Below are 57,671 nucleotides of genomic sequence, written 5' to 3' on the forward strand. Positions count from 1 at the left end.
CATCAACACGCCGAACCAGCCCACGTACAGGCGGTTGTCGGTGCTGGTTACCCAGTTGCAGAACTGTTCCCACACGGTATTGCGCTCAGCGCGCTGTAGTGTAGTTGTCATAGTTCGATGAGTGCTTTCGTTTGGTATGTATGAAATATGAAGAACGTTTGTTACCGTCCTTAACATTCAGAATAAGTGACTTGTTTCGTTTTGTAAAGTACTAAGTCGATTTTTGTAACGTTTGGCGTAGCTCGGAGGGTTTACTCACCCTGGAGGCCATGCCATGGCTCGACCTCCCAGGATATGCAGATGTAGGTGATAAACGGTTTGCCCACCATCCTCACCAGTGTTGATCACAACCCGATATCCGTTTGACAGGCCTTCTTGGTCGGCAACGCGCTTGGCTGTCATGAGCAGATGGCCCAAAACGCGATGATCTTCTGGAACCGCATCGGCCAACTTAGGGATTGGCTGTTTGGGAATTACCAGAACATGAACTGGGGCTTGAGGATTAACATCACGAAAGGCGATCGCCAGTTCATCCTCATAAATAATGTCGGCAGGAATTTCTCGTCGAATAATTTTTCCAAAAATCGTATCTTGGGTCTCGCTCATCATTTGGAGTCCAATAACTGCTTGCTGAATTCTAAGACAGCATGCATTAGAGGAACAGGTCAATTGGGGTGTTGCAGAGCAATGCACGCCTATACTGCTGGGCGATCCCCGCCCTCATCCAGAAGATCGAGCTCAGCAGGGTTATCAGGCAAGATACCGGGCGACACAGCGTTAGTTAAGCAACCCGCCGCTGCTTAAAAATTTCTAGCGCTTCTAATTCATGTAGCCGCTCAGCTAACTCACTGCTGCGTTGATGAATGAGATTGAGGCAATCAACGGTGCCATGCGGATCAGCTGCGAACTCTTCTCCCAACATTTTGTAATTGGTTGCCAGCTGTAGGGTTTCAGTCAGCACCTCGCTAAGCACCAGGGCAACCGCCCGAGTTGAAGGGGTACGGCAACGGCGAAAGGTGCGTTTCGCATTGTGCTGAATTTTTTGCAGGCAAGCTTGCGATTGTTGAATCTGTCGAACTTGCCGCTGAATGGAGTACTGACTGGCAGGGAGTTTGAGACGAATGTCGGAATTGATGCTTTTGAGATGGGCAATCAATTGCTGAAACTCAACAATCTCACTGTTCCGGAAAAAGAAACTCATAGTCTTAAGCGTAGATGCAATGTTTTAAACGAACTTTGAGTTGAGCTTTAGGTTGAATGCTACGTATTTTCCCTGAAATACCCTAGCTTGACTAGAGCCTTCATAGGAATTTGAACAGTACGTTAACGGATGTTGGGGATGTTTATGAATTCTTCACAGCCGTGTGAGGGTTTTCCGTTGGCAAGCGGTTTGTTGGGGTTAAGGCTGATTTTGGGCACTCTACCTGCAAATTGAGGCTTGGGTGAGGCCTATGTTAGCCAGGGTGTGGAGCGCAGCTCTGATTGGAATCGACGCATTAAAGGTTGGGGTTGAGGTTGATATTGCTGGAGGGTTACCCGGCATTGTGGTTGTGGGGCTGCCCGATGCGGCGGTTCAGGAGTCCAAGGAGCGGGTAAGAGCAGCTCTCAAAAATGCAGGCTATGCCTTTCCCATGCGCAAGATTGTCATTAATTTGACTCCGGCTGATCTGCGCAAAGAGGGGCCTTGTTTTGATTTGCCAATCAGTGTAGGAATCTTAGCCGCCTCAGAACAAGTGAATGTAGAACGGCTGGAGGAATTTCTATTTTTAGGCGAAGTATCGTTGGATGGGACGTTGCGGCCTGTTGCAGGGGCATTGGCGATCGCCGCTACAGCTCAAAAGATTGGGATCAAATCATTGGTGGTGCCCGCACAGAATGCACGGGAAGCAGCTGTTGTTGCGGGATTAGATGTGTATGGATTTCACAATCTTGGCGAGGTGGCTGATTTCTTAAACCATCCAGCGCACCATGTTCCTATTCGGGTCGATGGCAAACAAGAGCTAGGAAAACAGCGATCGCCCAGTTTGGACTTGAAGGATGTGAGAGGGCAGGCTCAAGCACGACGCGCCCTGGAAATTGCCGCAGCGGGTGGCCACAACCTGGTATTTGTGGGGCCTCCCGGAAGCGGAAAAACGATGCTGGCGCGCCGCCTACCTGGAATTTTGCCGCCCCTGAGTTTTGAAGAAGCGCTCGAAGTCACTCAAATTCATTCGGTGGCGGGGTTATTGCGGGAAAAGGGAAACTTAATTCGCGATCGCCCCTTTCGCAGTCCCCATCATTCAGCCTCAGGGCCGTCGTTAGTGGGCGGTGGCAGCTTTCCTAAACCAGGAGAAATTTCGTTGGCTCACCGGGGCGTACTTTTCCTAGATGAGCTCACAGAATTTAAACGGGATGTTTTGGAATTTCTGCGGCAGCCACTCGAAGACGGTTTTGTTACGATATCGCGAACCCGGCAATCTGTTATGTTTCCGGCGCAGTTTACCCTGGTGGCCAGTACCAATCCCTGTCCGTGTGGCTACTTTGGCGATACGGTGCAGGAGTGCACCTGTAGCCCACGCCAGCGAGAACAGTACTGGGCAAAACTGTCGGGGCCACTGATGGATCGCATTGACTTGCAGGTGGCCGTGAACCGCCTAAAGCCCGAAGAAATGACGCAGCAGACCTATGGTGAGCAGTCTATCCACGTACGGGAACGAGTCGAAAAAGCGCGCGATCGCTCTCGGGAACGATTCAAGGGCGAAACGCTGCGCTGCAATGCGGAAATGCAGAGTCGTCATTTACGCAAATGGTGCCAACTCGACGACACCAGCCGCAACTTGCTGGAAAATGCCATTCGCAAGTTGGGTCTATCAGCGCGGGCAACGGATCGCATTCTCAAGGTGGCGCGAACAATCGCAGATTTATCAGGTGAAGAGGCGGTAAAAACGCCCCACGTAGCCGAAGCCATTCAATATCGAACCATCGACCGCATGCAATAAATCGGCCCAATCATCAGGTTCCTTATCGTGTTTTCTAAATGGGATAGGATTTACGCACTTCATACGAAAGAACAGGGAGTTGAATGATTTTTTGAGCGCTAAGCGCTCAAAAAATCATTCAACTGCATAAGTCCTGTGGGAGTTCCGAAAAGCATGGATTCCCTCAATGACGAGCCCCAGGCGCAAGCCTTGATCACCCTTTGGGGCTGATACAGTCGTTACGCCTGGAGTTCATGATGCAAAGAGGATTTAGATGATGCTCCCAGCATTGGATGCTGTCAACATCTGTTGCTCAATTTTGAGCAGGTTTTCGATGCGTTTTTGAGTCGAAGGGTGCGTTGAAAACAGACTAGAAAACATTTGCTTGGGCAGCGCATTCATAATCAACAGCGGTTCAAAGGATGGGTTGACCGGAATGGGACGCTGCTGCGCCATGGCTTCTAAACGTTGGAGGGCACTGGCAAGGGCACGGGGATTGCCCGTTATCCGGGCAGAGCCAGCATCAGCTTCAAACTCACGCGTGCGAGAAATCGCCATTTGAATGACCGAAGCCGCTAGAGGAGCCAACAAAATGGTGGCGATCGCCACAATGGGGTTACCACCTTGTTCGCGATCGCGCCCACCCCCAAACATCATGCCGAACTGGAGGATCTGGGCAATGTAGGAGATAGCTCCAGCCACCGTTGCCGCCACGGCCTGAGTTAAGGTGTCGCGGTTTTGAATGTGGCTTAGCTCGTGGGCAATCACCGCTTCCAGCTCATCCTTGGGTAAAAGCTGCACAATTCCCTGCGTCACGGCGACAGCGGCATGGTGGGGATCGCGGCCCGTAGCAAACGCATTCACAGCTGAGGTTGGAACGACGTAGAGTTTGGGCATGGGTAAGCCAGCGCGATCGCACAAGCCTTGCACCATCTGATACAGCTCAGGCGCTTGCTCAGGCGCAATGGGCTGGGCCTGGTAGGCAGCCAAGGCAATTTTGTCGGACGAATACCATGAGAAAAAGTTGGTTGCCGCCGCAATTAACAGCCCAACGAGTGCTCCCCCACTGCCGCCGATAGCATATCCAATGGCAACCAATAGTCCTGCCAATAGAGATAGCAGACCTAACGTTTTAACTTGGTTCATGAGCAATTCCTCTAAACGCTGGCATCACGGGTATTCCGTGATGAGTTCTTTTGCAAAAACGCCATTTCATTCTGGGCTGTCTGTTTAAGGGGGGTTCTACCCGCCAGACGAGCTTTCGCTTTCGCATCTCCTCTAGTCATTAGGGGACGTCTGAAAAGTGCCTAAAGCTTCATGTATTGCCCTCACCCCTTGTGTTCCCTTCTCCCAAAATTGGGCCAGGGGAAAGGGTTTGCAGCTCCCCTTCTCCCAGTTTTTGGAGAAGGGGTTGGGGGATGAGGGCCTATTTTGTGACTTCTCAGACATCCTCTTAGGAGTTTGGGTTGAGTTCCTTAATTTTCATTGAATAAGGAATTCGCCGAATTTCAAAGGCCGGGTTTTACGATGAGACTGGGTCGGTCAAATGCTGAACCGATCCATATCATGTCTGTTGAAGCAAAACGGCATGGGAGAGATATGCTAAGGGCTGTCATCCACGCAGGCTGGCGCTCTCGGGCTCGACCACGCTGAGGCTGGGTCTGGTTGATGCACGCTGGGGCGATCGCCCTTATCTTCATGCTCTCGGCTCGTTCATCTTCAGCTCCCGCATTCACCCACTTCAGATTTAGGAGGCGTTATGGTCACTAGCAAAAACGTTTTGGGCAGCGCGCTACAGCCTTGCTGCATGTCTCCCGTCACAGGCTTTTATCGGAATGGTAGCTGCGAAACCGGGCCAACCGATTATGGCACCCACGTCATTTGCGCTCAGGTGACAGAAGAGTTTTTGCGTTACACCAAAGCCCAAGGGAACGATCTCAGCACTCCCATGCCAGCCTACGATTTTCCGGGGCTAAAGGCAGGGGATCGATGGTGTCTGTGTGCCAGCCGCTGGAAAGAAGCGCTGGATGATGGGATTGCGCCACCGGTCATTTTGGAATCGACCCACTCGGCGGCGTTGAACTATGTCTCGATTGAGGACCTCGAAGCGCATGCAATTGGTAGAGGCTCGTGACGGTTTCTCCTATCGCCTCCCTCTATAATGAGCTACGAGTCTGAATTGCCAGTATCTCCTAGCTGCCAACCATCCCCTAGCTGCCAACTATCTCCTAGCTATATGACCAACGCTCTTCTCTGCGTCGATAACCTGCGGGTGGCCTATCCCTATCAGCGGGGTGGAGTTGGGGCGGGCGATCGCGCCATTCAATGGGCAGTGGATGATGTATCGTTCACCCTAAATCCGGGCGAACGGTTGGGGTTGGTGGGGGAGTCAGGCTGTGGCAAGTCCACCTTGGGGCGAGCTGTCATGCGTCTCATGCCCACAGGCACCCAAATTGAGGGAACGGTTCGGTTTAACGATCGCAACGTTTTTGATTTCAACCCAGAAGAGTTGCGGCGGTTTCGTGGCGAGGCCGTGTCCATCGTCTTTCAAGACCCGATGACTCGTCTCGATCCGTTGATGACCATTGGTGACCATTGCCTCGAAACCTTGCTGGCTCATGAGCCTACCTTGACCAAAGCGAAGGCGAAGGAGAAGGCGATCGCCACCTTAGAAGCCGTGAACATTCCAGCGAGTCGCTGGGCGCAATATCCCCACGAGTTTAGCGGCGGCATGCGGCAACGGGTAGCGATCGCTCTGGCGCTGCTGCTCAATCCCAAACTCATCGTGGCCGATGAACCCACCACCAGTTTGGATGTCACCGTTTCAGCCCAAATCTTGAAGGAGTTGACTCGCCTCTGTCATGAGCGGAACATGGCTCTGCTCATGATTTCCCATGACTTGGCGCTGGTGGGTGAGTATTGCGACCGCATTGCGGTCATGTACAACGGCAAGTTTGTTGAAACGGGAGCCACCACCAACGTTTTGCAACAGCCTCAGCATGCCTATACCCAATCGCTATTGCAAGCAGCGTTACACATCCAGGTCGATCCGTCAGCTCCATCCGTTCTGACGCAAGCCAATCTAAGCGAAAGCGAGTCAGACATGGCGATCGCCAATTCATCGGCCTTACCCAATGTGGCCACTGCGCCCCTTTCCAATCATGGCGAAGCTCCGCTTTTACGGCTAGAGCATTTGTGTAAGCACTACACCCTAGAGCAGAATTTCCTGACGCGGCTGCTAGCCAAACAAGAAACCAACACCATCAAAGCGGTGGATAACATTACGCTCAATATTTATCCGGGGGAAATTTTGGGCTTGGTAGGAGAGTCGGGCTGTGGCAAAAGCACGTTATCACGCACCATTTTGCAGCTCATTCCGTCGACATCAGGCCGGGTTGAGTTTTTGGGCAACGATATCACTCGCCTCTCGCGGCAAGACTTGCAAAAGCAACGCCGCCACATGCAAATGGTGTTTCAAGACCCCCACGCGTGCCTCAATCCGCTGATGACGGTTGGAGATAGCATTGCCGACCCGCTGCACATTCACGGCTTGGCCGATGGCGCAGAGGCCAAGCGTCAAGCACTAGCCATGCTAGAGAAAGTGGGCCTCACTCCCGCCGATGAGTTTTACCAACGATATCCTGGCGATTTGTCGGGTGGGCAGCAGCAGCGAGTGGCGATCGCCCGCGCCCTCATTACTCAGCCCAAACTGGTGATCTGCGATGAACCTGTGAGCATGCTTGATGCTAGCGTGCAGTCGCAGGTTCTAGAACTCATGCTCGATCTCAAACGAGAGTTCAACCTCACTTATTTGTTTATTACTCACGATTTGTGGCTGGCGAGATACTTGTGCGATCGCATCGCAGTCATGAATGCCGGTCAAATTGTAGAACTCGGTGCCACCCGCGAAATCTTCAACCATCCCCAGCACCCCTATACCCAAACCTTACTTGCTGCCGCCCCCCTGCTCACCAAACAAGCGGCGCAGTAGCAGTTTGGAGTAGGTACAGGGCTTACCCCAGCTCCCTCCATCCAGTTTTGAGCATTCATCTGGAACATTCATCGCATGCATAGGCACCCTTGCCCACACAATATCAACCCATAAGTCCTAAGATTGAAAAACTGCTGGCTTCGCACGATTCCTTCTATAGAGCGTGATAGTCTCAGCAGGGATTTTTGTGTAGTATTTTGAATGACCTTGTGGCAGATAGGACAAGCTGCAAACTGGGCACATCGCTCGAAACTACTTGCACGCCTATGTTTCTTGAAACGACGGCCTCTCAGCCTGGGTCTTCTTACCCTCCCCTAATCGCCACGTACTGGCTTAACCCGGATCATCATCAATGTTTGGTTTAATTGGTCATCTCACAAGCTTAGAACACGCTCAGTCTGTTGCCAGAGAACTTGGATATCCCGAATATGCCGATCAGGGGCTCGATTTTTGGTGTAGTGCCCCACCCCAAATCGTAGACACCATCAAGGTCAAAAGCATTACCGGGCAAGAAATTGAAGGTCGCTACGTCGAATCGTGCTTCCTTCCCGAAATGCTCGCCACCCGCCGAATCAAAGCAGCCACTCGCAAAATCATCAACGCGATGGCTCATGCCCAGAAGAATGGGATTGATATCACCGCTCTGGGCGGCTTCTCTTCCATTATTTTCGAAAACTTTAAGCTGGAGCAAATCCGCCAAGTTCGGAACTTAACCCTCGACTTCAAGCGCTTTACCACAGGCAACACCCACACAGCCTACATTATTTGTCGCCAGGTCGAAGAAGCATCCAAGCAGCTCGGCATCAACCTATCAGATGCCACGATCGCAGTGTGCGGGGCAACAGGCGACATTGGCAGCGGCGTGTGTCGATGGCTCAATGCCCGAACTGATGTGAAAGATCTGCTGCTAATTGCTCGAAACCAGGAGCGGCTAACTGGGCTGCAAGAAGAACTAGGTCGCGGCAAGATTTTGCCGCTGGAAGAAGCTCTGCCGTTGGCCGACATTGTGGTGTGGGTGGCCAGCATGCCCAAAGGGGTTGAGATTGATCCAGCCAGTCTAAAACAGCCCTGCTTGCTGATTGATGGTGGATATCCCAAAAATATGGGCAATCAGCTTCAGTATCCTGGTGTGTTTGTGCTGAATGGCGGCATTGTGGAGCATGCGCTGGATATTGACTGGAAGATTATGGACATCGTCAATATGGAAGCACCCGCTCGCCAGTTGTTTGCCTGCTTTGCCGAGTCGATGCTGCTGGAGTTTGAAAAGCTCTACACCAATTTTTCGTGGGGTCGCAATCAAATCACGCTCGACAAAATGGATTTGATTGGCCAGGTCTCCCAAAAACATGGCTTTACGCCACTACTGCTGTCGTATTAATGCACTCGGTTTATCGAGCTTTTATCCGGATGGTAGAGACTGCTCAGCGTAGAAAGTAGTGGTAGATGCACCCTGATTCATAACTCCCAGTTTCGCGGCTGGGAGTTTTTTTATTTGTTTAGGACTTACGCACTTCCTACGAAAAACCAAGGGATTGAATGATTTTTGGAGCGCTAGGCGCTCCAAAAATCATTCAACTGCGTAAGTCCTGTTTTACTAGACCTCCTGCATAAATCGTTGCGCAGCGGCCATGCCACGATTCATGCGTCAAAACGCCACTTGTGCAAACGTTTATTCGCTCAGGATGGCTGATATAGCGATGGCCCATTCGATTAAGACATTTTGGGGGATGGCTTCGCCATCCCCCAAAATGTTCTTGTCTCAACTATGCTGGCGACAGCTGTAGGTTGATTGCTCAAGGCTGAACGGCGGCTGAATGGCGTTTATTGGAAAATGAGTGGGGTTAAAAAGCAAGCCGCAGTCAGTTCGTAAGATGAGACACAACTTCTTACGCGAAATCCTGCATTATGGCTCATTCATTAACGGATGCAATCACCTATAGGTTGCAAAATTAAATGAGCTAATTTCACAAAACTTCATTCTGAGTCCTGCGTATCTTATACTACGCAAGGATGGTTATTGAGGAGTGAATATACGATGTCGGAGGCAGTAAGGCCCCTGACTGTTCCCAAGGAGCTTGTAGGCCCGCCAGGTGACGTAAATCCAACTCTGTTGATGTTTTTGATGGCGATCGCTATGGTCATCACATCAACATTGGGGTATTGGCGCTGGCACTGGGTTAGTTGGTGCTGTTTTATCATCAATGCCCTTGCACTGCATATCGTTGGCACTGTCATTCATGACGCTTCCCATCACGTAGCGCATCGCAACCGCATCATGAACGCCATTATGGGTCATGGTAGCGCTCTGATGTTGGGGTTCTCATTTCCGGTGTTTACTCGGGTTCACATGCAGCATCACGCGAATGTGAATGATCCTGAGAACGACCCCGACCACTTTGTTTCGACAGGTGGGCCGCTGTGGATGATCGCAGCTCGGTTCTTTTACCACGAAATTTTCTTTTTTAAGCGTCGGCTTTGGCGCAAATTTGAGCTATTAGAGTGGTTTTTGGCTCGGCTCACGGTGGCTGGCGTCATTTATCTCGCCGTTCATTATGGCTTTTTGGGCTATATCATGAACTTTTGGTTTGCCCCGGCATTGGTTGTGGGCTTGGCGCTTGGCTTGTTCTTTGACTATTTGCCCCATCGCCCATTCCAAGAGCGCGATCGCTGGAAGAACGCAAGGGTTTATCCCAGCCCAATTCTGAACCTGCTGATCATGGGTCAGAACTATCACCTCATTCACCATCTGTGGCCTGCCATTCCTTGGTATAACTATCAGGCTGCCTACTGGGCTACGCGGCCACTGTTGGATTCCAAGGGCTGTCACCAATCTTTAGGGCTATTGCGGCTCAAAGATTTCCTGGGATTTGTCTACGACATCTTTTTAGGAATTCGCTTTCATGGCCATAAAAAGGTTGCCGAAGCATCTGTGCCTGTTGTGGTCGAGGAGTCTACCCCATCAACGGATTTAGTGGGTTCCTCCAAATAGCCTTCATGGATTTACTGGAAAAGGTGAGGTTTACACAGGCTGTAACCTTGCCTTTTTTTATCGTCAGTTTTGCAGAAGCTAAAAGCCCTGAACCACAGCTGACGGTTTTTAACGTGAGTTATGGATATGCTGAAGTGCCTGTGTTTGAGTATGGGTTGCGTGCGCAAACATGGGCTTTTTTAGGTTGGGTTAGGCTGGCGATCGCCCACCAAACAAGCTCCAAACAAACAAGCTCCAAACAAAGCCCCATCAGCAACCTGCCGACGGGGCTTTATAGCTCGATTGGCGTGAACCTTACGATCGCACAGCAACCACTTCAATTTCTACCAGCCAGCCAGGATTGACCAAACCCGCCACTTGCATCGCAGAGCGCGCTGGCAGGTTGGGCTGCTCCTCGGTGCCAAAATATTGGGTGTAGCCTGCCATAAATCCGGCAAAGTCCATCTTGCCATCCATGCTGGGGTCACCCACCAAAAAGACTTGCATTTTCACCACATCGCTCAAGCTCAGGTCGAGGCTGGTCAAAATGGTTTGGATGCGCTCGATCACGTTCACGGTTTGAGTTTGGGTATCGCCAAATGCCTCAACACTGTTGGGGTCGGCCTCTGAATTGACCAGGGGTGGCACCTGCCCACTCACATACACCAAATTGGCATCGGCAGGTAGCTCAACGGCAAGGGCAATGGGAAAGGTGGAGTTGGGAATGGGGTACCGAATGATGTCTTGCGCGATCGCTCGGACGGGCCACGCAAGGATGAGCGCGATCGCCAATCCCACCAAAACGAACGGTGCGATCGCACGGGATTTCCAGACTCGTTTCCACGGGTGCAACATAGGGTGAATCCTCACACAGGTTTCCTTAAATCGGGTTGAAGTTGATGAGTTGAAATGAGTGGGTGAGTTAGGCTTGCAGCGCTTGCAGTTGGGCCGCAACTCCGCTGACGGCTTGATGCGCCGACAGTACGGCTCCCTCCTGCCAGCCCGTGAGGTAACTCAAATGTTCGCCTGCAAAGTAGATGGGGCCATCGGCCTGAGTGAGTGCGGGGTAAACGCTGCTGCGGGAGTCGCCTTCCCACTCAATCCACCCTCCCTGACTGTAGGGCACTTTATCCCAGGCAATGCTGACTCCTTTGGCGGTGTAGGTTTCTTGGCGCAGGGTGGGATGAATCGTTTCGACATCGGCGATCGCAGCCTCTAACCGTTGGGCTGGCGAGAGGGCACCGAGCTTTTCGCCAATGCTGTTCGTCCAAATGTAGGCTGCCACCAGCACACCACCGGGCTGTTGAAATCCGGCGGAGGGATACCAAACTTGGGTGACATCACGCTCTGTCCAGGAAATGCCGCCGTAGATGTAATCGTCTTCTTCCCAAAAGCGGCGATCGGCCTGGAAGGCAATTTTCATCGCTTTGACGTAGGATTCGGCTCCAACGGCGATCGCTTGCTGGACTGCGGGCGAGAAATCGGCATCCACATTCGCTAACACCGATAGTGGCAATGTGCAAATCACAAAGTCTGCATCGAGCGCCTGCTCGTTTCCGGCGGCGTTGGTATACACAATGCGGGTGCCAGAACCCGTTTTGCGAATTTGTGTGACCTGCGCGTTGTAGGTAATGAACTGCCCCACCCGACGCTCAAAGGCTTTGGCAATTTGATCCATGCCGCCAACGGGCTCTAGCATGGTGGCTGCTTGATGGTAGCCTTCGGCAAAGTGCATTTTGTATTGCCAAAAGTCGGATTTGAGCAGTTCGGAAAGATCGATGGGAGAATAGCGATCGCCCGCGACGGTTCCAGCTCCTGGAGCTGTGGCATATCCGGCCCGTGTGGAACCTTTGTACAAGTAGTCGGCATCAAGGTTGCCATAGCTGCGCACAAAGGTGAGGATGCGTTCCCGATCGTCGGCAGAGACTTCTGCATCCAAGGCGTTGCGGTTAATGGCTTTGGCCAGCAGTTCCGACAGGTAGCCTCGGCTGTCGTTCACCACGCGCCGATTCAGCATGCGCTGCCCACCAAAGGCTTTGTCATCTTGAAAGTAGGCGGCGCGGTTTTCGTTGACGATGACCTGCATGGGCACGCCAAATTCTTTGCAGTAGCTCAGCACACCCTGATGGTGGTAAGGAATGCGGGCTGGGCCAGGGTTGAGATACAAATGCTCAGCCTGATTAAATCCGCAGGTCTGTTGGCTGTCGCTTTCGTCGATGCGATCGCCCGCTCGAATGGTCCAACACCGTCCCCCAGCGCGATCGCGTGCTTCTAATAGGGTGCAGTTGTACCCGGCTTTGGTGAGCTCGTAGGCGGCGGTCATACCCGCCAAGCCTGCTCCCAAAATGGCAACATTAACTCCTGTACCCGATCCAGTGGGCAAGTTTGGGCGTTCCATGCCTGTGGCTTGGTGATGCAACAGGCCCATGGCATTCATGGTGGCAAATACAGCAGCAGTGCCCCCTGCTCTGCCCACCAGCTTGAGCAAACTCCGTCGATTCATAAAAATTGCTTTGTCTCAGGCAAATATGCGCTAGACGTTAAGCCGAATCAACGAGTTGAGACTGTATCCGAGATGGCGATTTCTCTTGGTTCAGCTCACAAATATTTTTTTGTTTTCAAGCTAAATTTTCTTGGCGGAATATGGCTTGCGGGCGATCGCGCGATCGCCCTTTTTAGCAGCACAATCCCGCTATCGCACCAGCACGGTCATCACTTTGCCACTGGCAAACGGTGCGGGAATAATTGGGGTGAACTTCACTCGGTCGTGCACCACTTGTTTTACAACCAGCTCGTTCATAATGTGAACGACTTGCTCTCGTGTACCAATAATCCAAATCTGCGGCTTTTCGGCCTGCTGCGTGGGCAACAGGTCGTTAAATTCCGATGTCATATTCTGTTCCTCGCTAATGCAATAGATGTGTCGATGAAGAAAAAGCTTAAGGCGTGGCTTCCTAACCACTTGTCAGCATTAGCGAGGTGAAACGATAATCGATCCAGCCTAGCCCTCTGCTTACCCCAGAGGGTTAGGTTAGCTGGTTAGGCAGTGCTGCTAACACTCCTAACTAGCGTCCTCACCTTAAGCTCGTCTTTTAGTCAAATCACCGGAACGAATTCCGGTATCGCCAAAGATAAACCGAAACGCCGAGGGAGCACAAGCACCCCTCGGCGTTTTGTTATCATTTCGTGATCTTTACAGCCAAGCCATCCAATTGACTCCACAACACATAAAAATATGCGGAAAGATTCTAGCGATTCAGAATGAGCGGTGTATTATGCAGAATGATTCGGCATAAGTAGTGAACTTAGGGTGTTATACCGAATTATTCTGCCTATCTACCCCAAATTGGGATGTTAGGCAGAAAATTTCCGTCTATTAATAGTTATGCCTCTTAGGCCTTGGTAAGGACGCACCTGAAAATCCATTGGCTGGAAGTTGGCATTACAATTTCGGAGGCGAATCTAAATTATGGTTATGAGACCTGATTCTCGTTGGGACTTGTCAGTTGATAATCGTAGCGGTCAATTGACTCTTGTCGTTGAGGTCAAGCGCAAAACCAATGTATCGCCGGAGTGGGCAGCAAAGCTACGTCGAAATATCCTTGCACACGGAACTTTTCCAAAAGCTCCGTATTTTTTGATGGTTTTTCCAGATAAATTTTACCTATGGTCTAATAGTCAAGCTCATCAGGATCAGAGCCAACCTACCTACACTATCGATGCATTCCCAATTCTTCAACCCTACTTTGAGAGGGCAGGAGTAGTTGCTGACCAAATCAGTGGAGCTAGTCTAGAACTCATAGTTGCATCTTGGCTTGGAGAAATAATTCATTCAAATCAATTGCCTGAGGACATTGATGCTTCTCAACAATGGTTAATTGAGTCAGGACTTTATTCTGCCTTAGTGGGAGGAAAGCTTGAGCATGAGGCGGCTGCGTGAATATCTATGTTGAGACAAACTTTGTTCTAGAACTAACCTTTGAGCAAGAGCAGTGTTCAAGTTGTGAACAGATTTTGCAACTGTGTGAAGCAGGAAAAGCAAAGCTCATCATTCCAGCTTATAGCCTTGCTGAACCTCATGAAAAACTGAGCCGCCAAGCACGAAGTCGTCGAGAACTCCAACAGTCGTTAGATGCTGAGTTGCGGCAGCTTTTACGTACAGCCCCTTATGCAAGTCGTATCAAGAGCATTCAGGATATTGCTAGCTTGATGATTCAGAGTAACGAGGAAGAAAGGCATCGGTTTGTTCAATGTCGCGATCAGCTCCTTAAAGTTGGAGAAATTGTTGCGCTCAATGCCAATACATTGAGCGAAGCAGCCTCTTATGAAACTACTTACGACTTAACACCGCAAGATGCCCTTGTATATGCATCAGTTATTGATCATTTACGACAAGATTTACCAGAACAGGCTTGCTTCTTAAATCGAAACTCCAAAGACTTTGATAGTCCTGACATCATTGATGAACTTAGACAGCTCAATTGTAGAATGATTCCACGGTTTGATCGTGGACACAGCTTTATTCAGTCACAATTGCCATCTGAGCAATCAGAGGCATAACCAATCGCTGCACCGGAACGCCGAAAGTTGGTTGGTTGAGTTGCAAAGGGTGTCTGCGTCCGGTGAGCTTGGTCGTTAGTGCCATCGCTCACACTCCCTTTTCGCTTCAACTCCACGAATTGCAGTGTGCCTTTGGCGATCGCTTTATCATTGAGGTAACCACGTCCAGTTACCGGAGAACTTATAGAAGTAGGGTTCAAGGATAGTTATGGATGCACAGCTAATGATTCAGCCCTCATCATTTATTGATGCTGGAATTCAATTGAAACCTGTTCGGGACTTCTTCTTATTCAAATTCAGTGATGATTTGCAGGAGCGGCTAGAAGGTTTAAATGAAAAGAAACGAGAGTCAAATTTGTCGCCAGGAGAAGCTGTAGAGTTGGCAGGAATTTTGGAACTTGATCGTATTTTTACCCTGCTCAACGCGAAAATCATTGCTGAATCTGCATAGACATCGCAATTTCAAAAGAGCTGCGCCAAAAGGTTCGAGAGCGAGCAAATTATTTGTGTGAGTACTGTCATTCCTCTGAAGAAGCAAGTGCCGCTCGGTTTGAAATTGACCATATCCAACCGCGATCGCTCGGTGGGCCGGATACATTTGAAAATTTGGCGTTGGCTTGTCAACGATGCAATAGCTATCGCTATAACTTTACTGAGGGAACCGATCCAGAATCTCAATCGATAGTTTTGTTATTTAACCCACGGTTGGATGTGTGGAACGAGCATTTTGCTTGGGAACAGGGCGGTTTGCTAATTCGCGGAAAAACGACCATTGGTCGGGCAACCTGCGATCGTCTCGACTTAAATGACCAAGCTCATAACGATAATGCAATCGTGAGAGCACGTCACTTCTGGATTCAAGGTGGTTGGCATCCACCTAGCAATGATGCGATCGAACCTGACTCAGAAAAGTGAGAAAAGCTAATGTCGCAGGGAAAGCACAGCACCGTTCGAACTGAGTTTTCTACAACTGTTAATACTGTGCTGAAGGCTCAAAAAATTGCACGAGCGTTTTCGGAGTTGCGGTGTACCTTTGGCGATCGCTCCATCGTTCCCGATGTGTCGGTGTTCGCATGGCAACGGATTCCTCGCGACCAAAACGGCGAAATTGCCAATACATTTGCGATCGCGCCCGACTGGACAATTGAAATTTTGTCACCTGACCAAAGCCAAACCAAAGTCACCAAAAATATTTTGCATTGCTTGAACCACGGCACTCAAATGGGTTGGCTAATCGACCCTGATGAGCAAACCGTGTTTGTGTACCTGCCCAAACAACAACCGGAAGCATTTGATCTGTTCGATCAACCACTTCCGGTTCCTGCCTTTGCCACTGGCCTCAGCCTCAGCGTTGGGTCTGTATTTGGTTGGTTATTGGAGTGAGTAGTTTCAGCCCTCACCCCAACGTTGCTTAGAAGGTGCTGTAGTTGGCGATCGCACTCTTCAACCGCTCCAGCACTTCGGGAACGGCGATCGCCCCCAACTCACCCGAGGCACGAGTGCGAATGCTAAGGGCATTGCCCTCCACTTCCTTCGCACCAATCACACCCATCACGGGAATCTTGTCCTTCTCCGCATTGCGAATCATCTTGCCCAACCGTTCGCCGCTGGTATCCACCTCAGCCCGAACCCCGAGCGATCGCATCTGCGTCGCCACATCCTTGGCAAAGGGCAAAAACTCCTCCGTCACCGACAGCAAGCGCACCTGCACCGGAGCCAGCCACAGCGGAAAATCACCTGCATACTCCTCAATCAAAATGCCCACCAGCCGCTCCAGCGAACCAAACGGAGCCCGGTGAATCATCACCGGACGCTGGCGCGAACCATCTTCCGCCACATACTCCAGCTCAAACCGTTCCGGCAGGTTATAGTCCACCTGCACCGTACCCAGCTGCCACTCCCGCTCCAGCGCATCCTGGAAAATAAAGTCCAGCTTTGGCCCATAAAAAGCCGCCTCGCCAATTCCCAAAAAGTAATCCATTCCCAGCGTATCAGCCGCTTTTTGAATAGCGCTTTCCGCCTTGTTCCAGGCATCATCCGAGCCAATGTACTTATCGGAAGCAGGGTCACGGAAGCTGAGCCGCGCCTTAAAATTCTTGAGCTGTAAGCTCTTGAATACGGAGAGGATTAAGTCCACCACATTCATGAACTCATCTTCCAGCTGATCCGGCGTCACAAACAGGTGCGAGTCATCCACGGTAAAACCGCGCACCCGAGTCAATCCACCCAGCTCACCCGACTGCTCGTAGCGGTACACCGTACCAAACTCCGCCAATCGCATCGGCAAGTCCCGATAGGAGCGCAACTCATTCTTATAGATCTGAATGTGGAAGGGGCAGTTCATCGGCTTCATAGCAAAGCCCTGTTCCGCCAAGCGCGCGGCATCATCTTCCGCCATCATGGGGAACATGTCTTCCTTATAGTTCTGCCAGTGGCCAGAAACCTTGAACAGATCTACCCGCGCAATGTGGGGCGTCACCACAGGTAAGTAGCCTCGCTTCACTTGCTCCTGCTTCAAAAAATCCTCTAGCGTGGAGCGCAGCACTGTGCCCTTGGGAGTCCACAGCGGCAACCCCGGCCCCACAATATCAGAGAACAGAAATAGACCCAGTTCCCGACCCAGCTTGCGGTGGTCGCGACGCAGCGCTTCTTCCTTCCGGCGCTTGTACTCGGTCAGTTGTTCGGGTGTTTCCCATGCGGTGCCGTAAATGCGCTGAAGTTGAGCCTTGGTTTCATCGCCGCGCCAGTAGGCTCCGGCCACGGTTTCCAATTCAATCGCATTGGGATTCAGCTCAGCGGTGCTTTCCAAGTGGGGGCCAGCACACAAATCCCACCACTGATCGCCCAGGTGATACAGCGTGATGGGTTCCTTCAGGTCTTGCAAAATTTCGAGCTTGTAGGGTTCGCCCAGTGCTTTGATGCGGCGCTCGGCTTCCTCCCGGCTGACCTCTTCTCGAATGACGGGCAGCTTGCGATTGATGATTTTGATCATCTCCTTTTTAATGGCCTTCAAATCTTTCTCGGTAAAAGGCTCAGGAGCATCAAAATCGTAGTAGAAGCCGTTTTCAATCCAGGGGCCAATGGTGACCTGGGCTTTGGGAAATAATTTTTGTACGGCCATGGCCATCACGTGCGAGGTCGTGTGGCGAATTTGCTTGAGACGCTCTGACTCGCTGGTTTTGGGAAGCGAAATTTTTTGAGGTTGTTCTACAGAGGGCGATGCGTCGTTCGGCATGGGATCACAAATGAAAGTTAAAAACCGTAAGAAACTAGCCAGCGGCGTTATTGATTAAACCGTGCTGGGGTGAACTTGAGCAAGCATAGACTTCTCTTCTATCTTACGTTGTGAAATTCGGCTCCATCCTGCGAGATTTGCGGCCAGATTTCGGCCCGTTTTTTTGGCCACAGTTGCGGCCAGATTTCGGTCAGTTTTTTAGCCAGAGTGCAGCTGGGGCAATTTCTCAGATTGGGGCGATTTCTCAGATTGGGGCGATCGCGCTGCATCAAGCATCTGGCCATTCCCCGGGGATGCACAAGGGTTGAACCCAACTCAGCGACCCTTTGCCCTATCAATTTCCGGGTCAAGCTAAGGGGCAAAACCGAAAGTTTGTATCGGTTTATGAATTTATCGCTGAGAACCGCCGCCATGAAGGCGGGCTGTACCGACGCCAAACCAAGACAGATCAACGTTTTGCCGAGCCGAGGAAAGAAGCGCATTAACACATCAAAAAATGTAACGATTCGTAAATCACGTTAATATTAACGAGTATGATATCAATCACTTTTCATCTCTATGTTTAACCCCAACCTGCCAGAGCCAGAGTTGCTCAAGACGCTCTTGGAGCCTTTGTTGGAAGATTTTCAGTATTGGTTTGGGCGATCGCGCTCATTGCTCGAAAATCACGACATTGATTTTTTAGCGCAGGAGCAGCAAATTGATCTGTTAAAGCGGGTCAAGCAGGCGCAAAAAGAGGTGGCAGCCGCTCAAGCCCTGTTTAAGGCAACGGACTGTCAAGTGGGAGTGCAACCGTCGGTATTGGTGCCGTGGCATCACCTTGTGACGGAGTGCTGGCATGTTGCAGTTCGCTATCGGCTCAATCGGCCAATTTAGCCGAGTTCGTCGTCCAGTTCACCAACGCGTTGGATTTAGACGCAGCGATCGCCCATCTCTCTCTCGAACGGAGTAGGCACGAGTCACCCGAATTGGGATGCTGAAACCTAAGAATTCTGAGAGAATGAAATTAAACAAAACGGTATGGAAATCGGTTGGGATATCATTCACGATTTGAATTGAAGTCGGTCGAGTTTCGAAGCACATTCACCGTCCAGCCATTGTTGGAATAGGCAGACCGTTCAGAGGATTAAATTAAGATGCTGCAATTGTTGTATATCTGCGCGTTCACCGTTCTAGCCTTTTTGGCCATCTCCAATTTAATCCGCAACCTCATGATGCTAGGCGGGGAATCGCAGCGCGCCTCGGCCAGAGGTGGCCAAAGCCCTAGCCGCTCTAGCGGTAAGTCTATTCCCCATCCCGAACTGCTGGATGAGCAAGGCCAAGTCATTAATGAACCTTACTTAGTCATGAAGTCGATTTCGGTGGATGATGCACGCGAACGGCTTGATGCCCTCTACAATTCGTCTCCCGAAACAAAAGATCGGGCACAAGACGACAATTAAACAGCCGATTTCACAAAATTCATTTCCAACCTCAAAGGCGATCGCACTCCACACAGAGCGCGATCGCCTTTAAGCATTGAAGCCATTGCTAAACCTATCAACCTAGGCCGACTCAAACTGATCTCCACTTTGTAGCGTTTCCGGTTCAAATTCGTGAAGCCACTGAATAAAGTTATCCGACCTGTAATTCAAATTTGACTGCTCAAGCAATAGGGCAACATATCGCACCCGTTGTCGTATCACAACTGCATGACAATCTTTGCCGTGAATGACCGCTAGGCGAAACCCTTCAAGCCGCAGAGAAGAGACCAGCAACGATTGCAGCCCCAATGCTTGAAAAATAGTTTGCACCCAACTAATATCGCTACTTTTGGATGTGGTGAAATAATCTTGAGGCAAGCCGCTCAGGTCAAAGATTGCCGCTCCAATAATGGCATCTAAATGAGAGACAAGATCGCCAGAGGTAGATTTATTGGTAGATGCAGGTGCCACAGTAACAGGATAGGTGTTGGCAGACATAAAGTTTATCAAGGCTCGGCAAGGCAAGGTTTTTAGAAAAAAACAAGTGCGTCGGCAACATCTGGATAGTCGAGAGGTTGAGGGGTTATGTGTAGTTACCCATGCAGGCCAATTCCAAATTTGGCTGCTATTCCTAGAATTCCCTGTTCTTTAAAACATGAACAATACTTTGTGTTTCGCAAAAATGTTTAGTTAAGTGTTGAATTTACCCCTTACAGTTTTCTTAAATTAAAGTTACAGTCTGCGATCGCACCACGGCTCAGCCCGCAAACGATAGCTGCATTCCTTGGGGAGCCTGCGGTAACTCAGCATCTCATTCGCGTTGGTTCACACCTCTCGCCTCCATGCGCGCGATCGCTCTCGTCGTTGGGGCAATTCATAACCCCACCGTTAGTTTATGCAAAAACGTTGAGGCACCTTAACCGGAAGTTAACTAGATTCACAATTCATTACCCTACTTTAGAAACCGTAGATTCACCCAGTTAGGTGTCGTCGTTGAATGCGGGGGTTGATACGCTAGAAGAGGAGAAAATCCATTCCTAAACACTTTTTATGCTTTCCTTATTTACCTACGGCATCAGCCTGGGTCAATCTAGCCTAGAGACAGACCCCAAAAATCGCCGTAAAAAACAACACCTGACCGTCCAAGAACCCTCAGATCCCAATCTGCAGAAGAAGACGGTGTCAAAAGCCCCATCCTCAAATTCTGTGCCCTCCTCTAAGTTGTGAGCGATCGCAGTCAACTTTCACCGTTCACTATCACTAAAAGGACAGTTTGATGGAACAACAGGTAGAACCAGACCCCAAACCTGGAGGCTTATCACGACTCCTATCTATAACGCATAGGGTAGCCACCCAAAGAGCCTTTGCTATTGCAGAGGCTCTTTGTTTTTGCAGCTTGTTTTGCAGCAACAATCTCTATAAGAATTGCTGGGTTCAAAGCTTAACGCTCACACCTATTTCGAACTCCCACAACACCAAATCTTCCTCAATTCACTAGTCCGAGATCAATCCCTCGCCACCATAAAAAACCAGCCTGAACCCGCACAGCGGGTGGCACAGAGTTTTAGGATTTTATGCTTCACGTATGTTTCATGACGGCTGTTCACTTAGTTGTTAAATCGCCCTCTTTCTCTTAAGAAAACACACCAATTCAAACTGATAAATTCCGCCATTTAGCGGAGAAGACATGACGACAACTCGCGCTAGAGCGAGCTGCTACAAGTCAGTTATCATTCAGCTACCTGAAAAACCCTTAGCGCCAGTGTAAGAAAAATGGATTGGTTTCTGAGTAAAAACCGAAAGATTGGGAATCCTCCTAGCAATTCCACCTCCCAGCGATACGGATATGCCGTGATTCCTCGGTTATGAATCCCCTATAGAGCTTTTAACCTAGTACTAATGGATGGATTTAAGGTGTGTTTCAGCGATCCGTTTGTAAATCTACGCTTGCGGTGATTTGCAGTGATTGCCCCGACGCTTCCCAAAGGTGTGCTGTTCTCTACTTGGGAATCATAGGCATGGAACTGTACTCACGACCAGCCTCATGCTCGTTCATTTCAACCTTATTCGAGCCTTATTCGAGAGAAATCCCAAATGCGTATCCAATCCACTGAATCGGAGCAATGCAGTGGATATAACAGCGCCTCAATCCACAGTGTGTTTTTTGTTCAGCGTGTCATCAGTCATTTCTTCTAAATGTTCAACTACCTGTGATCGCTCACCGATTTCCTTTCAGTAGCCATTAAACATAAACCTGTTCATTCCCAGCTTTCGTCACTCTAATCCGTTCTAACCCGAGTTAATATGTTGAACTTGAATGCTCTGTCTGCCTACTCTTCTAAATCGCTAGACAATGCAACCAATGCCGAGTTGCAACAGCAGCTCGGATTGTATCGGGTTTTTCTACGTCTATACGAGCACAACCGAGGCTTACTGGATGAAATTCTGTCTCTAGAAAACATTAGCTGTAAAGACTTAGCTGGAGTTTCGCTACCCTACGTTCAAGGGATAGCGATCGGTCGCCAAGTTTATCTAATGACGAATTTGCTGGGTGGAACGACTCGGGCTCTTACTCAACCTCAATACATGTGGACGATTGGACGGGATGCTCGTCAGGCGGTGTTGCCTGTGCAAGATCAGCGGCTTTCGCGTCGGCACGCTGCGATTCGTTATGAAAACCAAGGCTTTTATTTGGTGGATATTGGTAGCCGCAACGGGTCGTTTGTAAACGGGGAACCAATTCGTCAACCTCGATTACTCAAGGATGGCGATCGCGTGCGTTTGGGAAGCTTGACTTTTGTATTTTTCGTGTGCAGCGAAGTGCAGCAATTGTGCAACCTCCCCCCCGAGATGGCAGCGCTGGTCAATGGAACTGCGAAAACCGCAGAAACCTTGCAAGAGGATCCAACAGCCCCCTTGCAAGATGATGACGAAATGACCATGTTGATGCCACCCATTACCTCCCCGGCTGGAAGTGAAGCGCCAACCGTCTATTCTCCTGAAGATACGTTGACTTTTTTGCGCACGATGAATGGCGATTGTGAAAGAAAACCAAATGTCAGTGATCCGTGAAGCTCACAACACCTGATAGAATAGCTGGGTCGTTTAGCCAACAGTTAGGTCACCTTTGAGTCAGTCGGTTGATCTGCCCAGAGTAGATGATTTTCTACAAGAATTGGCCACTATCCAGCAAACCGGTTCTAAGCGGATTGCCTTGCTGGGGTCGCGCCATGTTCCTATTACTCATCAGCTGCTAATCGAAGAAATGAGTTATGCCCTTGTGCTAGGTGGCAACCGTTTGTTGACCTCTGGTGCAACTGGTACGAACTCAGCAGCAATTCGGGGTGCAATGCGAGCAGACCCCAATTTATTGACGGTGATTTTGCCACAAAGCCTATCTCGGCAACCGCGCGAGTCGCGTGACCAACTGGAAGAGGTCATGCATCTGGTAGAGAACCCGGCAAATGACCACATGTCTTTGGCTGAGGCAAGTGCACTGTGCAATCAGGAGATTGTGTCTCGCTGCCAGCAGCTGATTTGCTTTGCCTTTCACGATAGCCATACGCTGCTGAAAACCTGCCAAGATGCAGAGGATCAGCGTAAGATTGTCACCCTGTTCTATTTTGACTAGGCTACGTTTCAATACGGCTCAGTCTAATACGCGTCCCTATGTGAATTCCGTGTTGAGCTGCCAGGTGCGATCGCTCTTTGGCACTGGCCTGTTCATTGAGAAAATGCAGCGCTAGGCTGAGATTATTTAGCCATTACAGGGATGGGTTGCCATGCTCAGCCTGAATAGACTGCTTGAGTTCTATCCAGGCTGAGCATGGCAATATGGATTGGTTTGCGAAACAATACACGAACAGAAGGACATTGGGGTTGTGCAGCAAATATCAATGCAGGCTTTGTTGCTTGGTAGTGTAATTGTGGCAGCGCTGCTGATCTATGTGCCGTTTTTGGTGGTGGCATATGGCCGGGTGCAAATTGGGATGGAGGCGATCGCCCAGCCTCGTGCTGTACTTGACAAGCTGCCTAGTTTTGCAAAACGGGCAACCTGGGCTCATCAAAATTCGTTTGAAGCATTTGTATTGTTCGCCGCTGCTGCTCTGATGGCTTATGTCACTGAGGTAGATAGCCCTTGGGCTGCCCGCGCTGCGATCGCCCATGTCATTGCCCGACTGCTCTATTCCGTTTTTTATATTTTGAATATTCCTATCGGGCGATCGCTCATGTTTGGGGTTGGCTCACTCTCTACAGCCACGCTCATGGCACTCAGTTTCATGGCAACCTTACGCAATTAAGTCCAACGGCGACTCTGCCAAGAGCGGTGTACTCTGTAATTTGAGATATTCGTCGATTCATCTTACATGTAGACCTATGGCCAGCTTCTCTTTTGACATCGTGAGCGATTTTGATCGCCAAGAGCTCGTGAACGCGCTCGATCAATGCAATCGCGAAATTCAAGCGCGATACGACTTGAAAGATACAAAAACAACTGTAGAATTAGGGGCTGACAACATTGTTGTGAATACAGACAGCGAGTTCACCCTCGATGCAATTCACACTGTTTTGCAAACCAAAGCGGCAAAACGAAATTTGTCGCTGAAAATTTTTGAATTTGGCAAGATCGAATCAGCAAGTGGCAACCGAGTGCGCCAGGAAATTAAGCTCAAGCGTGGCATTTCTGCGGAGCTGGGTAAGCAAATTTCCAAGCTCATTCGCGATGAGTTTAAGAAAGTGCAAGCCTCGATTCAAGGAGATGCAGTGCGGGTATCTGCCAAGTCCAAAGATGACCTGCAAACTGTCATTCAACGCTTGAAGCAAGAAGAATATCCCGTAGCGCTCCAGTTTACCAACTATCGCTAGCTGCTGTTGCTGAACATACAGCAGTTCATCGGCGACAGAGTGGGATTAGCACGCCAGCGATCGCACTCGTCGCTGAGTTGCAAAGCGAAGATCCATGGGTGAAAAATACGTTACGCCGTTGATCTCTACACCAGATGCCCCTTCAACCTGCATCGCGACATCAACCAACAGTTGCAGCGTTTCTGAGTTGGGTACACCGCCGCGCAGGACGACGACCGCTCCCCGTTGCGAGACCGAAATGGTGCTGACAATGTGTGCTGCCAAAGATTTACGAAACGCGATCGCAACGCGCTTCGCCAAGCCATCGTGATCGTATTCACCATTTAGCCCCAAACGCTCGGGGGGAATGGTATGAAACCAGTGTGACAGAGCAGTCTGACTACTTCGATTGCTGACAGGTTGCAGGCAGTATGGTTGTGACCCTGAAAATTGGTTAAACGGATGCATTTTGTCTATCTTTACTAGCTTCGTGAAGGCACAGTAAGTGAATCTATCGCGGCAGATTCACGCTTGAAAGCAATTGCTTGTTTGGTTCAAGAGCCTGCTCAACGAGCGAGGCGAACCGTAGCTTTGCTGAGTAACTGGTAACAACGTTCTAGCCGGAGAGGAATCAATCAGGGAATATACGGAGGGGCCAATCCAGAGACATTCATGCAGCCGAAAAAGTTCCCTAAAATTTAACGATTAGAGCAATTCGTTGCGAACTCTGAAATCTGTTCCCCAAAAAATTCATTGAAGCGTAAAAACGTGATTACAAAACTAGACAATAAATTCAAATCAAATCGGACTTAAACATGTGTATTGTATCGAACCTTCCGTAGTTTCCCGTAAATTCTCAAAAAAATCAAATCCTTTGTGTGATTAATTTAACAATCCTTCAAAAGGAATAGGCCAGACATGATAGTGGTATGTCTTTAGAAATAGCCGAGCCAATGGTGGCGTGGCTTGTTGTCCTTAATAAGGAAACTGAACCTTAGCTGTCGTGCTTCACGTAGCTCCCGATAATGAGATAACCACGATTCACCGTAGAGGTTCATGCATGGCTAATGTCATAAAAAAGAACTTCAAACAAACGATACTAGTTTCCGGAAAATTACTGAGTAACCAAAGTTACCAGGATGGGGCAAGGTCAAGCTTAAAAACGGCTGATGTACTTAGACTGGCATCGGTAGAGAGCTTTGGTTGTGCTGCAGAGGCTTGTGACTGGAGCGCACGGGCGATCGCCCGAATGCGTCGGTCTTGGTCGGCAGTGATGCGCTCAACGGTATTGCCTAGCCCTGGAGCATTCCACTGCTGAGTATCGGGATCTAAGTAGGAGCGGGTGCGAGCCCATAGCACGGCTTCAGTACCGTGAAGCCCCATAGCCTTGGCCTCGCTGAGGCGATCGATGTAGCCACCCCGGCTAAGAGCAGCCCGAGGAGACTGATTTGCTAAATCGATACCGTTTAGGGTTTCTTCGAGGGTGAGGGTCAGCCCCCGTTCGCTCGCCATTTGAGTCAGTTCATGGGCTTGTCGCTTTAAGCGTTGAAGCTGTTTGGCATCGGCATCTTCGGGTGTGGCAGCCCCATGTTGATAGGAAAAGGTGCCCATGTTCCACACCCCATTGCCAGGATCGGTATGTCCGTTATAGGCACTTGTCTTTTCGCCTGTGGCAGTGCGCGTCCCTTCGGCATGGCCAACGGCGATCGCCACGAGTGAATGTGATGCACCTTCAAACAGTGGGTTAAGTGAAGGGGAATTGGCAGCGGTTGATACAGGAACATTGGGAGTTGGGGCGATCGCCAGTTGAGCACTGCGGGGAACATCTAGCTCAAATGAAAGAGTGCCGTCGTTCAGTCGGTTCAGTGATGGCGCTGCGGCGATGGCAGACTCATCCGTACCAAACTCATCCGTAACAGACTCATTTCGAGCAAGCTCATCCGTAACAAGCTCATTCGTAACCTGGAGGCTGGGCTCTGAACTGGCGACAGATCCCGCTGGGGCCAAGGGAGTTGGTGCTGGAGGGGGAGGAGGCAATTCCATTGCAGACGCAGCATGCCCAACCGGAGCAGCGATCGCCGCATTGGGAATGATCAATGGCTGGATTTGTGGCGAAGCAGATGGAACCGTTAGCGTCGGTGTGGTCCCAATTCCTACATCTGGTTGTGCATTTGATCCTGCATCTGGCAAGTCAGGGGGAGAAGCCGATCCTTCCAGGTCAAAGCTCAGGGCGATCGCCTCGGTCGCGTGGGCTGGAGCCACCAGCCAGGCAACGGAGCCAACCGACAACAAGGCCACCGTACACGTAGTTTTGAAAGCGCTGGAATTCATGGTTGGCTCAAGAGTTGTTCAAGAAGACGAACCGAGGGTTCTACAAATGCCCAAGTGCCATCGGGCTGCTTGCGCAACGTAGCAAACTGAAGCGATCGCCCCTGGCCAATTGCCTCGCCCTGTGCAACAGACCCAAGCTTGGGTCGACGGAGTCCACACAACCGCAGCACGTAAGCTGGCAGCTCAGGGCTTGAAAAAGCAATGCAATTGGGATGTTGAATTCGCTGGGTTTTACCAGCAAATGGTGCAAAAACAGAGCGCCCCTGTAACGCTACCGAGACATCGCCAATACCGCCCTCAATCCGGTGGCCTGCCACCTGCTGCCCCGGTTGCAGTTGCCACGTTTGCTGAACCTGTAAGCGACGAGATGGAAGGTCGGTGCTGACGTGAGTGCACCCAATCACCAAACTGGCGATCGCCCCAACGACACTCCAGCGGGCAATTTGCTTAATGCTTAAACACAAATGAGTAACCGGCATACTCCTCGCCCTCATACAGCACCACAAACCAGGTTTGCGGATCAAACGCGAGGGGATACGCCTCTCGCTCTGCAACAACGCCTTGCCGAACTTCCACACTGGGCAATTGGCAGTATGGCTCACTCATAATGGCGCGTACATTTTCTTTTCGATCGCGCTCTGGAATCGCCAGCAGCCGCGCCAGTTGGTCTCGCGATAGCACCGCCTGGGATTGAATCACTTCCTGGCACACGTCGCTCACTTTGCGCGACTGTAGCCCATTTTGAAAATCGGACATCAGGCCAACGAGAGCCAACATTGAACCTCCCACCAAAAAATATTTGGCACTGGAGGTTTTTTTCGCGGGTTTGCGGAACGACCTTGCAGGATTACGGCGCTTCATCACGGCTTCCTCCCGACGACAACACCAAGCACGACAGAACAATGAGCAGCCACGCTGCGCCAAGAATCACACTCATAGTTTTCCTCCTAGAAATAAGCCCATGGCGGTTAATAGCAAGCGATAACCCAGCACCAAGCTAAGCTTGGGAACCCAAGCCGATAGGCCAATCGCTAGAATCGCTGGAGAAACCAACCCCAGCGCGACTGGAATCCACAGCGTTGGAGCGATCGCAAGCAACCAATCTGCACCAAGTCGCAGCACAAAACAACAGATCATCCAGGCGATCGCCTCTGCCACAGCAGGCCAAAACTGTGCAGGTGGATTGAGCCACTGTTGCACCCAGCCAGCCTTGGCTCTGCGGCTACGACGACGAATGGGGAGATCGGGAGGCTGGAAATGGTGGGAAGCCAATGATGTTGGGTGAACCATCGAAACGGCTCGGCTTCGGCTATGGCGAGGTTGAATGCGCATTTTTAGTACTTTCGTACTTTAAGTACAAGTGTACTATACACGATCTGATTGCAACCAGCTCAAGTTAGATATTTTTTTCATAAACTTTGAGTGCAGACTCAAGCAAATTTACGGAACATTTGTTTTAAGTAGGCATCCATGATTAAACATAAAAACCCCAAAACTCTGTACCGCTCGCAGTGCGAGCGGTACAGAGTTTTGGGGTCTGGTTTTTAATGGTTTCGAGGTACTTAGACAAGCTCAAAACCGAAACTGGCGTGACGGACGCAGGGCAGCAGAAATGGGGCGATCGCCCCAGCTGCCTAACAATTGCAAAAACGTTGACCGACCCCTGTGCTGTGCGATGGTACAAAGCCCCCACTGTAGGCATCCTCAGATTTAGTGGACTTGCGGAAGTCTTGGCCTTGATAATGAAAGGCGTGTTTTATTCAGACGCGAGACTTCCATGGTTTTGGAACATCCTCATCGGTCATCGCAGTTGCTTCAGCGCTTAACGCCTTATCTTTTTCTGGCTCCGGCACTTATCATTCTGGGGCTGACGGTGTTTTATCCAGCGGTGCAGGCGTTTCTGCTCAGCTTCACCGAGTATGAGTACGACATTACGCAGCCACCGCGTTGGGTTGGCTTCGAAAATTTTCAAACCCTCTTGGGCGATCGCGTCTTCTGGCAAACATTAAGAAACACCTTGCTGTATCTGGTTGGCGTAGTCCCCATCTTGGTACTGGCCCCGCTATTGCTCGCCATCTTAGTCAACCGTGCGCTACCGGCCATTTCCTGGTTTCGCGCGGCGTACTACACGCCGGTTGTTATTTCCATGGTGGTGGCGGGGATTGCGTGGCGCTGGCTTTACGCCGAAAACGGCCTGCTCAATCAGTTCATCATCGGTTTGGGAATTTCGGCAGAGGGGGTTCCGTGGTTAACGAGCCCTCGTCTGGCTCTGTTTAGCGTCATGGCTGTCACCATTTGGAAAGGGCTGGGTTATTACATGGTGATTTATTTAGCAGGTCTCCAGTCAATTCCAGCAGATCTGTATGAAGCAGCCGCGATCGATGGTTCTGACGGGTTGCAAAAGCATTGGGATATTACGATTCCCTTGATGCGGCCCTATCTCTTCTTAGTAGCCGTAATTTCTGCAATTTCGGCCACTAAAGTTTTCGAAGAAATTTATGTGATGACGCAGGGCGGACCTCGCAATAGCTCTAAAACAATTGTGTACTACGTGTATGAACAAGCCTTCCAAGATTTAGAAATTAGCTATGCCTGCACGATTGGATTGGTTCTCTTTCTCATTATTCTTGGCTTGTCGTTGCTGCGTTTAGCCGTTAGTCGAGAATCTAGCACCATCCTGTAGGGTTTTGCTCTTGACCTGGATAAAAGCCGTGATCCCCGGTAAAAAATCCCAGCGAAAATCACGAGCTAAATTGATGCTTTATCTTGAGGAAATCGAGCCAGGGCGATCGCCCAAAATGCCCATCGTTAAAGAGTTCTATGCCGAAGTAAGTATTTTTATTTGATGGCCGTCTATTACCTGTGAGAGATGTGATCCTAGACTGCCAACCCATAAGATAAGCCTACACAAATGATTCAAATCCATGCGAACGAGACAAACGAGTTTTGCATGATTAGATTTGAGTCAACTTGAGAAAGGTGATGTTATGGTTTTGAATCCGATTCTATTAGTTGAGCCAGCTGTTGATGCAACTCAAAGTGGTGCATCCAGCGCACTAACAATTGCCTTGGGGCTTGGCTTTATTGCAGCCGCAACATTGGGTTCTATTGCCTGGTACAACTCCAAGCGTCCACCCGGTTGGGAAGATAAAGAGCGGCCAGATATTGTGCCTGATATCGATAAGTAGTTTGACCATTATTTGACCATCAATGAGTCGGTTAGAAGAGATGCGATTCCAGGTTTGTAGCCATGGATGCTTTTAGCGTAAGGCTGCTGGTAATGGAAAGAATCTGGCTCATTCTTGCGCCTATCTTTAAATGTTTGGAAGGAGAAATTTCATGGCTAACGAACGCAGTAACTACAACAATATGCCCAAGGAAAACTACGAAACCAGCAGCGGTGTTGAACGGGATGATGTGCAACGCGACAACTACGATCGCGGCATTATTCCCGCTGAAACAGCTGCCCGTATGGAGCGTGAGGGCGAAGAATACAAGCACACAGCCAAAGGCGAAGCTAAAGGCGAGAACAAGCTAGATCAGAGCGATCTGGATACCACCGCTGGCTATACCGTCGATAACGAAGGCTTGGTAAACAACTTCGCGATCGAGCCAGAAATGTATTACGAAACCCCCGGCGATATGCAAGAGAAAGAGGCAGCTGAAGACGAAGCTCGCCGTGAAGAGTTAGCTGCTATCAATGACAATGATGAGACTGGCAAACTAACAGAAACAGAAGACAAGCGTAGCAAAGGCCCTGGTCTAATCTAACCCTTGCCAGATTACTCAAGCGATCGCGCTTAGGTCTTGATAAAACTCCCTTTAGAAAGCTCAGATGCATGGAGGTTGGTTTAACCAGTGCATCTGAGTTTTTTTTCGACCTGGTCTACTTGCTACGTTAATTGTGTCTAGAAACAGCATTATTTCCTAACTAGAAGCCAGACTCAAAATAGCGATCGCCCCAGATAGCCATCTTGAAGCCTGTAGGGTAGAGTGTGCTTGGGGTTTGCCCATGATGTACCGTCGCGTGACTCAGCGGCGGTGTGGGTTCCCAGTGCCATACCCAATGAAATAATTAGATTGCAATATGTCGGCTGCTGAAACTGCTCACAACTCTCCCAATCCCAAACCGAGTGAGCAGGATCTGAGACGAGTGCGGGAGGTTGGAGAACAGGGAGTGCTGGAACGCCTCATGCGGTTTTGTCCGGCTGATGTGATTGGCGATGATGCCGCACTATTGACCATTTCGCCAGGGCGATCGCTCGTCGTATCCGAAGATGTGTTGGTGGATGGGGTTCACTTTAGTGTTGGCCTAGCCCTGCCCGATACAAAAACAACATCGCCCGCAGATGTGGGCTGGCGAGCGGCAGCGGCAAATTTATCTGACTTGGCGGCAATGGGAGCTGTCCCCTTAGGCATTACCGTAGGGCTGAGCTTGCCCCCCGACATGCCCATTGCCTGGGTAGACGAGCTGTACACCGGAATGGTTGAGTGCTTGCAGCAGTTTGGTGCATCGATTGTGGGGGGAGATGTTTGTCGATCGCCAACGCTAACGGTGGCGATCGCCGTTTTTGGAGAAGTTATCCCCACGCAGGCCATCCGTCGAGCGGGGGCAACACTGGGCGATGTGGTGTGGGTGTCGGGTTCCCATGGGGCATCCCGGGCTGGGCTAGAGCTTTTGCTGCATCCTGAGCAAGGCCACGAACTCTTGGCAGAGGAGCGTGCTGCCCTGATTCAGGCGCACCAAAGACCTGTACCTCGATTGGACGTGGTTGAGGTGATTCGCTTACTGGGGCTAGATTCGGCGGCGATCGCTGGAATGGACAGCAGTGATGGACTGGCGGATGCAGTACTACAGCTATGTCGGGCTAGCCGAGTTGGGGCCGTGCTAGAGCGATCGCACATTCCCTTACCTAATGGGCTGGCCGCGTGGCGATCGCCCCAACAAGCCATGGAATGGGCTCTGTATGGAGGCGAAGATTTTGAGCTGGTGCTGTGCTTATCGCGCGATCGAGCCGAGGTGTTGCAACAGGCCATTCCCGGGTCGGCTATTGTTGGCACGATTGTGGAGGGGGATACCGTGGTACTGCATGACAGCACAAGCGAATCTGCCGATGAGGTGCTAAGCCTAAGCCGAGGCTTTCAGCATTTTTAAGCGTGCTCCAGTGCCCATTTTCGACACAGCCTTTCAGTCCTCCTTTCATTGAATCAGGCTTAAGCACTTCATCCGAAAGACCAGTGGATTGAATAATTTTGGGGGCGCTTAGCGCCCCCAAAATTATTCAATTGGTAAGTCCTACAAATATTTAGACGCGGCTGGACTCACCTGTGTTTGGTGTTGGGGGTGCTGCGAGCCCTAAGTCCAATAGCGTCAGAATCTCGTGGACTTGCGGCAACCCTGCGCGAGAACAGAGTTACCCTCTCGCGTCTCGGCTAGTTTGGCGAGCAGCCTCAAGCAACAGTGCCTGTTCTGCCTGGGCGATCGCTTGATAGGTGGCCGCTGCTGCTGCTGGACTCACCGAAATGGAATAAATGCCCCACCGCACCAAGTCAGCAATGATATAGGGGTGCTGCACGGGTGCTTCGCCGCAGATAGCGCAAGGAATTTCGGCCTGATGAGCAGCTTGAATGAGTTGGCGCATGGCCCGCAAAACGGCAGGGTGCGCTTCGCTATAGTTGGCACCCGTTGGTGGAGAATCGCGATCGATCGCCAGCAATAATTGCGTCAAGTCATTACTGCCGATAGAAATGCCCTGAACACCCGCCGCGACCAGCTCTGGCAGCAAAAACAGAATGGATGGCACCTCTGCCATAATCCACACCTGAAAACCGCTGGTGTGCCTGAGATTCGATTGTTGAATCCGGCGATCGCACCATTGAAACTCTTCCACCGTGCGCACAAAGGGCAAGAGCAAGCGTACATTTGTGCAGCCAGCGTCCTGCGCTAGTCGCAGAGCCTCTAGCTCTAGGTCAAATAGGGTGGGATCGCTTTGGTAACTCAGAGTACCATGCAAACCCAAAATGGGATTGGGTTCTGCCACAGTCCCATCCAGGAAAGAGCGCTCGTGCGATCGCACATCGGCCGATCGGTAAAACAAGGGAGACGGAGCGATCGCCCTGGCCAATTTCTGAATCGCTTCTGCCAGTTGGTAGGAGGCCTGCGCCTGTGACTGCCAGTCATACAGCGATCGCCCCTGGGTTAACCCCAGCAGCACATGTTCAGATCGCACCAAACCAATGCCGTTAATCGGAACAGACCCAACCTGAGCCAGAGCCTCTACCTGACTGACATTGACCATCAGTTGGGTTGCCAACGGTCGATAGGGCATCATTGGGGCGCTTGGTGAGGCTGCTGGAGCTGGGGCTGCCGCAACCGAAGCATCTTGGCTCAGCAGGGCAGCTTCGCTCATTGGAATCACCACGCCGCGATCGCCATCAATACACACCACATCTCCCGTTTTGAGCTGTCGGGTGGCATCGGCAACACCCACCACAGCCGGAATCCCCAACTCCCGCGCCACAATCGCCCCATGGCTGGTCATGCCGCCCTGCTCGGTAATAAAGCCTCTGGCCTGCTGCAACTCAGGCAACCATCGCGGCGACACACTCGAAGCAACCAAAATTTGCTCAATTGTGGTGCCTTTGGGCACATAGCCATTGACCACTAGCACCCGCCCAATCCGTCGTCCCGGAGCCGCCGCCAACCCAGTCAGCACACCCACCTGTGACGAAACCGTTGCAGAGGACAACGGCCGAGATGAACTAACATGCTCCGCTGAGGGTATGGGAGCTATGGAAAAAGCTGGCATGCGGGGCTGCGTGGCAGGATGGCGCTGGGTCACTTGAAGGATGGACATCAAGTTTGAACCGTCGCGGCCCGTGGAAAGGCACCACTCTAGTTCCACAGGTCTACCCAAATCATCGGCAATGCGGCGTGCGGTGTGCTCTAGGGTATGGATTTGATCGGCGCTGAGAATCGGGTGAGGGACATCAGACTCTCTATTGATGGACGGCTGAGAGGCCAATGCGGGAGCACAGAGCGGAGTGGACAGAGGAGGAACGAATTCAGAAGAGGTCGATTCAGAAAACGCCAATACAGGCAGGCCAGCATGAGTCATCTCAACTTCGCCTGTTGCTGCATCCACCCAGTAGTAATCTGGTGCGAGCAAGTCTGAGGCGGCCAAAGGAGGCAAAAAGCTGCCTGAGGCAACGAGCTTAGACTGCGGTGCCGCCCAAATTTCGGTATGGGTGGGATGGGTGTGAACTGCGCCCGATGCGATCGCCTCAGGAATAGGCTGAATCAGTACAGCGAGGCGAATGGTGTTGAGCGGAATCCGCGAGCGCTGCCAATAGAACAAACTCCGTGCCCGAAACAGCTCGGTCCAAATCTGCTGCACACCATGGGCGATCGCCTCCAATTCAGCATTGCATGTGTGTGCCGTAAGCAACCCCCGAATGCGCCCCGTCATCATCGGGGTGTGGGCAGCCTGGAGGGAAACAGAGGGACGCAGCATCAAGCTCGGCGTGTTCCAGGTGCTGGCAAGTTGACCTAGCTCTTGTAGCCATGTGCCATCGAGCGGAGTTGATCGAATCGCCTGCTGCAACTGCTGGGCGATCGCCTGCAACTGTCGAGCATTATTCACATCCACATAAAGCGACGAATCGGGCAAATCGGCAAACAGCGGCTGAGACCAATCGACCTGGCGCAGAAACTGTTGAAACACCGACGCAGACACCACCAATCCGGGCCATACGGCATAGCCTCGCCGTGCCAGCATCGCCAAATCGTAAGCGACATCTCCAACCAGCCCCCGGTCAGCGGAGTCAATTTGATCTAGCCAATAGAAGTGCTGCTCTTCATATGCCGCCATACCAGTGCCGTTCATGCACAACCGTTTTTCTCATCATCATACGCTGCTGACCAAATCCGAGCATTTCTCCAAAAGATTAAAGCTATTGGGTAATGTTCTAGACCTGTGGATGGGTGTGAAACACAACCAGCTATTGCTATCGTCTGTCGTCAATCGAGATCGCTCGCTGTCTCAGTCCATCTCTAAGCCCATCATCTCAGCCCATAATTTTGTGCCGAGAACAGTTTGGGAAAAAGGCCGATTCTTGCCTTTTTGGGGGCGATCGCCAACCTAGTAGTGCGATCGCTTGCTTGGAAACCCCCATCCCACCCGACCGAATGGACGGCAATCAAGATAAAATCAGAGATCCGGTTTACCAGCCCATCAATCCATCCAGATTTCCATCTCCCCTAGCCATGAAGCACACAATTTCAGTCTTAGTCGAGGATGAAGTGGGTGCATTAACCCGCATCACCGGGTTGTTTGCCCGCCGTGGATTCAACATCGAAAGCTTGGCTGTTGGCCCAGCCGAACAGTCCGGGGTCTCTCGCCTAACCATGGTTGTTCCCGGCGACGATCGCGCCATTGAGCAGCTCACCAAACAGCTCTACAAACTCATCAACGTCCTCAAAGTACAAGACTTAAGCGAAACACCTTGCGTAGAGCGAGAGCTCATGCTGATGAAAGTGAATGCCACCAGCGCCACCCGCTCCGAAATTATTGAACTCAGCCAAATCTTTCGGGCACGGGTTGTCGATGTAGGAGACGATTCGCTAACGCTGGAAGTGGTGGGCGATCCGGGCAAAATGGTGGCGATCGAGCAGTTGCTCAGCCGCTTTGGAATTCGCGAAATTGCCCGTACCGGAAAAATTTCGCTCGCGCGCGAGTCGGGAGTCAATACAGAATATCTCAAAGCGCAAGAGGCCAAAGTCTAGCCGATGACTAGGCCCCCATTTCTCACATTTACGGTGTAAACAGCACAAACGAATTGCGGACAAAACAGCGCCTCATGCTGAGCATGGGGCGCTGTTTTGTCCGCAATTCTTGAAAAGATGAGTGGGCTGACTTGCCGAACGAAGCAGATTCGTTATTCTAGGGTCAAAATCTGATTTCTCGATTGGCCTTCCGATTCTCTCGCGCTTCATCTCTCAAGGACGTTTTATGCTTAGTCAGATTGTGCGCCCTATGGTGCGAACTCAGCTTCGCCTTCTTGCCAACAGTCAGGCCACTCGCGCCACCCTCGTCAACACCATTGCCCAATGGCTTGGCTTTTTGGGTGTCGAGGCCCGAGTCACCCATTTAGATGCAGCCTCTAATCAAATTCAAGTTTCGCTAACCGTTGGCAAACCGGAGGCCTGCGATCCCCACGATTGGCAGCAAATTTTGAAAAATTTGCACCAGGGCAAGGCAGAAGTGCCTCCGGTGGGGGCGGGTATGGAGCTGAGCGCACAGCAACGCAGTAAGCTAGTGCGGCTGCTGGCCTATGTGATTCAGGTTGGGAATCCCCATGAGCCGATCAGTTGGGATGCGTTGCATCCGCAATTGATGCTGCTTGGGTTTGATGACGACACCCTGATGGGCATTCGCTCGGCGCTCAAGATTCCGCAAGATTTAGATATGTTGATGGAAGGGTTGGAGCCAGATCTGGCGGCGATCGCGCTTCCCAAGGCGGTAAGTATTGCGCTGCTCGATCGCCAGGTCAACCCCAGTGAAGACAAAGCTTTAGCCATTCTTTTAGATTCTATGAAGCTCTCCTAAATTCGCCTAAATCGCTGGGAACTTAACCCAAGAGAACGGCTTGAACCCTAGAACACAGCACCAGAACATGCCACAAACTCGTTAGGATGCCTTCGAAGCTGCGTTTTGATCGCCGTACCAGCGCACAGCCAAATCATTGAGTTGGTCTAGCACGCCAAACAGTTCGTGTCCGCGCTCGGTCAGCCCATAGGTGACTTGGGGTGGCACGGTGGGTTCGTAGTGGCGATACACAATGCCTTCATGCTCCAGCATCCGCAACCGCTCGGTCAGCATTTTGGTAGAAATTCCTTCAATGCGGCGCTTAAGGGCACCAAAGCGGGTAGGGCCTTGCGTAGACAAAACCCACAGCAAATACATCGTCCACGGCCCCGACAAAACATCCATGAGTTTGCCAACCGGGCAAGGTGATACATGCTTAGAGGACGCCATAGGTACCGAAACAGCAATCAAACGAAGTGGACATAGAGAGGCTGAGCGATCGCCTCAATGGCTTGATCTGCCTAGAGTTTTCCTTAGTTACTTTAAGGTGTCTACTTTACTTAAGTAAGTAGTTACTTTTAGTATCTGCTAGTACGCACATAAAGTCACGGTCAGCCGACGCCCAGTTGCAAAACGAAACATCTCAGGCAGGTGCAGTTGGTGTGCTGTACTCCATACCGGCAGGCATCGCCTGAGAATAAAGGTCTAAGTGATGCGGTGACCGTTGCAAGAATCCAATCAACTCCCTATTTCATCAAAGGAAAACCTATGGCGACTGTCGCAATTGTTTACTTTTCGGGCTCGGGGCATACCCATCTCATGGCCGAGGCGGTTGCCCATGGTGCAAGACAAGTGCCCGATACCGAGGTGAAGCTGCTTCGAATTACTGGCGAACATATCGTGAATGGCCGCTGGGAAAATACCGAAATTATGGAAGCGCTCAACCAGGCCGACGCCATTGTGTTTGGCACGCCAACCTATATGGGTGGTGTGGCAGGGCAGTTCAAGGCATTTTTAGATGCGGGCAGCTCGGCCTGGTTTGGCCAGCAGTGGAAGGATAAGATCGCTGGCGGCTTTACTCACTCTGGCTCGCTCAGTGGAGATAAGCAAGGAACCTTGATTTACTTATCGGTTTATGCAGCACAGCAGGCTATGGTGTGGATTGGCTTTGGCGACTTGCCCAGTAACTACCTTGGCAAAGACGATGGCCTGAACCGATTGGGATCTTATTTGGGGGTGATGGGGCAAGCCACTCCTACCATGGACGGATCACCCGCAGAACTGGATTCGGGCGATCGCCTGACGGCAGAACAATATGGCCAGCGCATTGCGGCCGCCACTCATCGTTGGAGCCATCAGCCAGTAGCCGTTTGAACCTTGGGCTGAGGGGTTGTTGCGATCGCCTCAGGCTGCGGTTTGAGGCGATCAACCGCGACCAAGAGCCGCTCAACACTGGCATTCGGTTCTAAAAACGAAAATAGGTGCCGAAACCGCATGCGCCCTGCCGAATCGATCAAAAACTGGGCTGGCAGCGGCGCTCCCAAAGCCTGCCCCACCTGATACAGCCGAAAGGTCCGACAGGTTGGATCGCTCAGCACCGGCATCTTCAGCCCTAAATCTTGAATCACCGTCTGAGTTTGAACGAGATCGGTGCTGGTGATCATCAGAACTTCGGTACCCCGTGCTACAAATTCCTCATACTGCTGATTGAGCGCCATGATGTGGGGATGGCACAGTGGGCAATACACCTTTTCGGTAAAGATGCGGGTAAAGCACAGCAAGATCGGTTGCTTGGGTCTGCTTTCCGGTTCCGGAATTGCAAGTTGTGATTCTGAGACGGCGGGTGTCTCTACAGTACCCAGCTCCTCAGCCGATTTGGTCGCAGGTTGCAGGCCGACAGCCTTACGGCCTGCGGGTTTGGAAATCGCCCGCTTGCCAACATAATCCAACAGGCGAACTTTTTCCTTGGTTGCTGCATTCAACAGCTCAAAGGGGGGTGCCAGCGTGCCCATGTTGAACTGGTTGGTTGGGGGCACCGGAAAGGCATTGTTCAGAAATCTGCGGTTGAGTAGGTTGCGATAATCCTGAAGCGACAGCATGAGACTCAAGTATACAAATCACATCAAAAGGCGTAGGCGCAATATCTACAAAAAGTAGACACTAAGCACTAGGGTACCCTGGATTTTTCGGCAGGACGATCGCACAGGGTTCGATTGAAGAGGATGCAGGCGATCGCCACTGAGCGAAGTGGAGTAAAAACTTGGAGTAAAAACTTGCGGAGAATGAAAGCGAATGATTCACACCATGGGACTTGGTGCAGCCTATCGGTCAATGCGCCATGGGCAAAGCTATTCAACCAAGTGATGCGATACGGCAAAGCGAACCAGTTCTGCCCGGTTGTTGGTGTCAGTCTTGCGTAATAGGCTGCTGACATATTTCTCGACCGTGCGCGGGCTTAAATGCAGGCGATCACCAATTTGAGCGTTTGATAAGCCATCGGAAAGTAACGTTAGCACCCCTTTTTCCCGAGCGGTCAGCTCTAGGGCAATCGCCACTGCTAAAGCACGGGCATCAATTTCGGCTTCATTGGCATAGGGCGAAATTCGCGTATTGACATCGGTAGGATGCGATCGCTGTCGCCACTCAGACTCAATCAACTGCGATCGCTCTAAAAGATTGCGAACAACAGCTCCCAATTCGCTCAGCTCAAAGGGTTTTGGCAAATACACATCGCCCCCAAGCTGATAGCCCCGAATTCGCTCCTCGGTATTGGTGCGAGCCGATAAAAAGATCACAGGCAACAAGCGAAATTCAGGCTGCCGACGAATTTGGCGAACCAAGTCAAATCCATCCATTTGAGGCATCATCACATCGGTAATGACCAAATGGGGCTTATGCTCATCCACCATACTCAGAGCTGCCTGCCCATTCTCTGCCATGAGTGCGATATAACCCGACAGCTCCAGATAATCGCCAATCGAGAGCCGTGTTCCCAAATCGTCATCCACTACAAGAATTGTCAGCGGCATGGACCAACGGCAAAAGACACTATATCGATATTAGACCAGGTCACCGATTCCTGAAGTGAGGTTAGCTTAAAGCTATGTAACGAACAAACTCAACTCCATTTACAGGACAGGGGAAAAACTGACACATAAGCCTCTGCAAGGATTGAATTTCGCACACAGAATAATGCCAAACGCTTGATAGGATAAAGCTAGACTAGCTTCAAGGTTATTCATAAATATTTCTAAATGTTTCTTTAAGATTCCCATCGCTGCCCTTGCTGGAGTAGCGATCGCAACTTCCCTGGTGTGTAGGAGCAATAACAGGCGTGCAACAAGCATCTACGGCAGCAAGTGCTATGCAACAGCGTGAACCCATTCGAGTCGGCGTGATCGGGGTTGGCAACATGGGTCAACATCATACCCGTGTGCTCAGCCTACTCAAAGATGTAGAACTGGTTGGCGTATCTGATGTCAACGTCGAGCGGGGCCTGGATACCGCTGGCAAATATCGAGTTCGATTTTTTGAAGACTATCACGAGCTGATTGAGCGAGTTGATGCCGTGTGTATAGCCGTGCCAACGCGCCTACACCATCCGGTTGGCATGGCCTGCCTACAAGCAGGAGTGCATGTGCTCATCGAAAAGCCCATTGCTGCCAGCATTGCCGAAGCCGAATCTCTGGTGAACGCTGCTGCCGAAACAAACTGTATCCTCCAAGTTGGGCACATCGAACGGTTCAACCCCGCCTTCCAAGAACTCAGCAAGGTCCTGAAGACCGAAGAGATTTTGGCGCTCGAAGCTCACCGCATGAGTCCCTATTCCATGCGCGCCAACGATGTGTCGGTCGTTCTGGATCTGATGATTCACGACATTGACCTACTGTTGGAATTGGCAGGCTCGCATGTGGTGCGTCTATCAGCCAGCGGTAGTCGCGCTTCGGATTCTGGCTACCTAGACTACGTCACAGCCACCCTAGGCTTTGCCAACGGCATCGTTGCCACCCTTACCGCTAGCAAGGTCACCCATCGCAAAATTCGGCGGATTTCGGCCCATTGCCGCAACTCCCTCACCGAAGCCGACTTCCTCAACAACGAAATTTTGATTCACCGTCAAACTACTGCAAACTGCCGTACAGACTACGGCCAAGTCCTGTATCGCCAGGATGGCCTCATCGAAAAGGTATATACCAGCAACATTGAGCCCTTGCATGCAGAGCTAGAGCACTTTGTCACCTGTGTGCGGGGTGGAAATCCGCCATCGGTTGGGGGTGAGCAGGCGCTTAAAGCATTACGCTTGGCTAGCTTAATTGAACAAATGGCCCTGGATGGCACCGTTTGGCAAGCTCAAGATGTAGAGTTGGTTCAAAACAACACATCTGCGGTCATGGTGTAGCGGTTGCCGGGGGGAGAGGCGGAAGCTCCAAGTTTCATCGGCACCCGCAAATCGAAAACCTATCGTTCTGGCTGAGTTTCCTTGCGCATCCTCATGCTGTCTTCCACGTTTCCCTATCCGCCGAGCTTGGGTGGAACGGAGATGCGGACGTTTCATTTGGCTCGGCATTTGGGGCAACACCATCCCGTGACGTTGGTGACTCAGGCAAGCCCTACCGTGAGTGCGGTTGACCAAGCGCAGTTGGGGAAAGTCGTTGCACAGCTCGTTGTGTTTCCCATGCCATTGGTTTCGTACCAGTCAGGTCGGGGGTGGCATAAGCTGCGGCGCTATGTCCATTCGGCCTGGCTCGGCACTCCGGTGAATGTGCTGCATCGCTTTCATCCCGATTTGGCCTCTTGGGTAGAGGCGCAGGTGCAGCAACAGGCATTTGATGTTGTGACCTGTGAACATGGTGTGAATGCGGTATATGTGCCACGCCGAGAAGACTGGCCCATTCCAGCGGTGCTGAATGCCCATAGCTTTGGCTCGGGATGGTTGCGCAATCAGTTGGCGATGGGGGCGTCGGAGCATCCATGGCGCGATCGCCTCACCCTTCCGATTGTGGAACGCTATGAGCGTCGGTTTGCCCGCCAGTTTGTCCATGCAGTAGTCACAACCGAAACCGATCGCCAGCAGGGATGTGCCCTGTGTTCTGAGTTACCCATATCGGTGGTGCCGAATGGAGTCGATCTGAGCCTGTTTCCCAGGCGATCGCACGATGTGGAGGAGCCGCGCCTTGTCTTTGTAGGGGCGATGGATGCCGATCACAATGTGGATGCGATGAGCTGGTTTGTGGCAGAGGTTTGGCCTGAGTTGCGATCGCGCTTTTCGCATCTAGAGCTAACCATTGTGGGGGATCGCCCGACTTCACGAATTCAAGCTCTGGCTCAGCAACCCGGCATTCGGGTGACAGGGCGCGTTCCCCTCATTGTGGATGAATTACATCATGCCATGGCCTGTATCTTGCCCTTAAGGACTGGATTTGGCATAAAAAACAAAACGCTGGAAGCCTTGGCCGCAGGCGTGCCCGTCATCGGCAGCGATCGCGCATTGGAGGGCTTGCCCGTTGATGGGCCACATCCGCTGGCCGCGCTGCGAGCCAACACACAACAGGATTATTTGCACGCGATCGCCATGGTGTTTAGCGATCGCTCATTAAGGCAGCAGCTTAGCCAGCAGGGTCGATCGCTCATTGAGCAGCAGTACACCTGGCAGCAGGCAGGGCAAGCCTATGAGCAAGTACTAGAGCACGCAATTCGAGCGTTTCACCAAGATTCATCAAAAATATAGACCGTTTTCGGCCATTGGCGATTAGGATTTGAGGGATAAGTGACCTTGGCATGGAAACTCAGGCAACGACAGCGCGATCGCTCTGCTCAAATCGCTAATTCGGCACAGATTGCTAATTTGGGCAACAGGACACAAATGTTCAGGGCACATTCGACCGCAGGGATTTTGGTGATGTAGAGCCATCGTGCGAGCGCACGATGACCAAACTCGAAGCCCAGTTGACCTGACTTGAATGCCTGCAGATACCAACTCCAAGCCAGGTTCGCATCCACCCTGCGGTCGAACGCACGTGACTGAGACGGGTTATGAACAAACCGGAGCATCCCTCCTCCTTTGAATCCTCCAATACAGCATCCGATCATGCAGCATCCGACCACCCCCCAAACCCCGGTCGGATCAAAGTGAATGTGTGGGTAGCTCCCAAATCACGCTGGCGCACTCCGCCCAAATCTGCACCCTTCAAAAAAGCTGCTACCCATTCCATCGCACAGCCTCCGGTCAACACCCAGCCCATCCAGCCGAGTGCCGAACCGATCTCCACTACCGAGCGATCGCCTACAACCCCACAGCCCGTTGCGTCCACCCCGCTGCCTACCACCGCCAAGTTCCACACTTCGCAGCCCAGCGCCGCCGCCGCATCCGACAATCGCCGCACTCATACCACCTCTACAGCCACCACCTCCAGCCCAGAGTCTCCCGTTCAAAATAGCCCCAAACGACCTTTTAGCCGCAAACGACCTCCCACACGCCGGACAGAGCATCCCCCATCTCAGGCAAAAAACCAGCCTCTACCTCGTCCATCTCAGACTTCATCCCCCCCGCGAAAACGTCGGTTGCCATCGGTGCGATCGCTCTCGCCGCTGTTGGTTCTCCTGCTGTGGTTGGGGGTGGGAAGTGCAGTAATCAGCTCTGGTTGGTATGCCTTTTGGCTGGTGATTAATCCGGGTTCGGTCCCTTGGTTGAGCTGGCTTTTTCCAGAATGGAGCCGCGAAGCCGCCCTGTATCAAGATCTGGCTCCCAAGCCCCTGGTACAACTGCAAGCCGAAGCACAGCGACAGGGGTTTGCGCTCGGCGATCCGCTGCCATTGGGATCCCAGGATCAGCCCAACCGCACCGTGCTGGTTCCGGTTTTGTCGAATGGGTCAAACTGCGTTTACGCGACGGGTTGTGGCCGGGTTGAAGAATTGCGGGTATACCACGCTGAAGAGGGCCGTCGAGGCGAGGTCTATCGCTTGGGCGATCGCCTGGGAGTTAAAGGGCCAGACGAGTCATTTATCATTTCTCCCTGGACCCATGCATCATCCGTTGCGCAAGGCTCCTCGCGTCAGTTGCCTTTGCACAAAGCGCAGCTGCTAGAGGGTCAAAAACTCGATGCTGGAGCCTGGTTTTTGCTGAGTGGAACCGAGCGTCGTGGCAATAACCAGTTGCTTTATGGACATATTGGCCGCTACGATCCCCATCGCCAAAAGCTAGAGCTGTTAATGCCTTGGGCTAGCACCACAGGCAAGTTGCCGCGCTGGCAAGCGGTGACGGATGAGCCCATGCCCGAATTAGTGATTGAGCAAACCGTGGGAATTGAACCTCGGTTTTTAGTCTATCAGGCAAAATTGCCCAAAACGGTGGCCGATCCAATCGAGCTGATGCCGATTTCCATGCAGGAAACGGTGCTGAAGCACAACTCTTACGAAAGTGCACTGGTGCTAGCCCGTGCTGGATTGTGGACTCCGGCATTGGAAGTGATCCAGCAGGCAAAATTACGCTTGGGCGATCGCTGGTCTCCTAGGGCTCAGAGCCAACTGGATGTGATCGCCATGCACGCCGCCTTTACCAAGGCACAGGCAGATCAAGACTGGGCCAGTGCAACGCAGCGAATTACGGCTCTCATTTACGATGGCCGATGGGAGGCAGCTTGGGCCATGCTCAGAACGGCGATCGCGCAGGGATCTGATATTTTGAACCTGCTGAAAAGCGATGAGAACCGCATTTGGCAGCGGGTGCAAGCCGCAGAGCGAGTCAGCCCTGGGCGGCTCGATGTACAACGCTGGGGCGGCATGATTGTCTATGCCCGCCAGGGACGAGCAGCCGCGATCGCCTGGTTGAACCGAGAAGGAGCAAAAGCGACTACAGGCCAATCTTCTGCCGTGCAAACCCTGATGCAAGAATTAGATAACACCCCGGTTGCCCTGGAACACCTCCCAACCTATGTCAGTCGTTTGTATGGGGTAGCGCGTCCCCTCACTCGCATTAACCCGAAGGAATGGCGAACTCCGACTGGGGCAGCGTTGCCCACTGCCAACTCAAACCAAGCCTGGTATCGAATTGAGTTGGACGGATTTTACAACGGACAACGGTGGGTGCAATCGCCCTTTGAAGCGGTCACAGCCAATGGCGCAACCGCTCGCTATGTGTGGACTTTGCTAGGTTTACAAACCAACACAGACCTGCAACTTGCTTTTTGGAACGCCCAAGAACAATTGCAATATTTGCGGGCACCGGTGCACGCCGTGCAGTGGCACAACGGAACCATTTCGCTGTTGGCTCTGGGCGATTTACAGCCGCCAGAGCATCAAAATAAACCCTTGTTGGCGATCGCACCCAATACCTTGAACCTGGTTGCAGGCAGCTCCATGACGCTGCAAGCCTTGTCGGATCAAGCCCCGGAACAAGCTTCGCTCATCATTTTCAGTTTGGTGCAGGAGTTTCGTCAGCAGGGCGAGGTAGACCTAACTCGTAGCCAACCCCACGAACTACTGGCCATGCTCGGCAATTGGACAGTCCAGTATCTTGATGTGACAGGGGATGTCACTCCCGAAGCAGTGATTTCTGGGACAATGCCCACTCTACAGTCATCAGAGCTAACGTTCGCCGCCACATCAACTGAGGCAGAACCAGCAGCGCTCCTATCATCCAAAACGTTTATCCTACAAACCAATGGAGATTTGTTGTATAGCGAGTTGGAAGATAAAACTCAGCGATTCCTGGCGATCGCAACACTCACAGAAGCCGCAGCCCCAACCCTATTAGTTGAACGGGCAAGCGAGTACCACATCCTGCAATGGCGCGATCGCAGCAAATCTTTCGAGTAATGATGGTACTAGGAACCGCTGGCTACAGCCACCTTCCCAGTCACACGCAGAGTGAGTCGTCCATTAAGCCCGAACTTTGAGCGTCAGCCTTCCGGGTGGACGCCGAGCCAGCCGCACCGTTGTTGGCAATACACCAACCAGCATCGCCAAAGCATCATCGGGGACCCGGTTCACGGTCTCTGCATCAAAGTAAATTTCAAATTGGTTTAGAATCATGCGGGCTCGTTCGCTAGGCTGCGATGCATCGGTAAATTGCTGCGCCAGCCGAATCCACTGTCGGCGAATCATATACGCCTCTTGGCGTTCTTCTGCGGTAGCAGGCCGCGAGAGAGACAGATCGCCAATCACAATCACCGCTTTGCAGTCTTCATCAAAGCACCCACCGACTGCGGCCCCTGGCCCAGCAAACTCGGCATGAAATTCTTTGCAGATAATTAGTCCGTTGCGACGCTTTTTATCTACAACAAGCAGATGTCCAGCGCGAATCGAACGAGCGATCGCCTCGGGACTTGATAAATCAGCCGGTTCTGCTGGGTCAACACCGCCACTCTGCACAGCTTGCATTGCCAAGGCCTGAGCTCCAAAACCGACCACCGTTTGGGCTGTTGAATACGCAACTCCACTCTCCCCAATTTCACTGAGACAATAACCGCTATTAGAAACGGTTAGGTGGTGCTGCTGGTTGTCGCTATCCATTCTAACGAACATGATTCAAAACCATAAGGCAAATTCCCACCAGAGCCTACGAATCAACACTGTTGACAGCCTTAAACCGGAGATGCAAGTTGATCGATACCGCGCTCAATCTATCACCTTAAATACAGACTTCCCAGAACTTGGTGAGAAAACGAAACTAAAAGAGCAAAACCAATCAAGTTAGCGCTCGGCTGAGTGAGATTCAGGAAATGAGCAGGCATCTGAATGGAGTGACTCAAATTCTTATCAAGCCCCCAAATCAGAAAGACAGTTGAGGAGGTGTACTTAATTCAATTATTTTCATTCTAGAGCAAGGGAACTGAGGGATTGCAATTCCTCGGGGGTGGTTTAGAGCATTGCAAAGAAGACAACTTCTTTTATGAAGAGATGGTGAAGCTATGCCGATTGAGGGTTGACAAGCGGCTTGTGCAGCAGTATCTGTCGAGGCTGCCCCAACAGTCCTGAGATGAAGTCAGGCTCAACTCGAACCGTCTCATAGCCCAATTTGGTATAGAGCGATCGCGCTGGTTCGTTATTTTCCAAAACATGCAGATACACATCGCGATAGCCCCATGACAGGGCAACCTGTTCGCTCGATCGCAACAGTCGTTCCGCCACGCCCTTGCGTCGGCCCGCCTGGGCAACTGCCAGGTTCGATACATAGGGATAGCGACGGCCAAAAGTTTGCCAGATAGGTGTTGTGGGCGATCGCAAGGTCATTTCGACAGTCCCTACTGGCTGGTCTACTCGCTGCATGCCATCGGTACTGGGTTCTGTAGCAGCGGCAGATGGAGAAGAATCCAACGTGGCCTCTGCCCGTTGCAAAGCAACCAAACACACATAGGTTGACGCCCGTTGATTAAGGCGCGATTTCAAATCTTCTCGAATCCCCAACCGCAGCAATGGATAGAGCCAACCGCCCAGCCCCGCCTGAGGATGAAAACTACTCGCCAGAATATCGGCGATCGCATCCACATCGCCAGGTCGCAGCGTACGAATCAAAGGATAGGGTTGGGAAAGAGTCGGATAGGAAAGCTCTGATTCTGAAGGCACAACTGGGCGGTAATGGCGAGCAACATGGATCTGCTCTGTCATTTTAGCTCTGCAGCTAGAGCCTTTTGGAGAAATCCTAGTTCAAGTCAATAGTCTGCGGAAATCGCGGGTCGCTCTCAGGAAACTGAGTCCAGCTAAATCTAAAATGGATGCATGCTCAAGCAAGGGTGCCAAAAACAGAGGTAGACGCGAAAATTTGCCGATTTTGCGGCAATTTACACCACATAGTTAAGCGAAGCCCTCTTAGAGTAGCATTCAAGCAGGGTACAAGGGTGCAGGTAGATTGCTCTATATCTCAAAGGGTTTATATGAGGTTAAAAACGGGGGTTTTACGGGACTGATGTCTCCGTCAGCATCCATCGATGGCCGAGCTAACCAGAATACGTAAGAGCCTATGGAATACACCCCTAAGTCATCAGCAAGTTGCTAATTTTGTGATTCCTCTCGTTACCATTCTCTCGATCTTGGGAATCTTATGAAGGGGTGTATTTGGTTGAGAATGGCGTGGTTTGCTGAGCGATCGCCCACTCGGTGAACCTTTCTTAGCCACTAAAACGCAGTAGAGTTTTACTGTACTCGCTCAAAGCGTTGAAGATGGCGGCTCAATTTCGAGATGTGTTTCCACCGAGGAAGCCAAGGTAAGCGATTAACGTGTCCCAAATCAGTAGAGTAGTAGTGACCCTTGACAGGAAAACAGAATGAACAGCATGCGGAAATACGGCTGAGGCTGTTGGTTCTATTGGAGTGCATAGCAGTTCATGGTGGTTTGAAGGGAACCTAGCGTTCAATCAACAATCCTGTCTACAAGGCTGGAGAGCGATGTATGGTGGTGCTACAGCAAGTGAAACCTAAAATTCTGGTCGTTGACGACGAGCCAGACAATCTAGATTTGCTTTATCGCACCTTTCATCGCGAATACAAGGTGCTGCGAGCAGAAAGTGGGCCTGAAGCCTTAGATCTTCTCTCTCAAGAGGGGGGAGATATTGCGGTAATTATTTCCGACCAGCGCATGCCGCTGATGAGCGGAACCGAATTTTTGAGCTTGACGGCCACTCAGTATCCCGACATTATTCGAATTATTTTGACGGGATATACCGATGTTGAGGATTTGGTAGAAGCTATCAACTCGGGAAAAGTCTTTAAATATGTAACCAAGCCGTGGGATGACGAAGAGCTAAAAGGTGTCGTAAGGCAGGCGGTTGATACCCACAACGTGCTGAAAACGCGAACCCAAGAGCTGCGGCGCACCCTCAGGCAAGAGTCATTGCTGAATGCGGTCACCAATACCATTCGCAGTGCGCTCAACTACAAGGAAATTTTGCAGACCATCGTAGAAACGATGGGCCATATGTTTGAGGTAGATTGCTGCATCATTCGCCCCATTCATCATGGGCGCTTGGAAGATGAGCTATTTACCTATCGAGCGAAGCAGCTGGCCGAGAATGGCGACATTGCCCACGATCCGTTACGGGCTGATGTGTTGATGCACACCGTATGGGATACCCAGGATGTGCTGGTTATTAATGATGTGCAGACGGATGAGCACATTCTGTCTAATGCGGCGGCTCAGTCTGCCTATGCGATCGCCGATATTCAATCAACGCTGGTGGTTCCGTTAGTTTGCCGCAAAGAGCTGGCGGCGGTATTGGCGCTGCACCAGTGCGGCAAACCTCGAATCTGGCAGGGAGATGAGGTTCAGCTGGTGATCATGGTGGCAGACCAAGCCGCACTAGCCCTGGCCCAAGCTCAGGCTTATGAGCAGGTGCGCGCGTTGGCCCGGCGAGAAGCACTGGTCAACACCATTACCACAGCAATTCGTTCTAGCTTAGATCCACAGGATATTTTTGCCGCGATTACTCAGCAGTTGGGACAAGCTCTGCATGTGGATGGGTGTGCCCTGTCGCTGTGGACCGATGACGATGAGGTGGTGCATTGTGTGGGGCTACACGATACGACGCCCCAAGCCGAGAGCGATCGCACCCTCACAACCTCTGAAGATAGTACTGGCCTCGAATCGTGGCAGGACTTGCTCGATCCAGGCGCACAGGCTTCGGTTTCGTCTTTGTTAGACGAGTGGCACCCCAGCCGATCTCTACCCCAGTCGCTAGTTCCGATTGACGGCAACCCCGTGCTGAAGCGGTTGATGGAAACTCAGGCACCCGTTGTCATTGACGATTTGCAGGCCAATCCCGACCTGAACGTAGTGGATTTGCCGTTGCGATCGCCTGCTCGTTCCCTACTCGTTGTACCGCTTTTGTCAGATGGCAAAATTATTGGCAGTATCTCGCTGCGACAGGTTTCGCAGCCCCGCCACTGGCAGCCAGAAGAAGTGGACCTAGCGCAAGCAGTGGCCGCCCAAGCCGCGATCGCCGTTCAGCAATCCCGCCTGTACCAAAAAACACGGCAGCAAGCAGAACAGTTGTTGGAGCTGGATCGCCAAAAGACCGAATTTTTCCAAAACGTCTCTCACGAATTCCGCACACCCCTCACCCTGACGATTGGCCCATTGGAATCGGCTGTGAACCAAAAACAGGGGCTCAGCTACGACCAATCGGTGATTGCACTGCGCAACTCGCGGCGATTGCTGCGGTTGGTGAACCAATTGCTAGACTTACAGCGGCTTGATGCAGGGCGGATGCAGCCTACGTTTCGGCCTTGCAAGCTGTCGGAGTTTGCGCTGCAAATTGTGGAGTCGTTTCGCGCCTATTGCGATCGCAAACAGATTGATCTGCGAACCTTTATTAGCGAGTGCCCGCCAGTTTACTTAGATGTTGAAAAGTTTGACAAGGTACTGTACAATCTGCTATCCAACGCGATGAAGTTTACGCCAGCAAACGGCAGCATTACGGTCACCGTGACTCCCGCTGGCGACCATTGCCAAATCAAAGTCCAAGACACCGGCATTGGTATTCGCAAAGATCAAATTCCCCATTTGTTTGAGCGTTTTCGCCAGGCTGATGGTTCCACCAGCCGCCACTACGAGGGCAGCGGCTTAGGCTTGGCATTGGTCAAGGAATTGGTTGAGTTGCATGGGGGCAAGGTTTCTGTTGAGTCTGAGTATGGTCAGGGCACAACCTTTATCATTTGGCTGCAAACTGGAATTGCTCACTTGCCACCCGACCAGGTTATCGAAGTTCCGACCGAGCTAGAGCACACGCGGGCCAATGTTGAGCTAGCCGATGTAGAAGCCGGTACCGATCAACCTCTGGCAAGCGCCAATGCAATGGAGGCAGTTATTCCCCCAGCACTGGCTGCCGATGCGATCGCCGCAGAGAGTGCCGAAAACCAGCCAACTTACACCGTGTTAGTCGTGGATGACAACACCGACATGCGAGCCTACATTGCTGGAATTTTGCAGCAGGCTGGGCATCAAGTGTTGACAGCCCGTAATGGAGCCGAAGGGTTTCAACTAACGCAAACAAACCGTCCCCATCTCATCATCACAGACTTGATGATGCCCATGGTGTCGGGCCTAGAAATGATCCGGATGATTCGCAATCAGCCCGATCTGAAAGGCACACCGATTGTGCTCGTTACGGCTAAGGCCGACGAGGAAACCCGCATTGAAGGGGTAGAGCAAGGAGCAGATGGCTACCTATCCAAACCGTTCAACGCAAGGGAACTGTTAGCTGAGGTGCGAAATCTGTTGGCATTGAAGGACAGTGAACGTCGCATTACTCAGCTCAATAATTATCTGACCGAGTCGGTGCTAGGCCGATTTTTACCACCGCAACTGGTCGAAAAAGCAGCTCAGGGCGAACTCGCCTTGGATCTGCGCCCCGAACCGCGCATGATTACGATCTTGTTCAGCGATATTATTGGCTTCACTCAACTATCCAATACGCTGCGATCGCGCCGCGTTGCTGAACTGCTCAACGAATATCTCACCGAAATGACCCATGCCATTTTTGAACATGGGGGAACGGTTGATAAGTTCATGGGAGATGCAATTCTTGCAATCTTTGGTGCGCCTGAGGAAATTAGCCCAAATGAGCAGGTGAGGCGGGCGATCGCTGCTGCCCGTAGAATGTATCGCACCCTCAGCGAACTCAATCGCCGCTGGATTGAGCGCGGCATCATTACCGAAGAAAATCGAGTTCAGTTCCGCTGCGGTATTCACCAGGGCACCGCTGTTGTGGGCATGTTTGGCGGAGCAGAGCGAGCAGACTACACAGCCATTGGCCCTAGTGTCAACATTGCTGCACGCATTCAAGAAGTTGCCGAAGCAAATTCTATTCTTGTATCTGCTGCCGTTGCCGACTATCTTGACCAAGATACCATCACAAAATTCAGCCCATTAGAGCTACGAGGCGTCGATGAAACTGTGCTGACTTTCCAAATTCACCCCGATTAAGCAAGCACACTTTACGGGCTACTCACTCAGCATATGAGCCATATTGGCAGGCTGCATGGTTTTCAGTCGATCGTGCAGCTAATTTAATTAGGGATGGCGATCGCCCTGTTCTTTTCACGCCAGTTTGGGTTCAGGGTTTTTCCAAGAATTCGCACCACATAATCTTTAGAAACGCCTACTTACGGCACGCTGCGCACGCGCCACGCAACGATTCATGGTTCAAAACGCCATTCATGCAGGAATCCTCATATTTCACGAAAAGTTACGTGCAATGTTTAGCAGAGTCAGCACCTATTTTTAACATCAGTTTTAGTTAAGAGCTGTTCTGAAGTTTGCGCGACGCGCACGCAAAAATGGACGCTTCAGCTTATCCAAAACTCACGTTATTCTTAGGGACAAAAAAGAGACTGAATAGGAGATTTCCAACCTCAACGCCAAAGGGGCCATCTTGAGGCCCCTTTCATCTTGCAAAACTACATTTAAAGAAAGCAAACAAGGGGGGGGTTACGCAGTTATACCCCTACCATACTTAGCCTTGGCGCGTGCTTCGTTGCCTTTGGAGCTTGAGCATTTGCAAGCACAACTGCTTCTAAATCTGGCATTTCTTGCCAGCAGTGTGGGCAAAACCAGTAAATGTGATTGTAGCGAGCATGACGCAATAACGTTTCAGAGCAGCAAGGACAAGTATGCATAGCACCAACACAATTACTAAAGGGTAATCAAAACAATCGGAGGCAAATAGTCCTCACACATCAATAGAACACGACTTAGTACGAGACCTTAAACTTCAACTGATTAACCCAGCTTCATCACACATGCTGGAGTTAATTTATGAAGCGAAGAATCAGCTATTTAGTGAACGTTTTAAGACTGAATTCTGTGGGGCAGATACTCCTGCCGACAATTACTATTGAACAACCGTTGACATCAAAACACAAGATAACTAAAGAAATCGTAATGCGTTAGCAACAATCTTAAACATACCTTTTTCAACCCTTGGATGAGCGTGATTTATTGATGTTTTTTATACCGTTTCTTCAAGACTTTGATATACCTTTTGAAGGAGATTATAAGCTTGCTCTTGATGAACTCCCTTGATTAAGTTTTAAGCACTAATTTTGATAAATCATTTGACCACAAATAGACATTTAACTTTTTCCAAACCCAAAACTACCGATAAATACCATCCATGCGGTTTATAAAATCCTGTTTCACTTCATCTAAATCAACAGAAATGAAAGCGAACCGCTCAGCAAGATGCTATAAAACTTGACGTCCCAAAGGCAGACGCACCATGATGAATCACCAGATTTTAGCAGGCGAGAACGATTCTTGTAACGCACGAAGTCTCTATATCGGGCGAACTGGCGATCGCCCAAAGAACCGCTTGCCGTCCAATACCAGACCTGCCACCACAAAATTTGGGTTTAGTCCCTCAGGGCTGCTATACAGAAATCCGTACATTTAGATATAAGAAGATATCTTGCCAAAATTTTGGTGTGGAATGCGTCTCTAAACAGCCTGAGTAAGCACTAATTGGAATCATATTTGCAGATAATATCAATTGCTTTTGTATCAAAAGGTGATTCATTAGGAAAATAAAAATTGCTTGCAGAGCAGATCATATATTTGGGAAATCTTTGTACGAGAAGAATGGTTGAGCCTGGTAAAGAGCTGACAGCTTTTTTTGTTAGATTTGTAACAGTTTTGGCTCATTTAATTGTGCTCTGTGTTACACGGTGTCACATCAATCGAAAGAATGATTTTACAGCTGGCGATCGCGCCAAGATAGAGCTTGCGTCATCGACGTTCAATCATCTATTTAATTATCTCAGTGCAAGATATTTTACGGTTTAGTAAAGATGGAGATAAAGCCGAGCTTGCTTATATCTAAAGAGGAATTGATAAAAGGCTGAAATTAGTTAGCTTTAAGCCGAAATTTGCTCGAAGCTTCACAGCATCCCGTTTAGTTTCTGGCAAGGCAAGCTACTGGCAAAAGCACTTGATGTTGCACATAAACCGTGTATGGCCAACTGTGCCGTTGATGCCTAAGCAAGTTGACCCTATATAAAACGTTGTGTTTGGCAATCTGTCCACAGTCTAGCTATCGACACACCACAGCTTTTGGGTTGCACAGTGAACCCCAGCTAGCTGATGCGTCCTAGCACTTCGGGCAGCAGCTCGGCTGGCAAATGCGACAGCGCCCGGTTTTGGCCATCAATGCCTCCACGTTCGTAGCATTTGCGAACCATCTGGATCACGTGGCTCATCGCTGCTTGGCGGAGTTTGGGATTGTGAGACCAACCTTGAAGGGCTTGTAAATGGTGGCCGAGAGCTGCTTCGCGATGTACGGTACGCTCCTCGGAGGAAAGGTTGAGCTGTTCATCTTCGGCAATGCGCTGATGGGCAAGGGCAAGATTGGTGTGAGTTGCAGATGGATCGAAGCTGAAGGTGGTGGCTGGCGACTGCGCTAACACGTCTTGAACGGTATTGAGAGAGGCGGTGTAGGCGTCGATCACTTGGGTAAGATATTCAAACCGCAACTCTGCATCGTATTGCTCAGCATTGAGTAAATGCCAAAAGGCTGTGCCCAGGTTGTTTTGAGTGGCGGCATAGGCCAGCGGAACCTGCTCGCGGGTGCGATACCGCAGGGCAATTCGATAGGCGCTGATGGCCATGGTGAGCATGGATTGGGGCGTATCGTACTGAGCCAAGTTCCAATAGGCCGTGCCCAAGTTGTTTTGAATCATGCCGTAGTGGAGGATATCGGCTTCGGGGGTGGAATAGTAGAGCGCTTCGGTATAAGCGGCGATCGCCTGTCTGATGTAGGTTTCAGGCTGCTGATGCTGGGCCAAATTCCACAAGGTGGTGCCCAAATTATTTTGGGTCGAAGCATAGCCTGCCGGGTCTGTTTGGGGTTGTTGATGGGCGAGTGCTTGTTGGTATGCCGCAGCGGAGTGCTGTAAGTTGACAATTGGTTCTTGATGCCGTGCGAGATCTGCATACGCACTGCCCAAGTTGTTGTACACCATGGCACAGTGCGCAGACTGGGTTTGTGGATTCAGCCGTTTCAAGGCCGAGCGATAGGAGCGAATGCTGTGGTTGAGCTGGGCGATCGCCTCTTCGCTTGTGTCCGCACTGCGCGATCGCATCCAAGACAAATTGCCCAAATCGTTGAGAATATCCACCCACAAAGGCGAGGTTTCGGCTAGCCAAACAAGAGCTTGTTCGTAAGCTTCGATCGCAAGGGTAACCGTGTGTGGAGCAGTGTTACCTTGCTCAATGCGATCGCGGTATAAATCGCCCAACGAACGATATGCCGCAGCCAGTTCGGCAGGCTTTGAGGATTGCCGATGCAGTTGCTCGATATGCTCGGCCTGCCGCATGGCTGGGTAATCATCAGCTGGAATGTTCAGAGCAAAGCGAGGAGGCTGAGCCAAGACTACAGCCGGGGTTTGAATTAGTAGTGATGCAGGGCGTTGGGCAGGCTGTGGGTGTTGGGATTTGGGAACTGCCAGTGAAGCAGCGATCGCGGTTCCGGTCGGTTGGATAATACCCGTAGGCTGAATCACGGTCGTGGCGATCGCGGCTTGAGCAGTCTCACGCGGCAACGGAGAACTGATGGTCAACTGGGTGACAGTTAAAACATGAGCTTGAGAGGCGATCGCCCGCTCTTGATGGTTTTGATGGTTTTGATGATTGACCGTTTTTTTAGCAGGGTCAGCTTTTTTAGGCAGGTCGGCGAGTTGCGCGTCGGTAGCTCGTTCGGTACGGGTGCCAACCTCGACAGGGCTTGATTGAACCTGTTGAGCGTGGGTCAATGCCGAATCGTCGGACAGTGCTTTAGGCTCTCCCACAAACTCAAACACCGCAGTACGGCAACGCCAAAATTCCTGCGCCGATTGCTGCACCATACGAAACCAAGGCTGCGGCATCCACACCAACAGCGTGGAGTCGAGCATGGGCAAACTACGCTCAATGCTTTGCAAATTGGTGAGAAAAACGCGTTGAATGGCGGCGGGTTGGCGAGTTAAGCGCTCAATGCCAACAAACTGAAAGGCAGGCATGGGCAGCCGTCGTTTGCCAACGAGCGGTGGTGGATGCTGGCTAAGCCACTGGGCCATTTGCCCTACCGGATTGGGGTTGCGAACATCGAGCGACACCGTCACGAGTCGCGGATATTCTCGCCGCATGCCGTCGCCCGTGCGATCGCGCAATGAGTCTAGTGAAGAACCACCCGTGAAGGCTGCCGTATGCAACAGATCGACCTCCAATTGCCGAGCAAGGCGATCGCGCATCGGTAAGTCATCGCATACGGCAACAAAGATCTGCCGACGAAGGCTTAAACTAAGGGCCACTTTTAACCGCAAATACATTTGCTGGTTATGCCCCAAAATTTTACGAGAATAAATATCTGCCACAGAGGAACTAGAGACGATGTCAGGAGGTGATTTTGAACAGTTGCAAGATATACACCTCTTCAGACGCTCTGAACTTCCTTCAGGACAAGATGTAGCGAATCAAGGAGTTCTGAAACCCCAAATCTGTTGAGAACATCAAGCCACGACAAACTAACAAAAAACCGAATCGCTTGCCCCCAAAGGTGCAAACCATTCGGTTTGGAACTGACACAAACGGTCTCCAATGCCCAAAAGCGCATCATTTCAGAATCGGCAAACCGTTAGAAGAATGAGGGTAATTGCGCCTGCACTCCTCAAAATAGACCTCTTGCGTGAATTGTTGGGTGGCAGTGCCACCCAACAATTCACGCCATCAAACATGCATTTATGCAAGAAGTCCAATCAACGGTCATCGATGCAAAAGCATTGGAGGGGTAAATTGACAGAAGAACCGCACCTAAGCAGCTTCCTCTTCCATAGCTTGAATGGCAAGCAGTAGTTCCTCTTCTTGGGCTTCAAACTCATCTTCGGGCACGTCGCCCATATCAAATGCGAGCTGTAGGGCCAACAGTTGCTTTTTCAAGTTTTCTTTCACGTCTAGTTGAGGCTCGGCTTGCTCCAAAATCTTTTCGGCAATCCACGATAAGCCATTAACCGGGGCAATAATTGGAGCCATAAGCAGATCGAGAAACATAGCGTTGTGCCTTTGGATGAACGAATCTTGAACAGAGTCAGGAGCGAAACAGAATCAGGCGTGAACGGTTGCCCTAGGGCTAAACTGGTCATGCAGTTAGGGTTCCCAGGGCAGGTCATTAATGGAGGGTAAAACGGCGAATGCTAGCTTGCATGGACGACAACCCCTAGTTCAACCGAGCAAAGTTGAACGGTGCCGTGAAGTTGTTGTAGCGAATTTTGAGGCGACCCTCGAATTGCGCATCGAGGGCTTCGACCTGCCGGCCAAAGGTGGCTTCTTCATTCCAGGGAATGAGATAAGCCGCGTTGTAGATCATGGCTGGGGTCATGGAGTCGTTTTCGATCACGTCCGTGGCTAACGGGTTTAGCGTTGCCCGAAATTCTTGAATGATCTGCTGTTTGCGGTCTTCGAGCGATCGCTCAATGGCCTGACCAATTTTCACAACTTCATCCATACTCAGGGCTTTGCCCTCTAGGCGATCGCGCTCGGTGCGTAGCGCCTCATGTTGCTGCATCAGCAGTTCCAACTCTTGATCCTGCTCCCAAAATAGCTTCACGCTCACCTCGCGATGCCCCTCTAGCTTGTGAAACAGCGATTGCAGAGCCTCACCTTGGGGATGGGTAAGCTGCGCCTGCACCGATGACCAATCGTCTACAATCAGTCCAAACTGAAGGGGCAACAGAGTACGATAGCCATGCTCCATCGCGCCCTCAAGCACCCGCTCATGGCCTAGCAAATTTTTGCGGCTAGAGAGATATTTTTTTTGCTTGGCTTCGGAGTAAAGGAAGACAAACCCGTCCAAGTCTTGAGTATGGACAGGTTGATTATCCAGTCCTTCCAAATCGAGTTGTTGCGGGCCTGGATGTGGAAAGATGCCGTAGAGATAGAGTCCGTTTGTCATACCAGCGTATTTTAAGGGGGGATGGAGATACAGTTAGAATTCCCATCTCCCCCGGCAAGATCGCAACAACACAGGTTGGAGCGGATCTAAACAGGTGAAACACAACCCACCAGTTCACACAAACGAGGTCGCAAAGCGGGCGGGCGACAGTTGAGCCAGCAACCCGTCGGGCTGACCTGTAAGCTGATGGGCAAAACGGCGGGCAGCGGGCGGCAACAGCGCAAACGGATTGCTAAAGCCAGAAAAGACGTGCAGTCCGCTTGTAAACGGAATCGCCCCAACAAGAGGAAGGCGATCGCCACTAAATGCAACCAAGCAGCTAAACCATTGCCCCGGCACATGGGTCAATTGGGGCAACAAGGTGCCCACAGCACTTCGCATTGCAGCCTCGCTAGCCGATGCATCCACCATGGCATAGGGGTTGGTGAGCGTACGGCTAATTTGGCCAATGCGGATTTGGCCGTTACAAAACTGAATGGCCCCCTCATCCAAAATCGGAGGAAACACTTCATTTCCTGGTTCATCCCACAAAGCATCAACGCTGGGTTGGCCAGCCTTGTCCTCCATGGCAAATCGCTTGAGTTCGGCGGGCATGATCAGCGCTGACAGCGTAAAGTCGAGCGGCGGTGTTTCAATCAGCTCGGCCTGGGTGTAATACACCGGCACGGTAAAACCAAAGGTTTTGAGCAGGGTTCGGCTAAGCCCTCCGGCACAAATGACCACGTTGGCTGCGTTGTACGTGTGGCCTGACGCGATGACCCCCTGAATGGTGTTGCCTGAGCGCACCAGCGCTTCCATGGTGCCGGTTTGATACTGACCACC

53 protein-coding genes and 1 pseudogene (1 of these 54 running past the window's edge) are annotated in these 57,671 nt (G+C 51.2%); 30 read left to right on the forward strand and 24 right to left on the reverse strand.

All coding sequences use genetic code 11. The features are described 5' to 3' along the window. The 3 genes and pseudogenes from ACQ4M4_RS18705 to ACQ4M4_RS18715 all read right to left on the reverse strand — a co-directional run. A pseudogene (locus tag ACQ4M4_RS18705) lies at positions 1–111 on the reverse strand (photosystem II q(b) protein); the annotation flags it as partial. A 144-nt stretch (positions 112–255) separates the two neighbouring features. Further along, the gene (locus tag ACQ4M4_RS18710) at positions 256–609 is read right to left on the reverse strand and encodes a histidine triad nucleotide-binding protein (RefSeq protein ID WP_430685971.1); all 354 of its coding nucleotides are present in this window, start codon (positions 607–609) and stop codon (positions 256–258) included. A gap of 172 nt (positions 610–781) precedes the next feature. Further along, a complete protein-coding gene (locus tag ACQ4M4_RS18715; protein ID WP_430685972.1) occupies positions 782–1,201 on the reverse strand; it encodes a hypothetical protein in 420 nt (139 codons plus the stop codon). A 250-nt stretch (positions 1,202–1,451) separates the two neighbouring features. Here ACQ4M4_RS18715 and ACQ4M4_RS18720 point away from each other — a divergent pair, with 250 nt between their 5' ends. Then, complete coding sequence (locus ACQ4M4_RS18720) at positions 1,452–2,978, forward strand: YifB family Mg chelatase-like AAA ATPase (RefSeq protein WP_430685973.1); 1,527 nt, start codon at positions 1,452–1,454, stop codon at positions 2,976–2,978. A 249-nt stretch (positions 2,979–3,227) separates the two neighbouring features. Here the strand turns inward: ACQ4M4_RS18720 and ACQ4M4_RS18725 are convergent, their stop codons facing one another. After that, on the reverse strand, positions 3,228–4,103 hold the full coding sequence (locus ACQ4M4_RS18725) for a M48 family metalloprotease (RefSeq protein WP_430685974.1): 876 nt from the start codon (positions 4,101–4,103) through the stop codon (positions 3,228–3,230). Between the two features lie 613 nt (positions 4,104–4,716). Here ACQ4M4_RS18725 and ACQ4M4_RS18730 point away from each other — a divergent pair. The 5 genes from ACQ4M4_RS18730 to ACQ4M4_RS18750 all read left to right on the forward strand — a co-directional run bounded on the left by ACQ4M4_RS18730 (position 4,717) and on the right by ACQ4M4_RS18750 (position 10,281). Next, positions 4,717–5,091 (forward strand): DUF2237 family protein, encoded by a 375-nt coding sequence (locus tag ACQ4M4_RS18730; RefSeq protein ID WP_430685975.1) that lies wholly within the window; start codon positions 4,717–4,719, stop codon positions 5,089–5,091. A gap of 102 nt (positions 5,092–5,193) precedes the next feature. Then, the gene (locus tag ACQ4M4_RS18735; RefSeq protein WP_430685976.1) at positions 5,194–6,948 is read left to right on the forward strand and encodes a dipeptide ABC transporter ATP-binding protein; all 1,755 of its coding nucleotides are present in this window, start codon (positions 5,194–5,196) and stop codon (positions 6,946–6,948) included. Between the two features lie 352 nt (positions 6,949–7,300). Then, positions 7,301–8,326, forward strand: coding sequence for a long-chain acyl-[acyl-carrier-protein] reductase (locus ACQ4M4_RS18740; RefSeq protein WP_430685977.1), 1,026 nt, complete (start codon positions 7,301–7,303; stop codon positions 8,324–8,326). Between the two features lie 657 nt (positions 8,327–8,983). Continuing rightward, positions 8,984–9,937 (forward strand): beta-carotene hydroxylase, encoded by a 954-nt coding sequence (crtR, locus tag ACQ4M4_RS18745; RefSeq protein ID WP_430685978.1) that lies wholly within the window; start codon positions 8,984–8,986, stop codon positions 9,935–9,937. A 5-nt stretch (positions 9,938–9,942) separates the two neighbouring features. Continuing rightward, complete coding sequence (locus tag ACQ4M4_RS18750; protein ID WP_430685979.1) at positions 9,943–10,281, forward strand: hypothetical protein; 339 nt, start codon at positions 9,943–9,945, stop codon at positions 10,279–10,281. Here ACQ4M4_RS18750 and ACQ4M4_RS18755 read toward each other — a convergent pair. The 3 genes from ACQ4M4_RS18755 to ACQ4M4_RS18765 form a co-directional block, all read right to left on the reverse strand. Further along, the gene (locus ACQ4M4_RS18755; protein ID WP_430685980.1) at positions 10,232–10,771 is read right to left on the reverse strand and encodes a RidA family protein; all 540 of its coding nucleotides are present in this window, start codon (positions 10,769–10,771) and stop codon (positions 10,232–10,234) included. The genes ACQ4M4_RS18750 and ACQ4M4_RS18755 overlap by 50 nt on opposite strands. Before the next feature lie 67 nt (positions 10,772–10,838). Further along, the gene (locus ACQ4M4_RS18760) at positions 10,839–12,419 is read right to left on the reverse strand and encodes a flavin monoamine oxidase family protein (protein ID WP_430685981.1); all 1,581 of its coding nucleotides are present in this window, start codon (positions 12,417–12,419) and stop codon (positions 10,839–10,841) included. Between the two features lie 189 nt (positions 12,420–12,608). Beyond that, complete coding sequence (locus tag ACQ4M4_RS18765; RefSeq protein ID WP_430685982.1) at positions 12,609–12,809, reverse strand: hypothetical protein; 201 nt, start codon at positions 12,807–12,809, stop codon at positions 12,609–12,611. 582 nt (positions 12,810–13,391) lie between these two features. On the opposite strand from ACQ4M4_RS18765, the gene ACQ4M4_RS18770 reads away from it, so the two are divergent. The 5 genes from ACQ4M4_RS18770 (at position 13,392) to ACQ4M4_RS18790 (ending at position 15,859) form a co-directional block, all read left to right on the forward strand. After that, entirely contained in the window at positions 13,392–13,856 is a 465-nt protein-coding gene (locus tag ACQ4M4_RS18770; protein WP_430685983.1) for a hypothetical protein, read from the forward strand. After that, positions 13,853–14,476: a PIN domain-containing protein gene (locus ACQ4M4_RS18775; RefSeq protein ID WP_430685984.1), complete on the forward strand. Its 624-nt coding sequence runs from the start codon at positions 13,853–13,855 to the stop codon at positions 14,474–14,476. The genes ACQ4M4_RS18770 and ACQ4M4_RS18775 overlap by 4 nt, the downstream gene beginning before the upstream one ends. 208 nt (positions 14,477–14,684) lie before the next feature. Then, the gene (locus ACQ4M4_RS18780) at positions 14,685–14,927 is read left to right on the forward strand and encodes a hypothetical protein (RefSeq protein WP_430685985.1); all 243 of its coding nucleotides are present in this window, start codon (positions 14,685–14,687) and stop codon (positions 14,925–14,927) included. A 53-nt stretch (positions 14,928–14,980) separates the two neighbouring features. Next, entirely contained in the window at positions 14,981–15,391 is a 411-nt protein-coding gene (locus ACQ4M4_RS18785) for an HNH endonuclease (protein WP_430685986.1), read from the forward strand. 9 nt (positions 15,392–15,400) lie between these two features. Next, positions 15,401–15,859, forward strand: coding sequence for a Uma2 family endonuclease (locus ACQ4M4_RS18790; RefSeq protein WP_430685987.1), 459 nt, complete (start codon positions 15,401–15,403; stop codon positions 15,857–15,859). 28 nt (positions 15,860–15,887) lie between these two features. On the opposite strand, the gene thrS is transcribed toward ACQ4M4_RS18790, so the two are convergent. Beyond that, on the reverse strand, positions 15,888–17,711 hold the full coding sequence (gene thrS / locus ACQ4M4_RS18795; RefSeq protein WP_430685988.1) for a threonine--tRNA ligase: 1,824 nt from the start codon (positions 17,709–17,711) through the stop codon (positions 15,888–15,890). A gap of 558 nt (positions 17,712–18,269) precedes the next feature. Here thrS and ACQ4M4_RS18800 point away from each other — a divergent pair. Beyond that, positions 18,270–18,587 carry a DUF2605 domain-containing protein gene (locus tag ACQ4M4_RS18800; RefSeq protein WP_430685989.1) on the forward strand — a complete coding sequence of 106 codons (318 nt, stop codon included), beginning with the start codon at positions 18,270–18,272 and terminating at the stop codon, positions 18,585–18,587. A 260-nt stretch (positions 18,588–18,847) separates the two neighbouring features. Then, positions 18,848–19,153 carry a DUF2973 domain-containing protein gene (locus ACQ4M4_RS18805; RefSeq protein ID WP_430685990.1) on the forward strand — a complete coding sequence of 102 codons (306 nt, stop codon included), beginning with the start codon at positions 18,848–18,850 and terminating at the stop codon, positions 19,151–19,153. A 102-nt stretch (positions 19,154–19,255) separates the two neighbouring features. Here ACQ4M4_RS18805 and ACQ4M4_RS18810 read toward each other — a convergent pair whose 3' ends face one another. Beyond that, a complete protein-coding gene (locus ACQ4M4_RS18810) occupies positions 19,256–19,672 on the reverse strand; it encodes a hypothetical protein (RefSeq protein WP_430685991.1) in 417 nt (138 codons plus the stop codon). Positions 19,673–21,478: 1,806 nt separating this feature from the next. Here ACQ4M4_RS18810 and ACQ4M4_RS18815 point away from each other — a divergent pair. The 5 genes from ACQ4M4_RS18815 (at position 21,479) to ACQ4M4_RS18835 (ending at position 24,040) form a co-directional block, all read left to right on the forward strand. Beyond that, on the forward strand, positions 21,479–22,246 hold the full coding sequence (locus ACQ4M4_RS18815; protein WP_430685992.1) for an FHA domain-containing protein: 768 nt from the start codon (positions 21,479–21,481) through the stop codon (positions 22,244–22,246). Between the two features lie 55 nt (positions 22,247–22,301). Next, positions 22,302–22,805, forward strand: a complete 504-nt coding sequence (locus tag ACQ4M4_RS18820) for a DNA recombination-mediator protein A (RefSeq protein WP_430685993.1) — start codon at positions 22,302–22,304, stop codon at positions 22,803–22,805. Then, on the forward strand, positions 22,798–22,920 hold the full coding sequence (locus ACQ4M4_RS18825; RefSeq protein ID WP_430685994.1) for a hypothetical protein: 123 nt from the start codon (positions 22,798–22,800) through the stop codon (positions 22,918–22,920). The genes ACQ4M4_RS18820 and ACQ4M4_RS18825 overlap by 8 nt, the downstream gene beginning before the upstream one ends. Before the next feature lie 135 nt (positions 22,921–23,055). Beyond that, positions 23,056–23,475, forward strand: coding sequence for an MAPEG family protein (locus tag ACQ4M4_RS18830; protein ID WP_430685995.1), 420 nt, complete (start codon positions 23,056–23,058; stop codon positions 23,473–23,475). Positions 23,476–23,551: 76 nt separating this feature from the next. Further along, the gene (locus ACQ4M4_RS18835) at positions 23,552–24,040 is read left to right on the forward strand and encodes a YajQ family cyclic di-GMP-binding protein (protein ID WP_430685996.1); all 489 of its coding nucleotides are present in this window, start codon (positions 23,552–23,554) and stop codon (positions 24,038–24,040) included. Between the two features lie 45 nt (positions 24,041–24,085). Here the strand turns inward: ACQ4M4_RS18835 and ACQ4M4_RS18840 are convergent, their stop codons facing one another. The 5 genes from ACQ4M4_RS18840 to ACQ4M4_RS18860 form a co-directional block, all read right to left on the reverse strand. Then, positions 24,086–24,340 (reverse strand): hypothetical protein, encoded by a 255-nt coding sequence (locus ACQ4M4_RS18840; protein ID WP_430685997.1) that lies wholly within the window; start codon positions 24,338–24,340, stop codon positions 24,086–24,088. A gap of 810 nt (positions 24,341–25,150) precedes the next feature. Beyond that, positions 25,151–26,350: a hypothetical protein gene (locus tag ACQ4M4_RS18845; protein WP_430685998.1), complete on the reverse strand. Its 1,200-nt coding sequence runs from the start codon at positions 26,348–26,350 to the stop codon at positions 25,151–25,153. Next, positions 26,347–26,829, reverse strand: coding sequence for a hypothetical protein (locus tag ACQ4M4_RS18850; protein ID WP_430685999.1), 483 nt, complete (start codon positions 26,827–26,829; stop codon positions 26,347–26,349). Before ACQ4M4_RS18850 ends, ACQ4M4_RS18845 begins: the two co-directional genes overlap by 4 nt. Next, a complete protein-coding gene (locus tag ACQ4M4_RS18855) occupies positions 26,798–27,106 on the reverse strand; it encodes a hypothetical protein (protein ID WP_430686000.1) in 309 nt (102 codons plus the stop codon). The genes ACQ4M4_RS18850 and ACQ4M4_RS18855 overlap by 32 nt, the downstream gene beginning before the upstream one ends. Before the next feature lie 177 nt (positions 27,107–27,283). Next, complete coding sequence (locus ACQ4M4_RS18860; protein ID WP_430686001.1) at positions 27,284–27,682, reverse strand: hypothetical protein; 399 nt, start codon at positions 27,680–27,682, stop codon at positions 27,284–27,286. Positions 27,683–28,127: 445 nt separating this feature from the next. Here ACQ4M4_RS18860 and ACQ4M4_RS18865 point away from each other — a divergent pair, with 445 nt between their 5' ends. From ACQ4M4_RS18865 to thiL, 4 genes are all read left to right on the forward strand, one after another. After that, on the forward strand, positions 28,128–29,033 hold the full coding sequence (locus ACQ4M4_RS18865) for a carbohydrate ABC transporter permease (RefSeq protein WP_430686002.1): 906 nt from the start codon (positions 28,128–28,130) through the stop codon (positions 29,031–29,033). 304 nt (positions 29,034–29,337) lie between these two features. Further along, positions 29,338–29,538 carry a photosystem II assembly protein Psb35 gene (psb35, locus tag ACQ4M4_RS18870; protein ID WP_430686003.1) on the forward strand — a complete coding sequence of 67 codons (201 nt, stop codon included), beginning with the start codon at positions 29,338–29,340 and terminating at the stop codon, positions 29,536–29,538. A gap of 151 nt (positions 29,539–29,689) precedes the next feature. Then, positions 29,690–30,121 (forward strand): hypothetical protein, encoded by a 432-nt coding sequence (locus ACQ4M4_RS18875; protein ID WP_430686004.1) that lies wholly within the window; start codon positions 29,690–29,692, stop codon positions 30,119–30,121. A gap of 316 nt (positions 30,122–30,437) precedes the next feature. Beyond that, entirely contained in the window at positions 30,438–31,505 is a 1,068-nt protein-coding gene (thiL, locus tag ACQ4M4_RS18880) for a thiamine-phosphate kinase (protein ID WP_430686005.1), read from the forward strand. A gap of 259 nt (positions 31,506–31,764) precedes the next feature. On the opposite strand, the gene ACQ4M4_RS18885 is transcribed toward thiL, so the two are convergent. Continuing rightward, positions 31,765–34,221, reverse strand: coding sequence for a putative PEP-binding protein (locus ACQ4M4_RS18885; protein WP_430686006.1), 2,457 nt, complete (start codon positions 34,219–34,221; stop codon positions 31,765–31,767). A gap of 13 nt (positions 34,222–34,234) precedes the next feature. Here ACQ4M4_RS18885 and ACQ4M4_RS18890 point away from each other — a divergent pair, with 13 nt between their 5' ends. The 3 genes from ACQ4M4_RS18890 (at position 34,235) to ACQ4M4_RS18900 (ending at position 35,958) form a co-directional block, all read left to right on the forward strand. Then, positions 34,235–34,495, forward strand: a complete 261-nt coding sequence (locus ACQ4M4_RS18890) for a hypothetical protein (RefSeq protein WP_430686007.1) — start codon at positions 34,235–34,237, stop codon at positions 34,493–34,495. 121 nt (positions 34,496–34,616) lie between these two features. After that, the gene (gene ilvN / locus ACQ4M4_RS18895; RefSeq protein ID WP_430686008.1) at positions 34,617–35,135 is read left to right on the forward strand and encodes an acetolactate synthase small subunit; all 519 of its coding nucleotides are present in this window, start codon (positions 34,617–34,619) and stop codon (positions 35,133–35,135) included. A gap of 226 nt (positions 35,136–35,361) precedes the next feature. Beyond that, a complete protein-coding gene (locus tag ACQ4M4_RS18900; protein ID WP_430686009.1) occupies positions 35,362–35,958 on the forward strand; it encodes a hypothetical protein in 597 nt (198 codons plus the stop codon). Positions 35,959–36,039: 81 nt separating this feature from the next. Here ACQ4M4_RS18900 and ACQ4M4_RS18905 read toward each other — a convergent pair whose 3' ends face one another. Then, positions 36,040–36,387, reverse strand: a complete 348-nt coding sequence (locus ACQ4M4_RS18905; RefSeq protein ID WP_430686010.1) for a winged helix-turn-helix transcriptional regulator — start codon at positions 36,385–36,387, stop codon at positions 36,040–36,042. Between the two features lie 318 nt (positions 36,388–36,705). On the opposite strand from ACQ4M4_RS18905, the gene ACQ4M4_RS18910 reads away from it, so the two are divergent. Then, positions 36,706–37,311 carry a flavodoxin family protein gene (locus ACQ4M4_RS18910; RefSeq protein WP_430686011.1) on the forward strand — a complete coding sequence of 202 codons (606 nt, stop codon included), beginning with the start codon at positions 36,706–36,708 and terminating at the stop codon, positions 37,309–37,311. Here the strand turns inward: ACQ4M4_RS18910 and ACQ4M4_RS18915 are convergent. Both ACQ4M4_RS18915 and ACQ4M4_RS18920 read right to left on the reverse strand, forming a co-directional pair. Further along, positions 37,293–38,036 (reverse strand): redoxin domain-containing protein, encoded by a 744-nt coding sequence (locus tag ACQ4M4_RS18915; RefSeq protein ID WP_430686012.1) that lies wholly within the window; start codon positions 38,034–38,036, stop codon positions 37,293–37,295. The two genes, ACQ4M4_RS18910 and ACQ4M4_RS18915, sit on opposite strands and share 19 nt — an antisense overlap. 249 nt (positions 38,037–38,285) lie before the next feature. Next, positions 38,286–38,966, reverse strand: a complete 681-nt coding sequence (locus ACQ4M4_RS18920; protein ID WP_430686013.1) for a response regulator transcription factor — start codon at positions 38,964–38,966, stop codon at positions 38,286–38,288. A gap of 305 nt (positions 38,967–39,271) precedes the next feature. On the opposite strand from ACQ4M4_RS18920, the gene ACQ4M4_RS18925 reads away from it, so the two are divergent. The 3 genes from ACQ4M4_RS18925 (at position 39,272) to ACQ4M4_RS18935 (ending at position 44,751) form a co-directional block, all read left to right on the forward strand. Continuing rightward, positions 39,272–40,336 (forward strand): Gfo/Idh/MocA family oxidoreductase, encoded by a 1,065-nt coding sequence (locus ACQ4M4_RS18925; RefSeq protein ID WP_430686014.1) that lies wholly within the window; start codon positions 39,272–39,274, stop codon positions 40,334–40,336. Positions 40,337–40,429: 93 nt separating this feature from the next. After that, positions 40,430–41,665 (forward strand): glycosyltransferase, encoded by a 1,236-nt coding sequence (locus tag ACQ4M4_RS18930; protein WP_430686015.1) that lies wholly within the window; start codon positions 40,430–40,432, stop codon positions 41,663–41,665. A gap of 305 nt (positions 41,666–41,970) precedes the next feature. After that, entirely contained in the window at positions 41,971–44,751 is a 2,781-nt protein-coding gene (locus ACQ4M4_RS18935; RefSeq protein ID WP_430686016.1) for a hypothetical protein, read from the forward strand. A 63-nt stretch (positions 44,752–44,814) separates the two neighbouring features. On the opposite strand, the gene ACQ4M4_RS18940 is transcribed toward ACQ4M4_RS18935, so the two are convergent. Both ACQ4M4_RS18940 and ACQ4M4_RS18945 read right to left on the reverse strand, forming a co-directional pair. Next, positions 44,815–45,447: a hypothetical protein gene (locus ACQ4M4_RS18940; protein ID WP_430686017.1), complete on the reverse strand. Its 633-nt coding sequence runs from the start codon at positions 45,445–45,447 to the stop codon at positions 44,815–44,817. A gap of 396 nt (positions 45,448–45,843) precedes the next feature. Further along, positions 45,844–46,542 carry a GNAT family N-acetyltransferase gene (locus ACQ4M4_RS18945; RefSeq protein WP_430686018.1) on the reverse strand — a complete coding sequence of 233 codons (699 nt, stop codon included), beginning with the start codon at positions 46,540–46,542 and terminating at the stop codon, positions 45,844–45,846. A gap of 781 nt (positions 46,543–47,323) precedes the next feature. Here ACQ4M4_RS18945 and ACQ4M4_RS18950 point away from each other — a divergent pair. Continuing rightward, a complete protein-coding gene (locus tag ACQ4M4_RS18950; RefSeq protein WP_430686019.1) occupies positions 47,324–50,854 on the forward strand; it encodes a response regulator in 3,531 nt (1,176 codons plus the stop codon). A gap of 2,147 nt (positions 50,855–53,001) precedes the next feature. Here the strand turns inward: ACQ4M4_RS18950 and ACQ4M4_RS18955 are convergent. The 4 genes from ACQ4M4_RS18955 to ACQ4M4_RS18970 all read right to left on the reverse strand — a co-directional run. Beyond that, positions 53,002–55,275, reverse strand: coding sequence for a tetratricopeptide repeat protein (locus tag ACQ4M4_RS18955; RefSeq protein ID WP_430686020.1), 2,274 nt, complete (start codon positions 55,273–55,275; stop codon positions 53,002–53,004). 436 nt (positions 55,276–55,711) lie between these two features. Beyond that, on the reverse strand, positions 55,712–55,948 hold the full coding sequence (locus tag ACQ4M4_RS18960; protein WP_430686021.1) for a gas vesicle protein GvpG: 237 nt from the start codon (positions 55,946–55,948) through the stop codon (positions 55,712–55,714). A 166-nt stretch (positions 55,949–56,114) separates the two neighbouring features. Next, complete coding sequence (locus ACQ4M4_RS18965; protein ID WP_430686022.1) at positions 56,115–56,849, reverse strand: GvpL/GvpF family gas vesicle protein; 735 nt, start codon at positions 56,847–56,849, stop codon at positions 56,115–56,117. A gap of 114 nt (positions 56,850–56,963) precedes the next feature. Beyond that, positions 56,964–57,671: the 3' portion of an NAD(P)/FAD-dependent oxidoreductase gene (locus tag ACQ4M4_RS18970; RefSeq protein ID WP_430686023.1), read on the reverse strand. Its footprint extends 477 nt past the window's final position; 708 of the gene's 1,185 nt are visible here — the last part of the coding sequence; its start codon lies beyond the right edge, outside the window — the gene reads right to left on this strand; its stop codon occupies positions 56,964–56,966.

The sequence above is a fragment of the Leptolyngbya sp. AN02str genome, assembly GCF_050565595.1.
GTDB lineage: Bacteria > Cyanobacteriota > Cyanobacteriia > Elainellales > Elainellaceae > Kaiparowitsia.

Coding starts and splice junctions, on each gene's coding strand:
- ACQ4M4_RS18710 (WP_430685971.1), bottom strand. CDS start 609: ATGATGAGCGAGACCCAAGATACGATTTTTGGAAAAATTATTCGACGA.
- ACQ4M4_RS18715 (WP_430685972.1), bottom strand. CDS start 1,201: ATGAGTTTCTTTTTCCGGAACAGTGAGATTGTTGAGTTTCAGCAATTG.
- ACQ4M4_RS18720 (WP_430685973.1), top strand. CDS start 1,452: ATGTTAGCCAGGGTGTGGAGCGCAGCTCTGATTGGAATCGACGCATTA.
- ACQ4M4_RS18725 (WP_430685974.1), bottom strand. CDS start 4,103: ATGAACCAAGTTAAAACGTTAGGTCTGCTATCTCTATTGGCAGGACTA.
- ACQ4M4_RS18730 (WP_430685975.1), top strand. CDS start 4,717: ATGGTCACTAGCAAAAACGTTTTGGGCAGCGCGCTACAGCCTTGCTGC.
- ACQ4M4_RS18735 (WP_430685976.1), top strand. CDS start 5,194: ATGACCAACGCTCTTCTCTGCGTCGATAACCTGCGGGTGGCCTATCCC.
- ACQ4M4_RS18740 (WP_430685977.1), top strand. CDS start 7,301: ATGTTTGGTTTAATTGGTCATCTCACAAGCTTAGAACACGCTCAGTCT.
- crtR (WP_430685978.1), top strand. CDS start 8,984: ATGTCGGAGGCAGTAAGGCCCCTGACTGTTCCCAAGGAGCTTGTAGGC.
- ACQ4M4_RS18750 (WP_430685979.1), top strand. CDS start 9,943: ATGGATTTACTGGAAAAGGTGAGGTTTACACAGGCTGTAACCTTGCCT.
- ACQ4M4_RS18755 (WP_430685980.1), bottom strand. CDS start 10,771: ATGTTGCACCCGTGGAAACGAGTCTGGAAATCCCGTGCGATCGCACCG.
- ACQ4M4_RS18760 (WP_430685981.1), bottom strand. CDS start 12,419: ATGAATCGACGGAGTTTGCTCAAGCTGGTGGGCAGAGCAGGGGGCACT.
- ACQ4M4_RS18765 (WP_430685982.1), bottom strand. CDS start 12,809: ATGACATCGGAATTTAACGACCTGTTGCCCACGCAGCAGGCCGAAAAG.
- ACQ4M4_RS18770 (WP_430685983.1), top strand. CDS start 13,392: ATGAGACCTGATTCTCGTTGGGACTTGTCAGTTGATAATCGTAGCGGT.
- ACQ4M4_RS18780 (WP_430685985.1), top strand. CDS start 14,685: ATGGATGCACAGCTAATGATTCAGCCCTCATCATTTATTGATGCTGGA.
- ACQ4M4_RS18790 (WP_430685987.1), top strand. CDS start 15,401: ATGTCGCAGGGAAAGCACAGCACCGTTCGAACTGAGTTTTCTACAACT.
- thrS (WP_430685988.1), bottom strand. CDS start 17,711: ATGCCGAACGACGCATCGCCCTCTGTAGAACAACCTCAAAAAATTTCG.
- ACQ4M4_RS18800 (WP_430685989.1), top strand. CDS start 18,270: ATGTTTAACCCCAACCTGCCAGAGCCAGAGTTGCTCAAGACGCTCTTG.
- ACQ4M4_RS18805 (WP_430685990.1), top strand. CDS start 18,848: ATGCTGCAATTGTTGTATATCTGCGCGTTCACCGTTCTAGCCTTTTTG.
- ACQ4M4_RS18810 (WP_430685991.1), bottom strand. CDS start 19,672: ATGTCTGCCAACACCTATCCTGTTACTGTGGCACCTGCATCTACCAAT.
- ACQ4M4_RS18815 (WP_430685992.1), top strand. CDS start 21,479: ATGTTGAACTTGAATGCTCTGTCTGCCTACTCTTCTAAATCGCTAGAC.
- ACQ4M4_RS18835 (WP_430685996.1), top strand. CDS start 23,552: ATGGCCAGCTTCTCTTTTGACATCGTGAGCGATTTTGATCGCCAAGAG.
- ACQ4M4_RS18845 (WP_430685998.1), bottom strand. CDS start 26,350: ATGAATTCCAGCGCTTTCAAAACTACGTGTACGGTGGCCTTGTTGTCG.
- ACQ4M4_RS18850 (WP_430685999.1), bottom strand. CDS start 26,829: ATGCCGGTTACTCATTTGTGTTTAAGCATTAAGCAAATTGCCCGCTGG.
- ACQ4M4_RS18855 (WP_430686000.1), bottom strand. CDS start 27,106: ATGTCCGATTTTCAAAATGGGCTACAGTCGCGCAAAGTGAGCGACGTG.
- ACQ4M4_RS18860 (WP_430686001.1), bottom strand. CDS start 27,682: ATGCGCATTCAACCTCGCCATAGCCGAAGCCGAGCCGTTTCGATGGTT.
- ACQ4M4_RS18865 (WP_430686002.1), top strand. CDS start 28,128: ATGGTTTTGGAACATCCTCATCGGTCATCGCAGTTGCTTCAGCGCTTA.
- psb35 (WP_430686003.1), top strand. CDS start 29,338: ATGGTTTTGAATCCGATTCTATTAGTTGAGCCAGCTGTTGATGCAACT.
- ACQ4M4_RS18875 (WP_430686004.1), top strand. CDS start 29,690: ATGGCTAACGAACGCAGTAACTACAACAATATGCCCAAGGAAAACTAC.
- thiL (WP_430686005.1), top strand. CDS start 30,438: ATGTCGGCTGCTGAAACTGCTCACAACTCTCCCAATCCCAAACCGAGT.
- ACQ4M4_RS18885 (WP_430686006.1), bottom strand. CDS start 34,221: ATGGCGGCATATGAAGAGCAGCACTTCTATTGGCTAGATCAAATTGAC.
- ACQ4M4_RS18890 (WP_430686007.1), top strand. CDS start 34,235: ATGCACAACCGTTTTTCTCATCATCATACGCTGCTGACCAAATCCGAG.
- ilvN (WP_430686008.1), top strand. CDS start 34,617: ATGAAGCACACAATTTCAGTCTTAGTCGAGGATGAAGTGGGTGCATTA.
- ACQ4M4_RS18900 (WP_430686009.1), top strand. CDS start 35,362: ATGCTTAGTCAGATTGTGCGCCCTATGGTGCGAACTCAGCTTCGCCTT.
- ACQ4M4_RS18905 (WP_430686010.1), bottom strand. CDS start 36,387: ATGGCGTCCTCTAAGCATGTATCACCTTGCCCGGTTGGCAAACTCATG.
- ACQ4M4_RS18910 (WP_430686011.1), top strand. CDS start 36,706: ATGGCGACTGTCGCAATTGTTTACTTTTCGGGCTCGGGGCATACCCAT.
- ACQ4M4_RS18915 (WP_430686012.1), bottom strand. CDS start 38,036: ATGCTGTCGCTTCAGGATTATCGCAACCTACTCAACCGCAGATTTCTG.
- ACQ4M4_RS18920 (WP_430686013.1), bottom strand. CDS start 38,966: ATGCCGCTGACAATTCTTGTAGTGGATGACGATTTGGGAACACGGCTC.
- ACQ4M4_RS18930 (WP_430686015.1), top strand. CDS start 40,430: ATGCTGTCTTCCACGTTTCCCTATCCGCCGAGCTTGGGTGGAACGGAG.
- ACQ4M4_RS18935 (WP_430686016.1), top strand. CDS start 41,971: ATGAACAAACCGGAGCATCCCTCCTCCTTTGAATCCTCCAATACAGCA.
- ACQ4M4_RS18940 (WP_430686017.1), bottom strand. CDS start 45,447: ATGGATAGCGACAACCAGCAGCACCACCTAACCGTTTCTAATAGCGGT.
- ACQ4M4_RS18945 (WP_430686018.1), bottom strand. CDS start 46,542: ATGACAGAGCAGATCCATGTTGCTCGCCATTACCGCCCAGTTGTGCCT.
- ACQ4M4_RS18950 (WP_430686019.1), top strand. CDS start 47,324: ATGGTGGTGCTACAGCAAGTGAAACCTAAAATTCTGGTCGTTGACGAC.
- ACQ4M4_RS18960 (WP_430686021.1), bottom strand. CDS start 55,948: ATGTTTCTCGATCTGCTTATGGCTCCAATTATTGCCCCGGTTAATGGC.
- ACQ4M4_RS18965 (WP_430686022.1), bottom strand. CDS start 56,849: ATGACAAACGGACTCTATCTCTACGGCATCTTTCCACATCCAGGCCCG.